Annotated in this window: 50 protein-coding genes, 1 tRNA gene and 1 pseudogene (2 of these 52 only partly in view); 14 read left to right on the top strand and 38 right to left on the bottom strand. The window is 39.5% G+C overall.

Annotated elements, in window-relative coordinates; genetic code table 11:
- The 5 genes from PS1M3_RS07385 to PS1M3_RS07365 all read right to left on the bottom strand — a co-directional run.
- Window positions 1-57 (bottom strand) — tRNA-Ser (locus PS1M3_RS07385) (it extends 34 nt beyond the left edge of the window).
- A 126-nt stretch (window positions 58-183) separates the two neighbouring features.
- Window positions 184-561, bottom strand: a complete 378-nt coding sequence (locus PS1M3_RS07380; protein ID WP_006794457.1) for a hypothetical protein — start codon at window positions 559-561, stop codon at window positions 184-186.
- Window positions 562-767: 206 nt separating this feature from the next.
- Window positions 768-1,316, bottom strand: coding sequence for an NAD(P)H nitroreductase (locus PS1M3_RS07375; protein WP_006794458.1), 549 nt, complete (start codon window positions 1,314-1,316; stop codon window positions 768-770).
- A 118-nt stretch (window positions 1,317-1,434) separates the two neighbouring features.
- Window positions 1,435-2,118, bottom strand: coding sequence for a DoxX family protein (locus PS1M3_RS07370; protein ID WP_203987060.1), 684 nt, complete (start codon window positions 2,116-2,118; stop codon window positions 1,435-1,437).
- 89 nt (window positions 2,119-2,207) lie between these two features.
- Entirely contained in the window at window positions 2,208-4,169 is a 1,962-nt protein-coding gene (locus tag PS1M3_RS07365; RefSeq protein WP_203987058.1) for an FAD-dependent oxidoreductase, read from the bottom strand.
- A gap of 288 nt (window positions 4,170-4,457) precedes the next feature.
- Between PS1M3_RS07365 and sppA the strand changes: the two genes are divergently transcribed.
- Together sppA and ansA are read left to right on the top strand one after the other, a co-directional pair.
- Complete coding sequence (gene sppA / locus PS1M3_RS07360; RefSeq protein ID WP_203987055.1) at window positions 4,458-6,323, top strand: signal peptide peptidase SppA; 1,866 nt, start codon at window positions 4,458-4,460, stop codon at window positions 6,321-6,323.
- An 81-nt stretch (window positions 6,324-6,404) separates the two neighbouring features.
- Complete coding sequence (gene ansA / locus PS1M3_RS07355; protein ID WP_006794462.1) at window positions 6,405-7,415, top strand: asparaginase; 1,011 nt, start codon at window positions 6,405-6,407, stop codon at window positions 7,413-7,415.
- A gap of 65 nt (window positions 7,416-7,480) precedes the next feature.
- On the opposite strand, the gene gndA is transcribed toward ansA, so the two are convergent.
- Window positions 7,481-8,854, bottom strand: coding sequence for an NADP-dependent phosphogluconate dehydrogenase (gene gndA / locus PS1M3_RS07350; RefSeq protein ID WP_039036907.1), 1,374 nt, complete (start codon window positions 8,852-8,854; stop codon window positions 7,481-7,483).
- 378 nt (window positions 8,855-9,232) lie between these two features.
- Between gndA and pyk the strand changes: the two genes are divergently transcribed.
- Window positions 9,233-10,669: a pyruvate kinase gene (gene pyk, locus PS1M3_RS07345; protein WP_006794464.1), complete on the top strand. Its 1,437-nt coding sequence runs from the start codon at window positions 9,233-9,235 to the stop codon at window positions 10,667-10,669.
- 57 nt (window positions 10,670-10,726) lie between these two features.
- On the opposite strand, the gene PS1M3_RS07340 is transcribed toward pyk, so the two are convergent.
- The 10 genes and pseudogenes from PS1M3_RS07340 to thrS form a co-directional block, all read right to left on the bottom strand.
- Window positions 10,727-11,551 (bottom strand): LytTR family DNA-binding domain-containing protein, encoded by an 825-nt coding sequence (locus PS1M3_RS07340; RefSeq protein ID WP_006794465.1) that lies wholly within the window; start codon window positions 11,549-11,551, stop codon window positions 10,727-10,729.
- A pseudogene (locus tag PS1M3_RS07335) lies at window positions 11,548-12,302 on the bottom strand (hypothetical protein). The gene PS1M3_RS07340 and the pseudogene PS1M3_RS07335 overlap by 4 nt, the downstream one beginning before the upstream one ends.
- Before the next feature lie 244 nt (window positions 12,303-12,546).
- On the bottom strand, window positions 12,547-14,103 hold the full coding sequence (locus PS1M3_RS07330) for a SulP family inorganic anion transporter (protein ID WP_006794467.1): 1,557 nt from the start codon (window positions 14,101-14,103) through the stop codon (window positions 12,547-12,549).
- 113 nt (window positions 14,104-14,216) lie between these two features.
- Window positions 14,217-14,675, bottom strand: coding sequence for an Lrp/AsnC family transcriptional regulator (locus PS1M3_RS07325; RefSeq protein ID WP_002960703.1), 459 nt, complete (start codon window positions 14,673-14,675; stop codon window positions 14,217-14,219).
- A gap of 115 nt (window positions 14,676-14,790) precedes the next feature.
- Window positions 14,791-15,432, bottom strand: a complete 642-nt coding sequence (locus PS1M3_RS07320; protein ID WP_203987052.1) for an MBL fold metallo-hydrolase — start codon at window positions 15,430-15,432, stop codon at window positions 14,791-14,793.
- Window positions 15,433-15,434: 2 nt separating this feature from the next.
- Window positions 15,435-17,252, bottom strand: coding sequence for a M14 family metallopeptidase (locus tag PS1M3_RS07315; protein WP_203987049.1), 1,818 nt, complete (start codon window positions 17,250-17,252; stop codon window positions 15,435-15,437).
- Window positions 17,253-17,550: 298 nt separating this feature from the next.
- Window positions 17,551-17,910 carry a 50S ribosomal protein L20 gene (gene rplT, locus PS1M3_RS07310; protein ID WP_002960711.1) on the bottom strand — a complete coding sequence of 120 codons (360 nt, stop codon included), beginning with the start codon at window positions 17,908-17,910 and terminating at the stop codon, window positions 17,551-17,553.
- A 15-nt stretch (window positions 17,911-17,925) separates the two neighbouring features.
- Window positions 17,926-18,126: a 50S ribosomal protein L35 gene (gene rpmI, locus PS1M3_RS07305; protein WP_002960713.1), complete on the bottom strand. Its 201-nt coding sequence runs from the start codon at window positions 18,124-18,126 to the stop codon at window positions 17,926-17,928.
- Between the two features lie 211 nt (window positions 18,127-18,337).
- A complete protein-coding gene (gene infC, locus PS1M3_RS07300) occupies window positions 18,338-18,898 on the bottom strand; it encodes a translation initiation factor IF-3 (protein ID WP_006794470.1) in 561 nt (186 codons plus the stop codon).
- A 59-nt stretch (window positions 18,899-18,957) separates the two neighbouring features.
- The gene (gene thrS, locus PS1M3_RS07295; RefSeq protein WP_203987046.1) at window positions 18,958-20,868 is read right to left on the bottom strand and encodes a threonine--tRNA ligase; all 1,911 of its coding nucleotides are present in this window, start codon (window positions 20,866-20,868) and stop codon (window positions 18,958-18,960) included.
- 357 nt (window positions 20,869-21,225) lie between these two features.
- Between thrS and PS1M3_RS07290 the strand changes: the two genes are divergently transcribed.
- Window positions 21,226-21,672, top strand: a complete 447-nt coding sequence (locus PS1M3_RS07290) for a DUF3010 family protein (protein WP_006794749.1) — start codon at window positions 21,226-21,228, stop codon at window positions 21,670-21,672.
- A 185-nt stretch (window positions 21,673-21,857) separates the two neighbouring features.
- Window positions 21,858-23,591, top strand: a complete 1,734-nt coding sequence (locus PS1M3_RS07285; protein WP_203987042.1) for an AMP-binding protein — start codon at window positions 21,858-21,860, stop codon at window positions 23,589-23,591.
- A 44-nt stretch (window positions 23,592-23,635) separates the two neighbouring features.
- On the opposite strand, the gene PS1M3_RS07280 is transcribed toward PS1M3_RS07285, so the two are convergent.
- The 6 genes from PS1M3_RS07280 to PS1M3_RS07255 form a co-directional block, all read right to left on the bottom strand.
- Complete coding sequence (locus PS1M3_RS07280) at window positions 23,636-24,718, bottom strand: GGDEF domain-containing protein (protein WP_203987039.1); 1,083 nt, start codon at window positions 24,716-24,718, stop codon at window positions 23,636-23,638.
- 230 nt (window positions 24,719-24,948) lie between these two features.
- Window positions 24,949-25,410, bottom strand: a complete 462-nt coding sequence (locus PS1M3_RS07275; protein ID WP_203987036.1) for a DUF1456 family protein — start codon at window positions 25,408-25,410, stop codon at window positions 24,949-24,951.
- 106 nt (window positions 25,411-25,516) lie between these two features.
- Window positions 25,517-26,761 carry a lipoprotein-releasing ABC transporter permease subunit gene (locus PS1M3_RS07270; protein ID WP_203987032.1) on the bottom strand — a complete coding sequence of 415 codons (1,245 nt, stop codon included), beginning with the start codon at window positions 26,759-26,761 and terminating at the stop codon, window positions 25,517-25,519.
- Window positions 26,751-27,449, bottom strand: a complete 699-nt coding sequence (gene lolD, locus PS1M3_RS07265; protein WP_203987029.1) for a lipoprotein-releasing ABC transporter ATP-binding protein LolD — start codon at window positions 27,447-27,449, stop codon at window positions 26,751-26,753. The genes PS1M3_RS07270 and lolD overlap by 11 nt, the downstream gene beginning before the upstream one ends.
- Window positions 27,442-28,659: a lipoprotein-releasing ABC transporter permease subunit gene (locus tag PS1M3_RS07260; protein ID WP_203987027.1), complete on the bottom strand. Its 1,218-nt coding sequence runs from the start codon at window positions 28,657-28,659 to the stop codon at window positions 27,442-27,444. Before PS1M3_RS07260 ends, lolD begins: the two co-directional genes overlap by 8 nt.
- A gap of 137 nt (window positions 28,660-28,796) precedes the next feature.
- The gene (locus tag PS1M3_RS07255) at window positions 28,797-29,669 is read right to left on the bottom strand and encodes a LysR family transcriptional regulator (RefSeq protein WP_008132437.1); all 873 of its coding nucleotides are present in this window, start codon (window positions 29,667-29,669) and stop codon (window positions 28,797-28,799) included.
- 131 nt (window positions 29,670-29,800) lie between these two features.
- Between PS1M3_RS07255 and PS1M3_RS07250 the strand changes: the two genes are divergently transcribed.
- Together PS1M3_RS07250 and fghA are read left to right on the top strand one after the other, a co-directional pair.
- Window positions 29,801-30,922 (top strand): S-(hydroxymethyl)glutathione dehydrogenase/class III alcohol dehydrogenase, encoded by a 1,122-nt coding sequence (locus tag PS1M3_RS07250; RefSeq protein WP_006794756.1) that lies wholly within the window; start codon window positions 29,801-29,803, stop codon window positions 30,920-30,922.
- Window positions 30,923-30,990: 68 nt separating this feature from the next.
- Window positions 30,991-31,833, top strand: coding sequence for an S-formylglutathione hydrolase (gene fghA / locus PS1M3_RS07245; RefSeq protein ID WP_203987025.1), 843 nt, complete (start codon window positions 30,991-30,993; stop codon window positions 31,831-31,833).
- Here fghA and PS1M3_RS07240 read toward each other — a convergent pair.
- The gene (locus PS1M3_RS07240; RefSeq protein WP_203987023.1) at window positions 31,787-32,164 is read right to left on the bottom strand and encodes a hypothetical protein; all 378 of its coding nucleotides are present in this window, start codon (window positions 32,162-32,164) and stop codon (window positions 31,787-31,789) included. The two genes, fghA and PS1M3_RS07240, sit on opposite strands and share 47 nt — an antisense overlap.
- A gap of 244 nt (window positions 32,165-32,408) precedes the next feature.
- Between PS1M3_RS07240 and PS1M3_RS07235 the strand changes: the two genes are divergently transcribed.
- The gene (locus PS1M3_RS07235) at window positions 32,409-32,825 is read left to right on the top strand and encodes an MgtC/SapB family protein (protein WP_006794759.1); all 417 of its coding nucleotides are present in this window, start codon (window positions 32,409-32,411) and stop codon (window positions 32,823-32,825) included.
- Window positions 32,826-32,890: 65 nt separating this feature from the next.
- On the opposite strand, the gene PS1M3_RS07230 is transcribed toward PS1M3_RS07235, so the two are convergent.
- Together PS1M3_RS07230 and PS1M3_RS07225 are read right to left on the bottom strand one after the other, a co-directional pair.
- Window positions 32,891-33,913 (bottom strand): energy transducer TonB, encoded by a 1,023-nt coding sequence (locus tag PS1M3_RS07230; RefSeq protein ID WP_203987021.1) that lies wholly within the window; start codon window positions 33,911-33,913, stop codon window positions 32,891-32,893.
- A gap of 155 nt (window positions 33,914-34,068) precedes the next feature.
- A complete protein-coding gene (locus PS1M3_RS07225; protein WP_203987019.1) occupies window positions 34,069-35,976 on the bottom strand; it encodes a beta-ketoacyl synthase in 1,908 nt (635 codons plus the stop codon).
- 124 nt (window positions 35,977-36,100) lie between these two features.
- Between PS1M3_RS07225 and PS1M3_RS07220 the strand changes: the two genes are divergently transcribed.
- The gene (locus PS1M3_RS07220) at window positions 36,101-37,111 is read left to right on the top strand and encodes a GlxA family transcriptional regulator (protein WP_008131596.1); all 1,011 of its coding nucleotides are present in this window, start codon (window positions 36,101-36,103) and stop codon (window positions 37,109-37,111) included.
- Window positions 37,112-37,147: 36 nt separating this feature from the next.
- Here the strand turns inward: PS1M3_RS07220 and PS1M3_RS07215 are convergent, their stop codons facing one another.
- From PS1M3_RS07215 to PS1M3_RS07205, 3 genes are read right to left on the bottom strand one after another with little or no spacing between them, the layout of a single operon-like run.
- A complete protein-coding gene (locus PS1M3_RS07215; RefSeq protein ID WP_008131595.1) occupies window positions 37,148-37,660 on the bottom strand; it encodes an MgtC/SapB family protein in 513 nt (170 codons plus the stop codon).
- A 17-nt stretch (window positions 37,661-37,677) separates the two neighbouring features.
- Window positions 37,678-38,787 carry a GNAT family N-acetyltransferase/peptidase C39 family protein gene (locus PS1M3_RS07210; RefSeq protein ID WP_008131593.1) on the bottom strand — a complete coding sequence of 370 codons (1,110 nt, stop codon included), beginning with the start codon at window positions 38,785-38,787 and terminating at the stop codon, window positions 37,678-37,680.
- A gap of 4 nt (window positions 38,788-38,791) precedes the next feature.
- Window positions 38,792-40,186 carry a RimK family protein gene (locus tag PS1M3_RS07205; protein ID WP_008131591.1) on the bottom strand — a complete coding sequence of 465 codons (1,395 nt, stop codon included), beginning with the start codon at window positions 40,184-40,186 and terminating at the stop codon, window positions 38,792-38,794.
- A gap of 317 nt (window positions 40,187-40,503) precedes the next feature.
- On the opposite strand from PS1M3_RS07205, the gene PS1M3_RS07200 reads away from it, so the two are divergent.
- On the top strand, window positions 40,504-40,854 hold the full coding sequence (locus PS1M3_RS07200) for a zinc ribbon domain-containing protein YjdM (RefSeq protein ID WP_008131588.1): 351 nt from the start codon (window positions 40,504-40,506) through the stop codon (window positions 40,852-40,854).
- 50 nt (window positions 40,855-40,904) lie between these two features.
- Here the strand turns inward: PS1M3_RS07200 and PS1M3_RS07195 are convergent, their stop codons facing one another.
- The 6 genes from PS1M3_RS07195 to PS1M3_RS07170 form a co-directional block, all read right to left on the bottom strand.
- A complete protein-coding gene (locus PS1M3_RS07195) occupies window positions 40,905-41,306 on the bottom strand; it encodes a hypothetical protein (RefSeq protein ID WP_370587974.1) in 402 nt (133 codons plus the stop codon).
- A 109-nt stretch (window positions 41,307-41,415) separates the two neighbouring features.
- Window positions 41,416-42,369: a hypothetical protein gene (locus PS1M3_RS07190; protein ID WP_203987017.1), complete on the bottom strand. Its 954-nt coding sequence runs from the start codon at window positions 42,367-42,369 to the stop codon at window positions 41,416-41,418.
- 146 nt (window positions 42,370-42,515) lie between these two features.
- Complete coding sequence (locus PS1M3_RS07185; protein ID WP_203987014.1) at window positions 42,516-42,992, bottom strand: GreA/GreB family elongation factor; 477 nt, start codon at window positions 42,990-42,992, stop codon at window positions 42,516-42,518.
- 116 nt (window positions 42,993-43,108) lie between these two features.
- On the bottom strand, window positions 43,109-44,041 hold the full coding sequence (secF, locus tag PS1M3_RS07180; protein ID WP_203987011.1) for a protein translocase subunit SecF: 933 nt from the start codon (window positions 44,039-44,041) through the stop codon (window positions 43,109-43,111).
- A complete protein-coding gene (gene secD / locus PS1M3_RS07175; RefSeq protein ID WP_203987008.1) occupies window positions 44,034-45,872 on the bottom strand; it encodes a protein translocase subunit SecD in 1,839 nt (612 codons plus the stop codon). The genes secF and secD overlap by 8 nt, the downstream gene beginning before the upstream one ends.
- A 111-nt stretch (window positions 45,873-45,983) precedes the next feature.
- Window positions 45,984-46,445 (bottom strand): hypothetical protein, encoded by a 462-nt coding sequence (locus tag PS1M3_RS07170; RefSeq protein WP_008131578.1) that lies wholly within the window; start codon window positions 46,443-46,445, stop codon window positions 45,984-45,986.
- Between the two features lie 94 nt (window positions 46,446-46,539).
- Here PS1M3_RS07170 and PS1M3_RS07165 point away from each other — a divergent pair, with 94 nt between their 5' ends.
- The 4 genes from PS1M3_RS07165 to PS1M3_RS07150 all read left to right on the top strand — a co-directional run bounded on the left by PS1M3_RS07165 (window position 46,540) and on the right by PS1M3_RS07150 (window position 52,834).
- Window positions 46,540-48,318, top strand: a complete 1,779-nt coding sequence (locus PS1M3_RS07165) for an ABC transporter ATP-binding protein/permease (protein WP_203987006.1) — start codon at window positions 46,540-46,542, stop codon at window positions 48,316-48,318.
- A 170-nt stretch (window positions 48,319-48,488) separates the two neighbouring features.
- Window positions 48,489-50,567: a M13 family metallopeptidase gene (locus PS1M3_RS07160; protein WP_008131576.1), complete on the top strand. Its 2,079-nt coding sequence runs from the start codon at window positions 48,489-48,491 to the stop codon at window positions 50,565-50,567.
- A 188-nt stretch (window positions 50,568-50,755) separates the two neighbouring features.
- Window positions 50,756-51,469 carry a YebC/PmpR family DNA-binding transcriptional regulator gene (locus tag PS1M3_RS07155; protein WP_203987004.1) on the top strand — a complete coding sequence of 238 codons (714 nt, stop codon included), beginning with the start codon at window positions 50,756-50,758 and terminating at the stop codon, window positions 51,467-51,469.
- A 33-nt stretch (window positions 51,470-51,502) separates the two neighbouring features.
- Complete coding sequence (locus PS1M3_RS07150) at window positions 51,503-52,834, top strand: protein kinase (RefSeq protein WP_371816608.1); 1,332 nt, start codon at window positions 51,503-51,505, stop codon at window positions 52,832-52,834.
- A gap of 66 nt (window positions 52,835-52,900) precedes the next feature.
- On the opposite strand, the gene gap is transcribed toward PS1M3_RS07150, so the two are convergent.
- The 4 genes from gap to PS1M3_RS07130 all read right to left on the bottom strand — a co-directional run.
- Window positions 52,901-53,905, bottom strand: coding sequence for a type I glyceraldehyde-3-phosphate dehydrogenase (gene gap, locus PS1M3_RS07145; RefSeq protein ID WP_203987000.1), 1,005 nt, complete (start codon window positions 53,903-53,905; stop codon window positions 52,901-52,903).
- Between the two features lie 9 nt (window positions 53,906-53,914).
- Window positions 53,915-54,535 carry a bifunctional 4-hydroxy-2-oxoglutarate aldolase/2-dehydro-3-deoxy-phosphogluconate aldolase gene (gene eda / locus PS1M3_RS07140; protein ID WP_008131571.1) on the bottom strand — a complete coding sequence of 207 codons (621 nt, stop codon included), beginning with the start codon at window positions 54,533-54,535 and terminating at the stop codon, window positions 53,915-53,917.
- Between the two features lie 33 nt (window positions 54,536-54,568).
- Window positions 54,569-56,419 carry a phosphogluconate dehydratase gene (gene edd / locus PS1M3_RS07135; RefSeq protein WP_039036878.1) on the bottom strand — a complete coding sequence of 617 codons (1,851 nt, stop codon included), beginning with the start codon at window positions 56,417-56,419 and terminating at the stop codon, window positions 54,569-54,571.
- Window positions 56,420-56,747: 328 nt separating this feature from the next.
- Window positions 56,748-57,671, bottom strand: the 3' portion of a protein-coding gene (locus PS1M3_RS07130; protein ID WP_203986990.1) for a LacI family DNA-binding transcriptional regulator. It continues 93 nt past the right edge of the window; 924 of the gene's 1,017 nt are visible here — the last part of the coding sequence; its start codon lies beyond the right edge, outside the window — the gene reads right to left on this strand; the stop codon is at window positions 56,748-56,750.

Raw genomic sequence — 57,671 nt, 5'->3', positions numbered from 1 at the left:
CTACAAACCTATGCCGGTTTTCAAGACCGGTGCATTCGACCACTCTGCCATCTCTCCGTACGGCGCGAATAATATGGGTTATCGAGATATTTGTAAAGCTTTAAATGTAAAAAAATAAAATTTAATCTAGTAGCGTAAAAAAACTATCACTTATTCATTTTAAGATTTTAAAAATAGCGGTTACTAATAATACTGTTTAGGCCTACGCGCAATCCAAGAACACACTAAGCAAACCAACAAGCTCAATGAGAAAAAAGTAACCCCTTGAAAAATTAAATCAAAACGGTTTAAGTCGTCACTTGGCACAATGACAAACATAAAAGTAGGCAGAATACTCAACATAAGTACATAACAACACACTTTAAATGCACGTCCAAAATCAAATCGTTTAGATTGTTGCATCCACCAAGTAAGTAGTACCAATACACTGACGGCTGAACCGGCAATAAAAGGGGCAGCATTTGTACTCATTGCTACATATAACGTAACAAACGCACCTAAAAGCCCCCAAATTGACCAAGCGAGCCAGTTTTCTTTTTCACGTAAAAATAAATTTCCCATAATTTAAGTCTTCTTTATCGTTATTATTTTGAGACTCTCCATACATTATCAAAAAACAACCGATTAAAAAACAATCTGCAGAAGAATTATCAAGTTATTTAGCATCCATGCCCTTCTTGCAGTTTCTCACTGACAATAATAATCAGTGGTTAAAATTTACACTCAATTATAAGTGACCCTATATGTATGTAAAAGTTCACACTTATTTATAAATCCGTAAAATAAGTTTCCGGTTTATGTCTTGGAGATTTTTTACAATCGACGGCAGGTGTACCTATATACAAGTAACCCACAATTTCATCTAACTCGTTTAAATTAAGCGCTAGCTTAACCGCATTACTTTGTGCAAAATAACCCGTGCGCCAAATACCCCCTAACCCTTGTGCAAATGCGGCTTGTTGCATTGCAAGTACGCTACACCCTGCGCTTTGCACTTGCTCGATACGAGGAACTTTAGGATGTTGTTGATATTTAGCAATGGCAATGATGATCATTGGAGCACGAAGCGGTAATTCTTTAGCTCGGTTTATAACTTTATCTTCTTGTTGCTCTGCCACAGCACTCTCGTGGTAAATCGACCCTAACTTTTCACGCGCTTGCCCTTCAACAACAATAAATTGCCATGGCGCTATGCAACCATGATCGGGGACACGAAGTGCAGCTTGTTTAATAATATTAAGCTGCTCAATTGATGGGCCAGGCTCTGTTAGTTTTGAGTCGGATTGGCGAGTTAATAAAAGCTCAATAGCGTCCATAATTATTTCTCGATATTTAAAACGCTAGGGTAACATTTTAAGTCTGTGTTGATAAATATTGAAATAAAAACGCCAGCAAAAAATAATTTTTGCTGGCGTATATAAACTTACGTTAAATTTACTCTTTAAAGACACTTCTTCTGAGCCAATAATCAACGCTTACAAAACGCCCACCTCCGGTGAAAAATAAACTCAGGAGCATTGCGAAATAAATGGCAGCAAATTCTATCCCATTATTTAAAATTGAAGGTTTACCTTTTTCGTACAGGTAATCTACAAACCCATGCTCATCGACTATTGATCGTATTTTGCCAATTCGCTCTTGTACTTCAACTGAGTTTTCAAGACTTTCTTTGGCGCCGGGTATAGACAACCAATCAAGTACCTGAGCTGCACTCGTGTCAGGGTTAGTCGGAGCAATTGCAAACCAGCCGTTGTGCCAATGCACTGATGTTGCAGCAACAACCATAGTAAACATTAGAGGAATACTTACGAGGCGAGTCAATAGGCCTAATAATAAAAACCAACCTCCCAAAAATTCGCTCCAACCAGCTAAAAATGCAAGTAAGTCGGGAAACGGTAGACCTAAGCCCCATTCACTATTTCCAAACCATTGCACAATATCAGGCGAGGCTAATAAATTATTGAAAAAGCCAGTAGCATCGCCGCTGATGGCGAGCTTATTATAACCCGCAATAATCATCACAGGGGCTAAAATTAATCTAAAAAGTAAAGGAGGTAACCCATCTAAAAATGATAGTTTACCTATTGCAGCTACATAGAAGCGGGTCAGTGTGTTCATGCGTATCCTGTGTTTAATGTTTATTTAGTTATAGACTATAAACAACCAAGACCGCATGAATTACTAAACTATTTCAACTTGTCGAAAGGTTAAATACTTCTCGCTATTTGAAGGGCTTCAAAAATAGCGCGCTTAGCATCAATTGCAGCAGCGAGTTTAGCGCCACCAATAACGTGTACTTTAGCGTTTTCAGCATGAGGCTTTACAACTTCATCATTTGAAACTTGACCAATACACGCAATAACAGTGTCGACCGGTAAAACCTGAGTTTCACCACCAACTGTAATAGTTAAACCCTTGCTATCAAAGCTTTGATACTGACAATCCGCAATTTGCTTTACACCATGCTGCTTAGCTACTTGACGATGGATCCAACCTGTTGTTTTTCCAAGTTCACTACCAAATCGGCCAGAGCTTCTTTTTAACATGTACAACTGACGCTCGTCTTTGTGTGGCTTCGGTTCACATTCAATTCCCCACTGCGTTTTAAACTCATCAATGGTTTGTGATTTATGTTCACTTAAAAATGCCACCATATCAAAACCAATGCCGCCAGCACCTAAAATGGCAATAGAGTTGCCTAACTCGACTTCGCCACGAATTACTTCATCGTATGCAAATACGCGTTTGTTATCACCACATTTAATTGACGCCTCACGTGGGCGAACACCCGTTGCAAATACAATATCGTCGTACTGTGTCAGCATTGACTCGTTGTATGACGTTTCGAGTTTAACCGCTACATCTAAACGTTCTAGCTCATTAATAAAGTATGCCAGTGTATGATTAAAGTCTTCTTTGCCAGGTATTTGCATGGCTAAATTAAATTGGCCACCCATTTGCGCTTTTTGGTCAATCAAAGTGACCTTATGACCTTTTTGAGCCAAATAACAACTTGCGGATAAGCCAGCAGGGCCTGCGCCCACAACAAGTACATTTTTTGAGTTTGTCGCTTTATCGAGCGGGTAATCAAGCTCAAAAGCCGCTTGAGGATTAACCAAGCAGGTTGCACGTTTATTTTTAAATACATGATCTAAACAGCCTTGGTTACAGCCAATACAAATGTTAATTTGTTTTGTTTGATCATTTTGATATTTATTAAAAAACTCAGGATCAGCTAATAAAGGTCTAGCCATTGATATGAGGTCGGCTTCACCTGCATTTAAAATATCATTTGCAATGTCAGGTGTATTAATACGGTTTACTGCAATGACTGGAACGCTAACAACACTTTTTAAGCGCTTAGACGCTTCTTTAAAGGCTCCTGGTGGAACCATACTAGCAATCGTAGGAACGCGCGCTTCATGCCAGCCAATACCCGTATTAAAAATATCAACCCCGGCTTTTTCAAGCTCAGTGGCTTGAATAACCACTTCATCAGGAGTGGACCCATCAGGGATTAGATCCATAACCGACAGTCTAAATATAATTAAAAATTTATCAGATACTTTAGCCCTAACCGCTTTGACTATTTCAAGCGCTAGGCGCATCCTGTTTTCAAGGCTTCCACCAAATTCGTCTTCGCGTTTGTTGGTGTGTGGCGCCATGAATTCATTAATCAAATAACCTTCAGATCCCATTACCTCAACGCCATCATACCCAGCTTTTTCAGCCATATAAGCAGAGTGCGCAAAGTCTTTAATCGTTTTTTTAATTGAGCTCAGTGACATTTCTTTAGGCTTGTAGGGATTAATTGGAGCCTGAATAGCACTAGGTGCCTGATTGAAAGGATGATAAGCATACCGACCCGCATGCAGTAACTGTAAACAAATTTTCCCACCATGTTTATGAACAGCGTCTGTGTATGCGCGATGCTTAAAAACATCATAATAACTGTTAAAAGAAGACGATATTGGCGTTAACTTGCCTCGCAGGTTCGGGCTATAGCCACCGGTAATGAGCATGGCTGTGCCGCCTTTTGCACGGGCTTCATAAAATGCACGTAAACGTTTTCTGTTATGCCATCCCTCTTCGAGGCCCGTATGCATTGAGCCCATAACTAATCTGTTTCGTAATTGTGTGTGTTTTAATTGTAGTTGTTGTTCTAACATCTCATGCCCCATTAACTGGTCTAACCTGTGTAGATTCACTAATTCTGCTTTAATGATAACGAATAAGCAATATTTGCATGTATTTAATTAATACTTAAGACACGCTTAAAATACGTACTCATCTCAAAATTACTATTTAATGCGAGCGTGTATAGAATAATAAATCCATTGTTTTCGGTAGCTTGAACGTATTTATAAACACTTCGTTACGATTTAGCAGTTAAATTTATATTTATTCTAGGATAAGATGAAACAAATGTATTAGCTGTACCAAATTAAGGAGCTATTTTGATAGCAAAAATTTTCAAAGGTATTTGGGCTGGAATAAACTTTTCTCGTCGATTAATAATCAACTTTTTGTTTGTGCTACTTGTTATTGTATTTATTGCAGGTATATCAAGCGATGATGATAAAATTATTGTAGAGGAAGGCTCTGTTCTTAGGTTGAACCTAAATGGCCCATTGGTTGAAGAAAAGTTATATGTAGATCCTATTGAGGCGGCTTTAAATGACGCAACATCAGGTAACGACGAGCCAAGTGAGATTTTACTCGATGATGTTGTTGAAGTCATAAACGAAGCAGCAAAAGATAGTCGTATCAGTGTACTACTTCTTGATTTACAAGAAATGCCTAAAGCGCATTTAAATAAACTTAAACAAATTACCAACGCTATTGAAGGCTTCAAACAGGCTGGCAAAAAAGTAATCGCTACAGGTTACTACTACACGCAAGCGCAGTATTACATTGCTGCACATGCTGACGAAATAGCGATGCATCCGTATGGAAGCGTAGCTATTGAAGGTTACGGCATGTACCCAATGTATTTTAAAGACGCACTAGAAAAGCTAGAAGTAACACAGCATATTTTTAGAGTAGGTACATTTAAATCAGCTGTTGAACCCTTTATCCGTAACGATATGTCTGATGCGGCTAAAGAAGCAAACCGTGTATGGTTAGGTGCACTTTGGAATGAATATAAGCAAGATGTTTCTGCTGTACGTCCATTCGATGAGTCAAACTTTGATGAAACTATGGATGTTTACCTAGAAAAAATGCAAGCGGCTAACGGTGATGCTGGTAAATATGCACTCGATAATCAATGGGTTGATTCGCTTAAAACAACTCAGCAAATACGCCAACAATTGATAGATTTAGTGGGTGCGCAAGAAGATGGTAAAACATTTAAACACGTATCGTTTCGTCAATACCTGAGCCTGGTTAAGCCTCCTGTCGTTTTTGATAACCCAATTACTGAGAAAGTAGCGGTTGTTGTAGCGAGAGGAACAATTGTAGATGGTGAGCGCAGAGCGGGCGAAATTGGTGGTGACTCTACCGCTGCCCTTCTCCGTAAAGCAAGACTTGATGATAAAGTAAAAGCAGTGGTACTTCGTATTGATTCAGGTGGCGGTAGTATGTTCGCATCTGAAGTTATTCGCGCAGAGGTATTAGCTCTAAAAGCAGCCGGTAAACCTGTTATCGCATCAATGAGCTCTGTTGCGGCATCTGGCGGTTACTGGATTGCATCTGCTGCAAACGAAATATGGGCTGCACCAAGTACGATTACAGGGTCGATTGGCGTATTTGGTACATTTATGACATTTGAAAATACACTATCAAAAATTGGGGTGTATTCTGATGGTGTTGCAACCACCGAAATGGCAGGTTTTTCTGTCACTCGCCCACTTAACGAAAAAATGGCTCAAGTTATTCAAATGAGTGTTGAAGAGGCTTACGGTCGATTTTTAAATGTTGTAGCTCAGGCTCGAGGCATGACGCCTGAGGAAGTTGATGCAATTGCGCAAGGTCGAGTTTGGATTGCTTCTCAAGCACTTGAACTAGGATTAATTGATAAGCTAGGTGATAAGCAAGATGCAATTGATGCTGCAGCCGCCCTTGCTAAGTTAGAAAACTACGATGTTAAAACAATCACACAAGATTTGAGCCCGCAAGAAAAAATGCTACAAGACATTTTTGGAAGTGCATCAGTGAAATCGATGTTGGGTCTTCAAACACAAGCACCATCTGTTTTAGCAACACAAGCTAATTTAAACAGCGTCATTCAACAACTGAGTAGTGAAGTTGAAAGCCTCAAGGATTATAACGATCCACAGGGTGTGTACGCTCGTTGTTTAGAGTGTAAAGTTGCACAATAAAGGTGCGTGATCCACACTCGTTGCTTTATTTACACTAGCGACAGGTTATACTAAGCCCAGTTTTTTTACTGGGCTTTTTTTATGAAACGTAAACGCATTTATATCGCTTATACCGGCGGTACCATAGGAATGAAAAAATCAAGTCGGGGTTACATTCCCGCTGAAGGTTTCTTAACCGAAACGGTTATGAACAATGCCGAATTTAATCGTGATGAAATGCCCTTATTTGATATTCACGAATACTGTCCACTTATTGATTCATCTGACATGTCCCCTGCGCACTGGCAGCTTATTGCAGATGATATAAAAAGCAAATATCAGCAATACGACGGCTTTGTTGTACTGCATGGTACAGACACCATGGCCTATACTGCATCCGCACTTTCATTCATGTTTGATAATTTAACTAAACCCGTTATTGTTACCGGATCGCAAATTCCACTTTCTCAACTACGATCTGATGGACAGGTTAATTTGTTAAATGCGATGTACTTAGCTGCTAATTACCCAATTGCAGAAGTGAGTCTGTTTTTTAATAACCAGTTATTTAGAGGTAATAGAGCTACTAAAGCACATGCAGATGGTTTTGATGCCTTTGCTTCACCAAATTTAGAGCCTCTTGCATTATCAGGCATTAATATTCAACTTATTAAAGGCCAACTAAGTCCTTATGTTGAAAACGAACTTCAAGTAACCACAATAACGCCACAGCCAATTGGCGTACTTTATTTATACCCAGGAATAAGTACCGAGGTTGTGAAGAGCCTTGTAAACGATAACATTAAGGCTTTAGTGTTATTAAGCTTTGGCGTGGGTAATGCACCTCAAGACGATAAGTTTTTATCTGTTTTAAGTGAAGCAAGTAATAAAGGAATGATTATTGTTAATTTAACACAATGCCTAAAAGGCCAAGTCAATATGGGCGGTTACGCAACCGGCAACGCCTTATTAAATATTGGCGTTATTAGTGGGTATGATATGACTTTAGAAGCCTGCCTAACCAAACTTCATTGCCTATTCAGCCAGAATCTAGAAATCGAGACTATTCGCCACTTAATGCAAGATAATATGCGTGGTGAATTAACAAGATAAAGAGTTACACATCTGGAGAATCAAAAAAGGCACGCTTATAGCGTGCCTTTTTGTCTAATAAAGAATTAACGAACTTTAGCGTCAATCTCAACTAGGTCAGTCAAATGGCAGGTTTCACCACTATGGGTTTTAATGCCATGCTCACCAAAATAATCACGCTGGGCTTGAACTAGGTGCCCATTACTTGGTGTTGTTAACGTTGCTAAGTAAGTTTGTGTAGAGCTTAATACAGGAAACGCCAAACCAGACATAACAGCTTGTCCTGTTATCTTACGTAGTGCATTCGCCTCTTTATCGAGTGAATCTATAAATTCGACTCCTTGCGCCACGCTATCTAGATAGTCAGCTCGAATAATACAACCTGCACGCCAAGTTTGTAATGTTTTCGACAAATCAACTTTCCACTGGTGTGTGCGAGATGCGCCTTTAATTAGTGCTAAACCTTGGCGATACGCAAGTAAACTAGCAAGTGTAAATGCATCTTTAAGCTCTTCGAGATCAATATCAACGATATTGGTTGATTTTGAAGCGTACGTCATTTCTTGTGCAGCGGTTGTATCGCAGGCATTGGTTAGGTGTCTGGCTTGAACAGCAGCGACAAGTGATGGTACTGCAATTCCTAACTCTAGCGCGTTTTGTGCAGTCCACAAACCTGTACCTTTAGCGCCAACTTTATTATCAATAAGGTCGACTAGTGGCTCATTTTTATCATTTTCAAGGGTTAATATGTGGCTAGAGATAGAAAGTAAGTAACTATTTAACTGCCCTTGTGACCACTCATCAAATATTGCAGCTACTTCTTTTGGAGAACGGTTAGTTCCTGAGCGTAGTAATTGATACATTTCTGCAATGAGTTGCATAAGTGCATATTCAATGCCGTTGTGAACCATTTTAACAAAGTGTCCACTTGCCGATTGGCCAACACGTGCAAAACAAGAGCTACCATTGTAACTTGCAGCTACTTTTTCAAACCATGGTTCAATACGTTCCCAGCCACCTTCTGACCCACTTGCCATCATTGCTGGGCCATGGCGGGCACCTTCTGCACCACCTGAAATACCCATGGTGGCAAACTCAAATTTATTTTGGTATTTAAGTTTACGCGTAATACCATCTTTATAATTACTGTTACCACAATCAACTATAATATCATCACACTCTACGCCTGCGTTTACCAGTTCATTACAAACGGTATCTACTAACTCACCCGCAGGAACAAGTAATAAAATAGAACGAGGTGCTTCTAAACGCCTTACCATGTCTCCTAAATCAGAAACAATGTGAAGTTTGTCAGCCATGCCTTGAGATTTAGCACAACTTATTAACTCTTCACCCGCATGTGGGTTTTTGTCATAAGCAACAAGCGTTATCCCCTTTTCTATCAAATTTAGGGCAAGATTTTTCCCCATAACGCCTAACCCGACTAATGCAACTTGCATTTAGTGTCCTCCTCGGTAACAACTATTTGGTTAGAAAATTCAATGTATTCATTCAATAATACCGCATGCTTTATACGTATACAGTAATAAAATACTAACAATGAGCCAATACAAAGTAATATTTCACTACAGGTATAAAAGCCTCGCAATTATATCAAATATCATCGAGCAAAGGGTGACTAAAAGCAAAGCAAATTAAAATTATGATCATTGACGCATTTTGACACCGGTGTCATAATGATGACACAATAGTTTTGTATAAAATAGTGGCAATTCTTTTAGCTTTGCCTACAACTAAAGATATAGCTTTATAAAGCTATATCTATCGTAAACAAAATAACCGTCAACCTGCTTTCGCCAAGCACACAGGAGAAATTGATGCTAAGACGCACAAAAATAGTCGCTACCCTTGGGCCCGCTACCGATAGAGATAACAACTTAGAAAAAATTATTCGCGCAGGCGCAAACGTAGTACGTTTAAACTTCTCACACGGTGTGGCTCAAGATCATAAAGACCGTGCACAAGCAGTTCGTGATATTGCAAAACGATTGAACAAACATATTGCTATCCTTGCCGACCTTCAGGGTCCTAAAATCCGTGTATCAACGTTTAAAGAAGGCAAAGTAACCCTAGAAGTGGGCGCTAAGTTTATTCTTGATGCAAAAATGGAAAAAGGGCAAGGCGATGTAAACGCTGTAGGTATCGATTATAAAGAGCTTCCACAAGACGTATCTCCTAACGATTTACTTCTTTTAAATGATGGTTTAATTCAACTTACAGTTGATAAAGTAGTTGATCATCTAGTTCACTGTACCGTTACAGTGGGAGGTGTTTTATCAAATAATAAAGGGATTAACCGTTTGGGCGGTGGATTAACTGCCCCTGCGTTTACTGATAAAGACAAAGAAGATTTAATCACAGCAGCAGAAATCGATGTAGATTATATTGCGGTATCTTTCCCACGTAGTGGTGATGATATGCGCTACGTTCGTTCTTTAGCAGAAGCAGCGGGCTCTAAAGCGCAACTTCTTGCAAAAATTGAACGTGCTGAAGCTGTAGAAACGCAAGAAGCGATTGACGACATTGTACTTGCTTCAGATGCTGTTATGGTTGCGCGTGGTGACTTAGGTGTAGAAATTGGCGATGCTGCGTTAATGGGCAAGCAAAAGCTTATTATTCGTCGTGCTCGTTCATTGAACCGTACTGTTGTTACAGCAACGCAAATGATGGAATCGATGATCGATAACCCAATGCCAACACGTGCTGAAGTAATGGATGTTGCAAACGCAGTGCTTGATGGTACCGACGCTGTAATGCTTTCTGCAGAAACCGCAGCGGGTGATTACCCTGAAGAAACTGTAGCGACTATGGCGCGAGTTTGTTTAGGTGCTGAGTCACAAAAAGAAACACACGTATCTAAGCACCGTTTAGATAGCCGTTTTTCTAATAATGCAGAATCAATTGCATTATCTGCTATGTATGCAGCAAACCATTTAGACTCTGTTAAAGCTATTGTAACGCTTACTGAATCAGGTAGCACAGCAAAACTAATGTCACGTATTAGTTCGGGTTTACCAATCTACTCACTATCTCGTCATGCTAGTACGCTTGGTCAAACCGCACTTTATCGTGGTGTTTACCCTGTGTTTTTTGATTCAACACAAACAGAAAAAGATGCAATGGTTAAAGCAGCTTTAGATACGCTTGTTGCCCAAGGATCATTAGCGTCAGGTGATACTGTGATTTTAACGCATGGTGATTCAATGGAAACGGTTGGCGCAACAAATACAATGAAAATTGTTACTGTTGAGTAATTAACGCTTTAAAAAAAATGCGAGCTTAGCTCGCATTTTTTATTTCTAACTATAATTTTAGCTCGCTAATGCTGCTTTTACTTTATCTCGGTAACTTCGGCTTACTTTTAACTCTTGTCCATTTTCTAAAACAAGTAAATACTCGCCACTAACCTGTGTTACTAATTTACTGATTTGTTTTGTATTTACAATTGCGCTGCGATGAACCCTAACAAATAAATGAGGGTCGAGCTCTTGCTCAAGTTCTTTCATTGTTTTACGTAATATATGTGTTTGTCCATCTTGGCAATGTAAACACATATAATCACCTGCTGCATCAACCCATTGAATGGTTGCTGCTGGAACACGAATAATTTCGCCCTGCTCTTTTACTGCCAACGACTCTGGGTAACGTTTATCAGCTAAAGTATCACCGGTTGCCAGCTTTTTGAGAATTTCTTCACAGTTATTTCCGGTAATGCCAGCTACAAAACTCGCAAGTTTTTTCTTATGGGCGTTGTCTTGTTGCGTTTTTAAATAGGTATGCACTTTTTCTACCGCCTGTTTTAGTCTGTTATCATCAACGGGTTTTAAAATGTAATCCAATGCATGAATTTCAAATGCTTTTACTGCAAATTGATCAAATGCGGTAACAAACACGATTGCAGGTAGTACTTTAGTGCTTTCACTTAACGCGCGAGCAACTTCAAAACCATTCATGCCTGGCATTTGAATATCTAAAAATACTAAATCTATTTTTTCGTTTTTACACGTCTGTATTGCATCTGCACCTGAACTGCATAATTTAATAACTTCAATATCATCAAATTCTGAAAGTCTTACATCTAAACCTTTGCGCGCTAATGGTTCATCATCAACAATAAGCGTTCTGATTTTCATCATTTCTTCACAGCCTTCTCAAACGGCACTCGCAGATTAACTTTTAATCCACTTGGCGTATTATGTGATAATACAAACGAATAATTATTTTCGTAGAGCGTTTTTAATCTATCTTTGGTATTTGCAATGCCAACACCTTGTGCGTTAACAAGCTTGCCATTTTCTAATTCTGTGCCAGGCCCGTTATCTCCCACTTCAAGGAGTAATTCGTTAGCAAACACTTGGGCTTTGATATCAATTACTCCACCTTCAGATAAGTGGGCAATCGCATTTTTAATTGGGCTTCGTGGGCCATTGTAGTGGCTTTTAATGCTTTTTGACGTTCACTTTGCAATAGCTGATAATATTTAACGCCAAAGTATAAACCACTCCAACACAAAATAATGTAAACAGAATCCAATCCTTGTTGTAGGTAATAAAACCACTCTTCTGGCCTATAACCATGGCGGTATATTTCCCATAGATTAAATTTTTGTACAACAGCCCATAATGTACCCGTTACATAAGATGCACCAAACACCACTAACATCAGCACTATAGGTGAGGCATTCCAAACTGTACGGTAAATATAGCGAAGAGGTACTGTCATAAGACAGCCAGCATAAGCATTTAATAATATAACGAATACGTAAATATCACGCATTTCAAATACTTTAGAACCAATGTAATTGACAAGCGCATACCCTATCCAGCCTGCAATCTGCAAAAGCCAAAAAAAGCGCTGACGGTTATCAATTAAAGATTGCCAATTCAAAATTTACACTGTCTCCAAAATAGTAACTACTTTAAAATCTATTCTTAGCTTGTATTTATTAATAACTAATTAATTTTATAAATAAACTAATTCATATCATCGCCTATTATATAGATTTACGAGGCTGTTTAGCACTACCGCCTATCTTAGTTTTTAATACAATCAACGCAAACTCTACTCACACGCAATAAAAAAGCGAAAGGTGTTACCCTTTCGCTTTCGTTCATACGTTGATAGTTAGTATTTAAGCTAGCTTATCTGACGCAACTTTATAAGTAGGATCTTCTATTACATTTACTTCAACTAAATCACGCGCTTTGTGCAGTAACTGAGTACAGTCTTTACTTAAATGACGCAAATGAAGCTGTTTACCTGCTTTAGTATATTTATCAGCTAATGCGTCAATAGCCTCTATTGCACTGTGATCTGATACACGGCTATGTTTAAACTCTACAATAACGTTCTCTGGGTCATTTTTAACATCAAATAATTCAGAAAAGTTTTTAACTGAACCAAAAAATAATGGCCCATGTAACTCATATACTTTTGAGCCTTCTTCATCAATGTAGTTTGTTGTGTAAATATGCTTAGCATGTTGCCATGCAAAAACAAGTGCAGACACGATGACACCTACACACACTGCAATCGCTAAATCGGTAATCACCGTTACACCTGAAACCAACACGATTACAAAGGCATCTGACAATGGAACGCGCTTCATCATTTTAAAACTTGCCCATTCAAATGTACCAAGCACAACCATAAACATAACCCCAACAAGTGCGGCAAGTGGGATCATTTCAATTAAACTTGAGGCAAAAATGATAAATGCGAGCAACATTAATGCTGCACTGATACCTGATAAACGTGAACGACCGCCAGAATTAATATTAATCATTGATTGGCCAATCATTGCACAACCACCCATTGCACCAAAAAAACCACACGTTATATTTGCAGCGCCTTGGCCAATACACTCTTTGTTACTGTGACCACGCGTTTCAGTAATTTCATCAATTAAGCTAAGCGTTAATAATGATTCTATTAGGCCGATAGCAGCAAGTATCAGTGCGTAAGGGAAGATAATTTGCAGTGTATCTAAATTAAATGGCACCATAGGAATATGAAACTCTGGCAACCCACCTGCGATTGTTGCCGCTTCATCACCTGTCATCCCTTTTAAAAAATCTAATACGGTATGTGCTTCAAGGTCTAAACCAATAACTAAGCCAGTCACAGTTACAATCGCAACCAAAGACGAAGGAATAGCCGTTGTTAACTTAGGAAGGAAATGAATAATTCCCATAGTTAGCGCAACCAGCCCTAGCATAATAAACAATGGTTCACCCGTCATCCATTGCTGACCGCCCATACCGTCAGGTACTTTAAACTGACCTAACTGGGCTAAAAATATAACAATAGCTAAGCCGTTTACAAACCCTAGCATTACAGGATGCGGTACCATACGAATAAACTTACCGAGCTTGAATATTCCCGCGAGTATTTGCAAAATACCCATCAAAAGCACGGTTGCAAAGAGATACTCAACACCATGATCAAGTACTAAACTTACCATAACAACCGCTAATGCACCGGTAGCACCTGAAATCATACCAGGGCGGCCGCCAAATATAGCCGTAATTAAACCTACGATAAACGCGGCATATAGACCAACTAAAGGTTCTACATTTGCTACAAAGGCAAACGCAACAGCTTCTGGCACTAAGGCTAACGCCACAGTTAAACCAGATAGAATATCGTTTTTAGCAGAGCTTGGCGCCCTACTGAGTAAGTTAAACATTGAGATCCTCAGGTGTATTTTGGGTATAAAAAAAGCGCTAAATTCTAGCAAATTAGCGCTCATTTAACAATTACATTGTCTTTTAAACTAAATAGCTCTAAAAAGTTATCCGTTTACAAAGGAAGAGAAGTGCTTCGTTTTACACATGTCATTGTTACATTTGAATGCACTTCCTGTACATATTCCAAACTTAATAAATTATCTCTGACAAAATGTTCGTAACCCTCTATACCTTGTGAAATTATGCGTAACATAAAATCCATGGTACCAGCCATTGTATAACACTCAGTTACTTCATCATAACTCATGATCAGTTTTTCAAACTCAGCCAGATTTTTTTTACCATGGTTAGATAAACGCACATGTGCGTATACCAGCATATCAAAGCCTAGTTTCTTTTCATCTAACAATGCCACTTTGCTTTTTATATAGCCGTCTTGCTCAAGTTTAGCAATTCGACGCCAACAAGGTGATTGAGATAAGCCGACTTTATCTGCTATTTCAGCAGTTGATAGACTTGCGTCTTGTTGCAAAAGTGCCAAAATTTGGCGATCTACGTGATTTAGAGACATTTTATTTCTTATTTATCAAATAAACTGGTTAAATTATACAACCATTTTTAAAAACAATCTGCTTATTTTTAGTTTTTCTATGTATAAATTATTCATAATTAATACATTTAATTCACTATCCGTACTGCCCACTCACAAAAGGGTTCGTTTTAATTTCATGCTCTACTGTTGTTTCACTGCCATGCCCCGACAAAATCGCGGTCTGCGCCGGCAAGGTTAATATATTAGCCTTAATAGATTCTATAAGTTGTTGACTATTGCCTTGTGGAAAGTCGGTTCGACCCACAGAGCCTTTAAATATAACGTCACCAACAATTGCGCATTTATTATCTTGTTCATAAAATACAATATGTCCTGGCGTATGACCTGGGCAATGCATTACATCGAATTTTAATTTACCTAGGCTCAAAGTGTCACCATGCGATAGCCACTCATCTGGGTAAAAAGGATCAATGGGTGGAAAACCGAACATTTGAGCTTGCATTGGTAAATTATCAAACCAAAAACGTTCATCCTTGTGCGGGCCAATAATTTTAATATCAAACTGCCTACGAAGCACATCAGCTGCACCAACATGGTCTAAGTGCCCATGAGTTAACCAAACAGCTTTTAGGGTTAAACTATTACTCGTTAAGGCTGCTATTATCTTATCGCTGTCACCACCGGGGTCAACAACGATTGCTTCTTGAGTACTTTCGCAAGCTATTATTCTGCAATTTTGTGCAAAAGGTGTCACTGGTATTGTTATAATTTTCATCGCTATATTTCTTTATCTTTTTGTTCTGGTATTGCTATTTCTTCTTCAAACGACATAAGTATTGGATACTTTAAATAAGCTTGGTCATAAAACGGGCTATGCTCATACAACCAGTTTAAGCGAGCATTAGCATCATTAGCGAATGACTTATCATTTTTTAGCTTTTTATCAAATGCTAATGCAAATTTTGGATTATCTTTTAGCATTTGACGGGCAAACGGGATTAGCGCGTAGTTTTCCATGTATTCTGTTCGTTGAAAAACAGTATTAAACTCACCCCATGCAAAAAATGAATCCGGTGCCTCCGGGTGCAGTAAATGAACAGCTAATTCCCCTGCCTTTTGTTGAGTTGTCACTTCAAACCAACCGTCTAAATTTACATTAATAGCAGGCTTATAATCAAAAGTAGCCGTTACTCTAAATCGTCCTTCAAACGGTGACTTAGCAAAAGAGTAATCATCTATTTTGGCCTGTTTTAATGGTTGTGTATTTTCACCAACTAATTTGTTCACAGACACACCATGAAGCGATAACTTCTCAATTAAATCCGTGTAAACAGGTGGTATAAAAAATGCCTTAGGCACTTCAACACGCTTTTGTACGTCTTTTTGCCAATATACAGGGAGGTTTGTATATGATTCTTTCTCGCCAATATATTGAACTTCTGTTTGACCTGATAACGTACTCATTTTTGAGGTATAACGAATACCTTTGAATTCAATTTCAACAGGAGTTTTACTATACCCTCGTTGAACAATAAGCTCTTTTGGCACAAATGCCTGTTCTTTTTTTACTGCATTAGCTAGTTCATGGCTGTGATTTGATAAGGCATCAATTGCACCATCAATAAATACATAAGTTCCTAATACACGTTGCTTATAGGGTTTCAGGGAATGGTTTTCGACTAAAATTGTAGGTAAAGACTTTAAGTCGCCCCAACCATTTGAAAACCGTGGTGTAGCAACCCAACCTGCAAGCCCTTCTTTAAAGTTTCGCTTGTTCATAACAAATACAAGTGGTCCAGGTATATGGCCTTGCGATGCTAACTTTTCATCTATTACAGGTTTGAAGTATTGGTCTAGCGCAGCTGATATAGCAGGTGATTCGCTCGCAAAAACCGGGTTATACCCATAGGTGACATCGTATTGATAATCTGCACCGTCAGTAACGTGCACATCAACATACAGATTTGGGTTATAGTCATTAATAACCTTCAAAACACTTTTAACTTCGGGTGTATCAAGTTTTGTAAAGTCACGGTTTAAATTTAAATTATTTGCATTAGTTCTAAAACCCATTTTACTTGGGCCGCGTTGATTAATACGGTTGAAGTGGCCGCTTCTTTCATGTCCGTCAACGTTTAAAATTGGGATAAACAAAATATTTACTTTCTTTAAAATATCCCTGCGTTTGCCTGTCGCTATATCGCGTAACAACATAAACATGGCGTCTTTACCGTCAATCTCGCCAGCATGAATTCCCGCTTGAACAAGCACTGTAGGCTTGGTGCTATTAGCAAGCTGATCTGCATCAAAAAAACCTTGCTCACTCGCTACAACCATTTTAATAGCGCGCTTACTATTACTATAACCAATTATTTGCGATTTGAATTGAGTTGGGTTTGCAGCAACTAAACGCTCTACAAAAGCCATTGTGTTTTTGTAGTCAGGAGATATATAACCATCTGAAAGTTCAAAATCCGATGTCAGAGGACCTGCCTGTTGTATCAGCGATAAGCTTTGTCCTTGCCAAGGTAGCAAAGGTGGTAAATGGCTGTCGTAAGTCATACTTGCAGATAAAAAGAGTAAGCTGGCTAACATATTATTCTCAAAAAAACGCTTTAATGGCCAAATTATAACAACTTAACTGATCGTTACGAAAAAACTGCGGTAGTTCAACAAAAAACACAGCCTAAGGTAAGTTAATAATGGATCAAAAATGCTTTATTAGTATTTCAGCACAATTAGCATCCAATTCAATACAGCTGGGTCTTTAAATTAATAACAGCTTATCTTACTCGGGAACTTAGAATAGATTTTATGTGGTGGGGTTTTCATAGCAAATTTTAGGCACAAAAAAAGGAGCCAATGGGCTCCTTTTCAGTTCTTATAAAAAAGCTTAAGCGGCTAGGCCTTCTTTAGCTTTTTCTACAAGCGCTGCGAATGCAACTTGGTCGTAAACAGCGATATCTGCAAGGATCTTACGATCGATTTCTACAGAAGTCTTTTTAAGACCATTGATAAAACGGCTGTAAGACAGACCATTTTGACGTGAAGCAGCATTGATACGTGCAATCCATAATTGACGGAAAGTACGTTTCTTCGCACGACGGTCACGGTAAGCGTATTGACCCGCTTTAGTAACAGCCTGGAAAGCTACGCGGTAAACACGTGAACGTGCTCCGTAGTAACCTTTTGCTTGTTTTAAAACTTTTTTGTGACGTGCACGTGCGACAACGCCGCGTTTAACTCTTGCCATTTCTAAAAACCCCTATTAAGCGAACGGTAACATACGTGAAACTAGACCATGGTCATTTTTATGAACCATCATCTTAGGACGTAGGTGTAACTTACGCTTAGAAGTTTTCTTAGTCAGAATATGACGAAGATGCGCTTGTTTACGCTTGAAACCGCCAGAAGCAGTCTTTTTGAAACGCTTAGCAGCGCCACTGTGACTTTTTAGCTTATAAGCCATTGCAATAACTCCAATTGTATTGCCTTTAAATTAGTAAGCAGGCGTGAGGTATATTTCTATAGCTCCACTTTTAGGCCTAACTTACTGCCATGTTCCGGTGAAAGCCCAGCAAAATTGCTGCAACTTTACTTTAAAACCGGTTAACTCAGGTGAATATTTGCATATTGCTTGCAGACCTGAGCTAAATTCGGTGCGCATTATTACTTAAAAATTACTTTTTAGCAATAGGTGCCATCATCATAACCATTTGACGGCCTTCAACGCGATTTGGGAAAGACTCAACGACTGCTAAATCTTCTAAATCGCCTTTAACGCGGTTTAATAGTTCAATGCCAATTTCTTGGTGAGCCATTTCACGGCCACGGAAGCGGATGGTAATTTTAGCTTTATCGCCAGCTTCTAAGAACTTACGTAAGTTGCGAAGCTTAACCTGATAATCACCTTCATCCGTACCAGGACGGAATTTGATTTCTTTAATCTGGATTTGCTTTTGCTTCTTCTTCTGCTCTTTCAGTTCTTTGCTTTTTTCAAAGATGAACTTACCGTAGTCCATAACCTTACAAACAGGCGGCTCAGCGTTTGGGCTAATCTCTACAAGATCAACACCCGCTGCATCAGCCATAGCTTGTGCGTCTTTTAATGACTGAATGCCAGCTTGTTCGCCGTCGATGTCGATTAAACGAACTTCTTGAGCTGTAATTTCTTCGTTAATACGATTTTTTTGAGCTGTTTGTTGCCCTTTCTTGCCGCCTCTAATGGTACGTTCCTCCAAGAATATCAATAATATAAGCGTGTAGATGACTTTTAGTTACAGCCCTACACGCTCGATTTTTACTGTCGATTTTTAATCTCTTCGCTTATTTTAGCAACAAAGTCATCGACATTAAATTTACCCAGGTCTTCACCTGTTCGCGTACGAACCGCTACTTCTTGTTGTTCAACTTCTTTGTCGCCAACAACCAGTAAGTAAGGTATACGCTTTAATGTATGCTCACGGATTTTAAAGCCAATCTTCTCATTTCTCAAGTCAGCAGCGGCTCTAATTCCAAGTTTATTTAATTTTTGTACAATTTCGTGCACGTAATCTGCTTGTTTATCGGTAATATTCATAATTACCACTTGCTTTGGAGCAAGCCACGTTGGGAATAAACCAGCGTATTCTTCAGTTAAAATACCGATAAAGCGCTCAATTGAGCCTAAAATAGCACGGTGTATCATAACTGGAGTGCGTCGTTCGTTGTTTTCAGCTACATAAGTAGCGCCTAAACGACCCGGAAGTGCAAAATCTAGTTGCACTGTACCACATTGCCACGCTCTGTCTAAACAATCGTACAAAGTAAATTCAATTTTAGGTCCGTAAAAGGCACCTTCACCTGGTAGGTAATCAAATTCAATGTCGTTTGCCTTAAGTGCATCAGCTAATGCAACCTCTGCTTTGTCCCAAATTTCATCGTCACCGATACGTTTTTCAGGACGCGTAGAAAGCTTAACTACAATTTTGTCAAAACCGAATGTCTCATAGGTATCATAAACCATCTTAATACACGCTGAAACCTCGTCCATTACTTGCTCTTCTGTACAGAACACGTGAGCATCATCTTGTGTAAAGCCACGTACACGCATTAAGCCGTGTAAAGCGCCTGATGGTTCGTTACGGTGACAACAACCAAACTCGGCCATACGCAGTGGTAAATCACGGTACGATTTTAAACCTTGGTTAAAAATTTGCACGTGACCCGGGCAGTTCATTGGTTTTATAGCGTATTCACGTTTTTCAGACTCTGTGGTAAACATGGCGTCTGAGTATTTTTCCCAATGACCAGATTTTTCCCACAAAGAACGGTCCATCATCATTGGACCTTTAACTTCTTCGTAGCTGTACTCACGCAGTTTTTCACGGACAAATTCTTCAAGCTCGCGATAAATGCTCCAACCATCGTTATGCCAAAATACCATACCTGGCGCTTCTTCTTGCCAGTGCCATAAGTCTAGAGCCTTACCAATACGGCGATGATCACGCTTTTCAGCTTCTTCTAAGCGTTTAAGGTACGCTTTAAGTTGCTTTTTATCACCCCACGCTGTGCCGTAAATACGCTGTAGCATTTTGTTTTCTGAATCACCACGCCAGTACGCACCTGCTACTTTCATTATTTTGAAGTTTTGGCAGAATTTCATGTTAGGTACATGAGGACCACGACACATGTCTACGTATTCTTCGTGGTGGTATAATCCTGGGCGATCATCTTTTGCAATGTTCTCGTCCAAAATTTCAATTTTGTATGTTTCGCCACGCGCTTCAAACGTATCGCGAGCCTCTTGCCAGCTTACTGTTTTTTTCACTACGTCATAGTTTGTTTTTGCAAGTTGCAGCATACGCTTTTCAATGGCATCTAAGTCATCTTGTGACAAAGAATGATCTAAATCGATATCGTAGTAAAAGCCGTTATCAATAGTAGGGCCAATGGCCATTTTTGCTTCGGGGAAAAGTTGCTTAACCGCATGACCTATTAAGTGAGCACACGAGTGACGAATAATCTCAAGTCCGTCTTCATCTTTTGCTGTGATGATCTCAAGGCGTGCATCATCATTAATTAGCTCACACGCATCAACACGGTCGCCATTAACACGACCAGCAATGGTTGCTTTAGCTAGGCCTGGACCAATATCGTTTGCAACATCAAGGGTACTTACAGGGTTTTCAAAACTACGCTGACTGCCGTCAGGAAGGGTAATAACTGGCATTATAAATCCTTACATACAGTGGTGACACCTACAATGTATCACGTGTATTTTAAATAAAATTAAATGAGAATGACTCGACAACGCTCTTACGAATAAGCATTGACTATTTTTCGCCTAACAGGCTGATGTAGATGCTGAGTCTGCTCAACTACAAAAATATATTGTCGCGTGAGCGAGAAACAATTACAAGTTTAAAGGCGCTGTAATCAATGTTATTTTGCGTAAGTTTGTAAATATAAATAAAAACGATGACAATTTTGAGAAATGCATAGTAAGAATTCACCTTATTGCTTATTCTCGCAATTTATTCGATGTTGCGTATAATACGCAATAATTAAGTTTTATTAGAGAACAGCAATGAGAACATGTGGTGTAGAAATTACCGGTAGTGACGTACTACTTTGTATTTTAAGTAAAGATAACGACGTTTTTGATATTCGCGATGTGCGTCAAACACGTTTTACCTTAGGTAATGGTAACGACACTGAAATAATGCGCAAATTTCAATTTGATTTTGCAAAGCTAATGCAAGATTACCAAATTGACTCTGTTGCCATTCGCGAACGCCAACCAAAAGGTAAATTTGCCGGCAGTGCGAAAGGTTTTAAAATGGAAACCGCTATTCAGCTCATTGAAAACCTTGATGTTCGCGTATTCTCAACTACAGAGATTAAAGAGCAAGTTAAGCGTAACCCTATCCCAATAGCATTTGAGGAAACAGGCCTTAAAAAGTACCAAGAAAATGCATTTGTGAACGCCTACGTATACATAATGAAAAAAACGTATCGTAGTGACGAAATGTAATTTAAAACGTTTAAAGTTTTTTAAATTATGAACGCGCCAATATGGCGCGTTTTTTATTGCTACTATTTTACTGGCTATATCTTTACTTATAATACATTAGTCTAACCACCCTTCTTTTTGTCGACAATGTGTGTTTGTTTAGTTCCTAGTTTATGTAATACACACACATCGACACGGAGAAAAACATGCACACACAACATAAAACAGTTAAAGAAGTAGAAGTAATAAATTCACTACCGTTGTCCAAAAGCTATTTTAAAGGCTCACAAAATACAGCTTTAACCAATAAAACCATTGGTGCCTACTTCGACTTCATTGTCGACAAAAACCCTAACTCGCTTGCGGTAGTGGTCAATCATCAAAACATTCGTTTAACCTACAAAGAATTTCAAAAAGAGGTTAATCAACTCGCTATGGGGCTATTAGCAATCGGTGTTAAGCCAGGCGATCGGGTCGGAATATGGTCACCTAATAATATACAGTGGTGCTTAACTCAATTCGCTACCGCAAAAATTGGTGCCATTATGGTTTGCATTAACCCAGCCTATCGGCCAAATGAACTTCAATATGCATTAAATAGCGTTGAATGTTCAACACTCATTACCGCTTCACAATTTAAAGCCAGCAACTATATAGAAATGCTAAATAGTCTAGCGCCAGAACTTAAACATTGTGACAGTGGCAAGCTTTCAGCTAAAGCTCTGCCCAATCTTAAGAATGTAATTCGTATTGGTAATGAAGTAAGCGCTGGCATGTTTTCGTTTTCCGATATTATGCGTATGGCAACGCCAGCTCATGAGCTTGAACTTAATGCTATTGCTGCAAATTTAAATGCCGAACAGGATATAAATATACAATTTACTTCAGGCACAACAGGTAACCCAAAAGGCGCTACACTCACTCACAAAAACATATTAAATAATGCGCTTTTTGTTGGCGATTCTATGCATTTTACTGAGCACGACAAGCTTTGTATTCCAGTCCCTTTATATCACTGCTTTGGTATGGTTTTAGGTAGTCTTTTATGCGTTACAAAAGGCGCCGCAGCCATTTATCCGAGTGATTCGTTTGACGCCAAAACAACGCTTGATGTAATTGAACAAGAAGGCTGTACAGCATTGCACGGTGTTCCCACTATGTTTATTAGTCAACTTGAGCTCAGTACCTTTAGTGAATATGACTTGAGTACACTCAGAACCGGCGTTATGGCAGGCTCTACTTGCCCAGAACAAGTCATGCGCAAAGTTCAAACACAAATGAATATGCACCAAGTTTTAATTGCCTATGGGCAAACTGAATGCAGCCCAATCAATAATATAACCGAAACTGATTCATCAATAGAGCGCCAAGTAACAACCGTTGGCCGCGCCCTTGCACATACTGAGGTAAAAATTATTGATGAACTGGGTAACATTCAAAAAATAGGTTTACCCGGTGAAGTATGCTCAAAAGGCGTAGGAATAATGCGCTGCTATTGGAATGACGAAGAAAGAACAAAAGCCACAATAGATAGTGACGGCTGGCTTCATTCAGGCGATTTAGGTGTTATGGATAGCGAAGGGTTTGTGAGTATTGTTGGACGAATTAAAGACATGATTATCCGTGGTGGTGAAAACGTTTACCCTCGAGAAATTGAAGAGGTGCTTTATACCTATCCAGGCATACAAGACGCCGCTGTATTTGGTATCAGCGATGAAAAATACGGTGAAGAAGTGTGTGCGTGGATCCAACCAAAGGAAGATACAAGACTCGATGAGCAAGCGATTCGTGCATTTTTACATGACAAACTCGCCTACTTTAAAATGCCTAGGTATATTCGCTTTGTAGAAAGTTACCCTATGACAGTGACAGGCAAACTACAAAAGTTCAAAATGCGAGAACAAATGCAAGAAGTATTATCTAGTAAATTATTTTCATAATGTAAACTTGCCCAGCATGACACAATATAAATGTTGGGCCATTTTTATATGTAATCTTTAATTACTTTATTTTTACCTGTATTTTTTGCTTTGTACATCGCTTTATCGGCTACAGATAGCAATGCTTTAATGTCTGGACAAAGGGCGGAAAAATCAGCTACGACAACGCCAGCAGAAACAGTTACACGTTTAAATGTTGAGTATTCGTGACTTATCGTATTTGTAGCAAAAAGATTGGGTAAATCATCAAGCCAGTCTAAATTATTTTGATCTAAAATTTTAACTAAGATAAATTCTTCACCACCAAATCTAACAACGATATCTGCCTGGAGTTCTTTTAATCGGCTCGCAACATCAATGAGTATGTTATCGCCATCTAAATGCCCGTAATTATCGTTGTATTTTTTAAAGTCATCGATATCAACCATAGCAAGCGCTAGCGACTGAGATGGCTTTATTTGATTCATTAAGCGTTTACATTCTGAGTCAAAACTGTGTCTATTATATAACCCCGTTAGTTGATCAATGTTTGCTTTTTGTGTTTCAACAAGTTCAGCTTCATATTGTTTACGTAAAAGTATATCCAGTTGATATTGAATACACGCCATCACAATCACAATGCTAATGTAAAAGTAAAGGCTCCATATTATTGGCGTGGATGAAAACAAATGAACACTTAGAAGGCTTAACCCCGTAATTGTCCATAAAATAAGTTTATGGCCTAAATGAAGCATGGGTATTGCAGAAAAGGAAGCCACTACAAGCATTGGCCCTCCCTCGTTTAAATAACCATATAATCCGACAAAGGACCAAAATAAATACCCAAATAAAATACAAAATAAAACGCCATAAGCAAAACAACGATAATGTAAGTATTTTGCCTTTAATTTATTGTTTACATAAACCAATACAAACGACAAACAAACCATCGATAGTCTTAAAACATTAATGACAGAGTATAAAGATTGCTCATCATTCAACCACGAAAGAACAACTAAAAGTGATAAAAAAAAAGCAGCCAAATACAACGCAATGTTGGCAAAATGAACGGTGCTTTTGTTGAGTTGATACTGAAAATCTTTTTCTTTGTCGGGTGAAAAATAAAATGTTGAGGGTATTAATTGCATTTTAAATTCCTTTTATACTTTCGTTGGCTTGAAATAATGTGCTTAAAAGCCGCTATTTTTTTGTATTTATGTGATGGTTGCTTTTTAAGCCATTTAAATTGGTCTAGTAAAGTTAGCCTTTAAATATTATCGCTATGTTTGATTAATTACAATATTAGTAAACACTTAAAGATGACTGTCTAAAAAACGTTGGTTATTACAACGTTTTTGGACAAAATATTTATTAGTAATTACTCAGGGCGGTATTGCTGCTGAACGGCTGTTAAGAATAAACGCAGTATTTGATCGTTACACACTCGGTAATGCTTGTTGTCTACTTTACGAGAAAACGCACTTAATTCGTGTTTGCTTAAATCAAAATCAACCAATGCAAGCGTGGCTATTACATCTTCTGCCTTCATGTTTAAAGCAATGCGTAACTTCATAAAGATAATATTATTATTAAGCTTACTCTCTGGTATTGGCTGCGCACCCTCGCGTTTACCTCGTTTGGTATTAATAAACCCGTTTAGGAAGGTTGCAAACTCAGTGTCTGAAATTTTAACAAACTCTTGCTCGCCCTCTTTTGTTAACCACGCAATGACTTGCTCTGTTGTTACTGTAGCCTCTGCCGCAGCAAAAATGTCAACCACGGCAGTATCGGTTAAATTAAAGGTATAGCGAAGACGGCGTAAAATATCGTTATTTGTCAAAGTAATTTCCTGAGTAAGGTGTTGTATAGCTGAGCAATAGCGCCCACTATTAAGTGAGCGCGTAGTTTAGCAGCTTTACAAACCTGCCCCTATTGTTTTAGTAAGGTTAATTACCCAACACCTTTGCCGGATCGACTCGCGTGGCCTGCCATGCGGGATAAATAGTCGCAAAAATAGCGAGTACGAATGTTGCAATGACTGTAATGCCGATGTCTTCGAGTACAAGCTTACTAGGTAAAAACTCTATAAAATAAACCCCTTCAAGCGGATTAGCACCCATTAGCTGGCTCAGCCAAGCAAATAATTCACTTATGTTTAATGCTAATACAACACCAATGAACGAGCCAAGTAAGACCCCCACAAACGCTTGCGTTAATCCCTGCATTACAAAGGTTGCTAAAATAGTGCTGTCTTTAGCGCCCATTGTTTTTAAAATTGCGATATTGCCTTCTTTTTCACGCACTTCCATGACAAGAGAAGACACAATATTAAAACTCGCAACAGCAATAATTAAAAACACAACAATATAAACAATGGTACGAACCATTTGTATATCTTGATATAAGCTACCTTGTGTTCTAAACCAACTAGAAATATAGACATAATCGCTAATTGTTTGCCCTACATTAAGCGCTATTTGATGCGCTGAAAACACATCATCAACACTTAACCTTAAACCTGTAACTTGGGTTTCGTCGTAGCCAAGTGTTTGCTGCGCTTTGCTTAAATGTATAAAAGCAGCCGTGCTGTCAATTGGGCCGCCCATTTCAATAACACCTGCAAGGCTCAGGGTAACGCGTTTAGGTGCTAATAACTGACCACCTGCTTGCCCAACCTGAGGAATTAGCAAAGTAATAGTGTCGCCCACTTTTGCGTCAAGTTGCTTTACTATTTGTTGGCCTAAAATAACCTCTTCAGAGGATAATTGGCTCACTAATTTACCTGTTCCAAACTGGTTAACTGCAGAAACATTGCCCTCATAAGAAGGGCTAACACCGCGTATTTCGACCGCTTTTAATTGGCTTTTATACTGCGCCATACCATTAACCGCGATAAATGGGGCTGCTCCCGTTACATGCGGCTGACTTTCTATATTAGCTACTTTTAGCTGCCAATTAGCAATAGGTCTGCTTGGTGCAACATATTCAACCTGAGGTACTACGCTTAGTAAACGATGGACTAATTGTTGTTCAAAGCCGTTAATTACTGAAAGGGCAACAATTAAAACAGCGACCCCCAATAAAATACCTATAGTAGACGCTTTAGCTATAAAACTAACAAACCCGTTTTTTTCGTCTTTATGACCTGAGTATGCTCTAAAACGTTTACTTAAAAATGCACTAAGCAACATATTGTGACTCTTTTACCGATAGTTTACCGTCATCTAAGTAAGCTATTTTACCTAGTTTATCTGCAAGCTCTAAATCATGAGTTACCACTACAAAGCTCGTGTTTAAACTCTGGTTTAGCTCATTTATTAAATCATAAATTTTAATCGCATTTTGCTTGTCTAAATTACCTGTTGGCTCATCAGCAAGAACCAACGCAGGTTTAGTAACCAAAGCACGGGCAATAGCAACTCGTTGACGTTCTCCTCCTGAAAGTGCAGAAGGTTTATGATCACTTCGATGTGCAAGGCCCACTTTTTCAAGCATGTCGAGCGCCTGTACTTTTGCTTCTTTTGCCGTTAAGCCTTTTATTAGCAAAGGCATTGCTACATTTTCTACAGCACTAAACTCCATCAATAAATGGTGAAACTGATAAATGAAACCTAAATTTTGGTTTCTAAAAGCTGCTTGTTCAGTACGAGATAACTTAGCAACTTCTTGGTTTTTAATTTTAGCAACACCTGCAGTGGCAGTATCAAGCGTACCGAGTATATGCAAAAGCGTACTTTTACCAGAACCAGAACTACCTACAATAGCAAGCATTTGACCTTGCTGTAGCGCTAAATCTACGCCCTTTAGCACTTCAACTTGGTTGTTGCCATCTTGGTATACTTTGCTTAAATTTTCACAACTAATTACTAAATTATTCATAACGCAACACCTCTGCTGGTTTTACTTTTGCGGCTTTGCGCGCAGGATATAAGGTAGCTAAAAAGCTCATAGCAATACTGGCAAACGCAATTATTACTAAACTAAGCACATCAAATTTCACAGGTAGTTCAATGCCAGCAAGTAGACTCAGGCCAACTAATTCAAGAAGCTCATTTATGTATAAACTCAGTAGCACCCCAAAAAAAGCGCCAATTAATGTTCCAATAACGCCATTGTAAAGACCTTGAACCATAAATACTTTTTGCACCTGCGATGGTGTAAGCCCAAGTGTTTGAAGTATCGCAACTTCCCCTTGTTTTTCACTCACCATCATTGTTAAGGCAGATACAATATTAAACACAGCCACCAGCACAATAAGTGCAAGTAACATGGACATGATCCGCTTTTCCATTGCTACTGCGGCAAATAAAGTGCCCTGGCTGCTTCGCCAATCTGAATAGTTGTAACCTTTTAATATAAGTTGGCTTGCGTCCGTAAATTCGTCCAATTCAAAGGGTTCAAAAAGTGACACACTTAAATTTGGGGCAACATTTTTATTTAACTTTAAAACACGCTGAAGCGATGGCCCACTTGTGAAAGCGAGTGCCATGTCTATTTCAGAGCCCGTTTCGTATATTGCTGCAACTTTAAATAAACGCTGGCTAGGCACACGCCCCAAAGGAGTATAAGTAGATGCATTTGGCATGATCACACGAAGTTTATCACCTAAACCAACACCTAACTTCCGACTCAAATAGCGGCTTATAGCAATGTTATAATTACTATTAAGTACTGTTTGCCAATTGCCTTGTACTATTTTCTCAGTAACTTTGTATAACGCACCGTTATTGTCATATAAACCTTGCAGTAATACACCGTGAAGATCTTTATTGGTTTGCAAAATAGCTTCGCCTTGGCGATACAAATTAACATGTTTCACATATGAAGATTTAGTGAGATCTGCCTTTAAACTCGTTATTTGCTCTGGGGTGTGCTGATCAGATTTAACCTCAATGTGCGGAATAAGGCCAAGCATATTAGTTTTTAAGCTATGCTCAAAACCATTCATTACACTGCTTACGGTAAATAAAGCCATTAAACCGATAGCAATGCCGGCAATAGAAAAAAAAGAAATAAACGATATAAACGCATTCCCTTTTGAGGAGCGGCTGTATCTAAGTCCTATAAATAAGCTAACCGGTTGAAACATATAATTTAAAATATTTATGCTAAAAGTGTGGGGCTATAGTAGCACGAACTAAGATGAATTGAATATGACCATAAATGTAAGAAATAATTTATAAATCTGATACTTGGCTGATTTTTCAGCAATTCACTTATAGCAATTTATTCTTTAAGGCCAGCAACTAAATAGTCGAGTAATACACGTACATTGGTAGCTACAAACTGACGTGGTGGATAAACCCCCCACACACCTTCTTGCTTGGGTTGGTAAGACGTTAAAATAGGCACTAACTCACCACTATTAAGCTCATTATCTATGTAGTAATCAGGAAGTTGCACAATACCTAAGCCTTTTTTAGCACCATCAACAAGTGCCCAACCACTGTTGCAATGTAATCTGCCAGCAATTTTAATGTGTTTTTCACGCTCATTTTCGTTTACACGCCAATAACTACTATTCCCTACTAAACACTGGTGGTTATGTAGCTCACCTAAGGTATGTGGCTCACCAAAGCGCCTTAAATAAGAAGGCGATGCACACATAATAAAGCGCCGTTCACTTAATCTTCGCGCTTTTAAGCTCGAATCTTTTAAATGGCCTAACCTTATTGCTAAATCAAACCCGCCTTCAAGTAAATCTTCTTGTTCGTTACTTAGGTTTGCAATAACTTCAACATCGGGGTGATCGTGCATAAAATTGTGCACAATAGGCATAATAAAAGTTTCGCCGAACATTACCGGGGCTGTTAGTTTAATTTTTCCTTTAGGCGTAGTTTGATGTGATGCAAGGCCCTGCGTAGCATCGTCCATTGCATGCTGTAAGTGCTTTATTTGATGTAAAAAAACCTCACCTTCTTTGGTGAGAACAACTTTTCGTGTGGTGCGCGTTAAAAGCTGGGTATTTAAACGTTGCTCAAGGGCGGTTACATGACGGCTAATATGCGCAACCGAAAGGCCCAATATCCTAGCTGCAGCAGTAAAGCTTCCTTCCTCACCGACTGCTATAAATTCGTCAATCCCATCCCAACGCGCCATTATTACCATACTGTAAAAGTGTTTTAATAAATAAGAGATTATCATTATATGAGAAACAAATACAATAGCCCCATCACCCAAACAAAATGGGTCTACAATTGATATTAAATAACACTACTAAGGATAAACACATGTCTGATTTTATTAAATCAAAAGCGGCGATTGCTTGGGGCCCTAACCAACCTTTAAGCGTTGAAGAAGTTGATGTAATGATGCCTAAAAAAGGCGAAGTAATGGTCAAAATTACTGCTACAGGTGTTTGTCATACCGATGCATTTACGTTATCAGGTGAAGATCCAGAAGGTATATTCCCAGCTATTTTAGGCCACGAAGGCGCAGGCGTTGTTTATGCCGTTGGCGAAGGTGTAACAAGTGTTGAAGTGGGGGATCATGTAATTCCACTTTACACCGCTGAATGTGGCGAGTGTAAAATGTGTACATCAGGCAAAACTAACTTGTGTTCAGCAGTACGCGAAACACAGGGTAAAGGTTTAATGCCAGACGGCACAACGCGCTTTTTTAAAGACGGCCAACCAATTTACCACTATATGGGTACGTCTACATTTTCTGAGTACACAGTACTTCCAGAAATTTCACTCGCCAAAGTAAACAAAGAAGCCTCTTTAGAAGAAATTTGTTTATTAGGGTGTGGTGTTACAACCGGTATGGGTGCTGTAACTAACACTGCTAAAGTAAAAGAAGGCGATACAGTCGCTATATTTGGCCTTGGTGGCATTGGTTTATCGGCCATTATTGGTGCAAAAATGGCCGGCGCGAGTCGTATTATCGGTGTAGACATTAACACCAGTAAATTTGACCTTGCCACTAAACTTGGCGCAACCGATTTAATAAACCCTAAAGATTTCGACAAGCCAATTCAAGAAGTAATTGTTGAAATGACTGACGGCGGCGTTGATTACTCATTTGAATGTATTGGTAACGTTGATGTAATGCGCTCTGCCCTTGAATGTTGCCATAAAGGCTGGGGGGAATCGGTAATTATTGGTGTAGCCGGTGCTGGCCAAGAAATTTCAACTCGTCCTTTCCAGCTTGTTACCGGTCGTGTATGGCGTGGTAGCGCATTTGGTGGCGTTAAAGGTCGCTCGCAACTTCCTGAAATAGTCGAGCGCTATATGGCAGGCGAATTTGCACTAAACGACTTTATTACTCATACAATGAGCCTTGAAGAAATTAACGACGCATTTGATTTAATGCACGAAGGCAAGAGTATTCGTACTGTAATTCATTACTAATAAGCACTTAGTAAACGACTTGATAAAAAGCCGTAATACTTGAACGTTTACGGCTTTTAAGGAATATTATGTTAGAGAATATCTCAAGTACAAAAGTAGCCGGTGGTTGGCACAAACAATATACCCACACTGCAACAAGTACCCATTGCACAATGCGTTTTGCGGTATTTTTACCACCTGGTGCAAGTGAAACGAACAAAGTACCTGTGCTTTATTGGCTATCGGGATTAACCTGTACTGACGAAAACTTTATGCAAAAAGCGGGCGCATTTAAAAAAGCTGCCGAGCTGGGTATTGCAATAGTGGCACCCGATACAAGCCCGCGTGGCGATAACGTACCCAATGAAGATAGTTATGACTTCGCTCAAGGTGCTGGTTTTTATGTTAATGCTACGCAAGCGCCCTTCAACACACATTTTAATATGTACGACTATGTAGTTGATGAGCTACCAGCACTTATTGAACAGCATTTTCCGGTAACAAGTACTAAAGCCATTAGTGGTCATTCTATGGGTGGGCACGGTGCTTTAATGGTTGCACTTAAAAACCCACAAGCCTATGTAAGCGCATCTGCGTTTAGCCCAATCGTTAACCCAATAAATTGCCCATGGGGCACAAAAGCGTTTACTGGTTATTTAGGTAACAATAAATCACTTTGGGCACAATACGATACCTGCGAGCTTATGAAACTAGCAAAGCAGGACGACTACCTACCTATGCTAGTATCGCAAGGTGATGCCGATGGCTTTTTAGAGGAGCAACTTAAACCACACAACCTAGTGGCTATCGCTCACGATAAGAGTTACCCGTTAACGCTTGAAATGCAAGAAGGTTACGATCATAGTTACTTCTTTATAAGTAGTTTTATTGACCAACACTTATTATTTCATAGTCAGTTTTTAACTGCGTAGCCTCGTTAGTGTGTAGTTCTAGCTTATTTAGTTCTACACACTCTTTTAAACTTTTACTCACCTTCCTACACACTTGGCGTTGTTGCTTATTTTCCACACTGACAAAGTCGACTAATGCAGAATCAATTTTTAAACCTAATTTTGTAAAAGAAAACCCTTCTCTATCTTTTGGAATGGCTTTAAATGGATCTTTGTAAGGGTCTGAACGAGCTTTACTATTCATATTTTGATTTAATTTTTCGTTATTTTGAGCATGCCCATCTATTAAAACTCCGGCAACCGTGCAACCACTTAAGTACACAGTTATTAATAATGTTAGTAATAGCTTCATAATCCCCTCCTCTAAAAACATGTATATATACTATACGTTTATAAAATTAAGACTGTAAAAAGTTGTAAAACCAATTTAAATACACCTGTAAACACATTAAGTAAAAGTGATAAACCAATGTGTACATTTTACTAAATATGCTCTAAATCAACCTAAAATAAAAAACAATACATTGATTTTAAATGCTTTTATATTTGGCGCAGCAATTGCTTTTGTAAGTTAAGTTTTTTAATAGAGAATCGCTATGGAATTTGATTTACAGTGGAATGAAATCTTAGATAACTTAATTCATTTAGGTATTGCCTACGCCCTAGCCCTGCCAATGGCCTACGATAGAGAGCGAAGTAAAGACGGCGCTGGACTAAGAACATTTCCGTTAGTAGCAGTTGCATCGTGTGGGTATGCACTTATAGCCATGTCGGTACTAGACTCATCTGAAGCACAATCTAAAATGTTACAAGGAATAATAACAGGTATTGGTTTTATTGGTGGTGGCGCAATTTTGAAAAATAACCAGTCAACATCAGGTACTGCGACAGCAGCGAGCATATGGAATATGGGATTAATTGGTATTGCTGTAGCAAATAACCGATATGAAGTAGCCATTTTGCTAGCTATTATTAACTTTATAACGCTCAGGTATGTAAAAAAATTGAAGTAATATAGCTTAAAAGTAAAAACCCCATCGTTATATATGGGGTTTTAAATAAAAATATTTTTTGGTCTTTACAAAAAAGCATTACCACTTTGTTTTAGCGTTACTGTTTGTGCTTGCGCACTTTTAATTAATAACCCGCAACGTAAATCATCTTTAGAAATGACAATTTTATCAATAGCGCTTGTGTTGTAATTTACCACTTTATTTTCACAGCGCAGTTGAACCTTGCTAAGTGGCATTGTTGACTCAAGCACAACCTCACTTTTAGACAGTAAAGGCATAACAGCTTGATCTGTCTCAATAGCTATTTGTTGGTTTATATCGCCTGAATTTTTATAAATATCATTAACTTGAGCTAGCAACTGCTGCTTGTTTTCATCTGTAAAAACAAAGGCTTTAATATTTCCTAGGGCATCAATTGCATCATAAGCGCGCACGTAGTCCTGTTTAGATATAAACCATTGCAAAGCATTTTTTACCACTCGCACTTTAATCTGATCTGGTAAATTATTTCTAAATAAAAATGTATTATTAATGTGTTTATCAAAGCCAGTCCAATCTTGGGTAAAGTAGCTATGCTGACTTTTTAGCCATGAAAGTAATACTATTTCAACGGTATTTTTAGCATGGTCGCGTTCTAGCTCTATTATTTTACTTTGCGCTTCATCTAATTTTTTTTCATTAATTAAATTACTTGCCGTTTCATAATCATTAAAAAAGCCATGCGTTGCTTTGTCGTTAGTGTACCCCAAGTGCAAGTTTTGAGAAGTCACTGTAATAAGCTTGGCACTAGGCACAGCTTTACCATCGACCTGAGCACTCTTGTAATTTAGTTTTGACACATACTCAACAACTTCTCTTTTGTATTTGTCTTGCCCAATAGATGCAACAATTTCAATATCACTAACCTGACCACTTTCATTCACAACATAACTACTTAAATTTAAGCCTTCAAAGCGTGACACACGAGAAGATGTATTTGTTTGTTTATTGTAGTTGTCCTTAACAACTTCAGCTGGCACAAAATCTGCCATTACTGGCACACAAGTTAACGCAGGTATTATAGAAAGAGCTATAGAGAGTTTTTTCATTTGATTATCCATCCTAGAACGCAAAGTATCTATTATAGAAACAAACATTATAAAAAGATGCAAGCTTATATTTATAACTAACCAAAATTTAACTATAGGCTAATAAACATAAAAAAGGCGCTTTATTAAGCGCCTTGGGTTTCAAGTATGTGTGCTTAAAACATATCTTGATAGGAGTGGGTTGTATTAAACGAAATTGCTTTATCAAAACCAGGAAGCTCTATTCCGTCTTCGCCAATTACAATATTGTTATCGTCAATGGCGCCATCACCAAAACGATATACTAATTCGTACTTACCAAGGTCAGCTTGCGCTTTATAGGTGTTTTGCGCAGCAACAACGGATGTGTTTTTATCAGCGTAATCACTCATCGCTTTTTCACCATGACGCTTAGCAAGCATTTGAAGTGTTACTTTAGCGCTTAGTACAGCAGCAGTGGCGTTATTACCGCCAAAACCTTTTGAGTTTATAAAGGCTATGTCCATGTCGCCACAATCGTAGTGGCTGTTACGTATATCTAAGTGTTCAGCATAAACATCGTCGGCAACTTTATCTATGGTAGTAATACCCGGCATAATATTATGGCTAAATACACCCAGCGCAATAGCAAGCTGATCGCCACTGGCGGGAGCAATTGTATGCCCTACATAAGCTTTTGGCGCCGTCACTTTCCAGCTATCAATGGCAAACGTTTGTGCCACTTTATGATAAATAAGTGACTCTGTTACTCTATTTTGCGGCGTGCTAGAACCGTGCGCTAAAATAAAGCTGCGCTTTTGTAACGCCTCTTTACCTAATAAACTTGTTGCAAGCGCTGCAGATTTGGCCATTGTAATGTAGTTACCAGGGCCCGGTGAGGTGATTGATTTTTTTATACCATCGGCATTTACAAATACATCCGGTACTGAGCCCATAATATCTGCACCAAGCTCTAGTGCTAATGCATCATCCATTAAAATAGTTACTTGTGCGCCTTCACCTAATGTAAAACCACAGTTTTCACCGAATGGGCGGCTGCTTTTACGATAATTTGGCTCTTGTTCACTGCTTAAATTATCTAAACGGCGCAGGCCTTCAACATTAGCAAGGGCGCTCATATTACCAAAGCCTTCTACTACTTCAGGCGTAATAGCGCATTCAACACTTGCTACCACCGCAACACGGGTGCGCCCTGCTTGAATATCGTTTACTGCAGCGCGTAAGTTATATAAAAATGTGGCACATGCACCCGAGGTAGAAAACGTAGTACCTACATTACCTGTAACGTAGGCGTTTATAAAATCAGTCGACATCGTGTTTAAGCCAAGTGCTAATTGCTTTGTACTAACACGATCGCCCTGCTGACGTGCTTTAACTAAACCACCTAACCCTTTGTCGTCCATTTGGCCAATAACCGAGGCTGAATAAGTACCAATTTTATCTGGCTCTACGCTATTCATTATGCGTTGCCAATCAAGACCAGTTGACTTAATAGCATCGTTTGCTGCAAATATAGTGGCTTGCAAACCACGTGGCTGGTAACGGCTGTTATACATTATTGATGGATCAAACCCGGTAGGAAACTGACCTGCCGATTTAATTGGGTTATCACGGGTAGAATCTAATTTTACATCTAGCTCTGCCGCTATAGTCACTTTTACTTTTTTGCCTTCAAGCTCTTGAACTTTCCAACTGGCAGGCACTGGGGTTGGTAAATCGCGTGAGCGCGTTTCAAACACAATTGCGTTTTCATCAGAGGACTTTAACGTCATCTTTTGCTGCCAAGGCGTGGCATCTGCGTCAAAGTGCTCTTTTTCAATTTTACGAATAAGTGTGCCAGCAATAATTTGCTCACCAAAGCGTGCTTCTATGTCGCTTTGCTCAACATTATTACCGTTTGTGTCTTGTAATTGACCATCAACAACGCGTACTAAGTTCATTAATGTGGCGAGGCCTAAAAATGTTTCACTACGAGCTTGTGCGGTTAATGCGTCTAACACGATACGGCGGTAACCTTGATGAAAAGAAGTACGGCCCGCGGCGTTAATACCACCCATGCCTACTATTACGGGTAATGCTGTCATAATTAACCTTTAAAACGTGTTACAGGAGAAGCCAACAGTTTAATTGGATTAACCACAGCACTTTGTGCTTTAATAGCCAAATATTCAGCATTAAAGGCCAAAAAATACTGGTCGGAGCATTCACATGCATAAAAAATCAGTAAACCCAGCGTTAAATATTGCCATAGCAGTGTACCCGCATTTACTTATTACCAGTTTAACACTGCCTATTGAAATGCTAAGAGCCGGTGAGGCTTATGCAAAAGGCCATTTAAGCCACACGGACTTTAGACCGCTTAGTATAAATTTGATTGCTAAAAATAATGAGCCAATACAAAACCGTACTGGGCTTGCCATAGTTCCCGACTGCACCACACATAACGCGCCCTACAACGACTTAATTATTGTGCCTGGGATTTGGCGAAACCCTCGTCCGGTCGTACGTACTAATAAAGAAGTGGTTGAATGGCTACAAGAAAGCTTTGAAACCGGCAGTCATATAATTGGTGTAGGCACGGGTAATTGCCTAGTTGCAGAAGCGGGCTTACTGGATGGGCACCCCGCAACAACCCACTGGCATTACGCCAAACAATTTAGCAACGACTACCCGTTAGTGCGCTTAAAGCCCGACTTTTTTATCACCCAGTCAGAGCGCATGTATACGGTGGCAAGTTTAAATGCCCTTGCCGATGTGATCGTTCATATTATTAGCCAATACTATGGCAAAGCAGCTGCGCAACATGTAGAGCGTAACTTTTCGCACGAAGTACGTAAACCATACGAAGATCAGCGCTATCTTGAAGGCGCGGTTGACCGCCATCCAGATGAACTTATAGCGCAAATTCAGTTTTGGCTTAAAACTAATTTAGCCAGCGAGTTAAACTTACAAGAAGTAGCCGCCCAATTTAGTTTGAGTTATCGCACATTTACCCGCCGCTTTAAGCTTGCGACTAATCAAAGCCCTATAGAATATTGGCAACAATTACGGGTAGAAGGCGCTAAAGAGCTATTAGCTTCATCTAATTTAACGATTCAAGAAGTAGCACTTGAGGTCGGCTATAACGACCAAGGTCATTTAACCCGCGTGTTTAAAAAAGTGCTTAGCCAAACGCCAAGCGAGTACAGAAAAGTAGTACGAAGAAAACTATTTGGCTAATACAAATAATAACGCCACTAAATTAGTGGCGTTAAATCAGTGGCTTTCTGTGTCGTTAAAGTCTTTTCGGTAGTAACGTTTTTGATAATTTTTTACTTTAGTGTGTACGCCTTTGCTTAGGCTTTTAAATTTTGCCTCCAGTACATCTACACCGTATAAAATACCAACCACCAGCACCGAAATTTTAATGGCAGCACCTAAATTGTCGGTGGCTATCATTACCCCAATTGAGGCAAGCACCCAAATGGTTGCAGCAGAGGTCACCCCTACTACAGCGCCGTCTTTTGCAAGCATAACGCCAGCGCCTAAAAAGCCAATACCTGTAATTATTTGCCCCACTACACGAGAATGATCAATCACATCACCTTGTAAGTTAAACGCAGTTGATAAAAACAAATACGTGCCCAGCGTGATTAAAGCTGAGGTACGAATACCCACAGGTTTACCGCGCAATTGCCGTTCTAACCCAATTATGGCACCGCAAAAAGCGGCGGTACCAATGGCCGCCCACGAATAAGGGGCTACATCAATTAAATCTAAAAAAGTCACTCTTTTTTATAAACCTATTAATTATTTGCAATGGCCACTGCGGTTCTTAAACGTTGGCTACCAAATGCTGACATTTTACTAAAATCACTGCGCGCTATAGGTACGTACTGGCAATCTATAGCGAGTTGTTTGTCGCTTCCTGGCTCGCAAAACGGGTCATGAACATACACGCAGTGCTCATCAAGGTGGGTAACGCACACCCAATGAGGTGATTTTTTACCATCAAACCGGTATGTGCTAATTAGTAACAGCACACTAAAGCCTTGACTTAACCACTGTTCAATATGCTCAAGCTCTACATCTTTATAGCTAAGTGGTATATTTGCCTGCGCTATACCCTCTACAAATTGTTGGTGTACTGTTGAAAGCACCACTTTTTTGTTTTCACTGCGTACACCATCTAAAAACAACGGCTCTGTGGTATTTACCATTACCTCGCTTTTAAAGCCGCGTTTATTAGCCGCCAGCGCTAAACCAAATGGATGGCAACCACCGTGGCCCGATGTCATAAAAATGGTGGTGCTTTCGCGCCAAAGAGCCAGCTCATGTGATTGGCTAAGCTTAGTTGTTGGCTTAAGTGCCCCCATTGCCATTAATAACGCCGCAGGCCCACAGGTAAACTCGGTAGTTTGTTGGTACCACGGCGTTAACCGCGCTACTTTTAGCTCACTCGTTTGGCGAATATTTTTTTGCATTCGCAGTGCATCACTGTGATCGTCATAATAATCACTATATTGACCAAACACTCTGTAACCCAAGCTTTTGTAGAGCCCTATCGCACTTTCGTTATTTACCGCCACTTCTAATCGTAAGTAAAGTCGCCCACGCTCGCTGGTTTGTTTTTCAAGCGCAGCTAATAGCATTTTGGCAATGCCTTTACCTTGCATTGTGGGTAGTACAGCAAGCGAATATAAACGTGCTAAACGTGTGCCTTTATGGCACCACACCAGCCCATAGCCGCATACTTGCTCGCCATTATTGGCAACGAGCAAAATACCGTGCTTAGCATTTAACCAGCGCTTTAAGCTACGCGGGCTCAATTTATCGTTATTAAAGCAAGTATTTTCAACGTCAATCAATGCGTTTAAATCACTGCTAAGTGCCTGTCGAATAACAAGGTTACGCATGTTATTACCCACGGCCTCGCGCTTCTAAACGTTGTTTAAATTCGTCCATAATGATCATGTATAGCTCGTCGCCCAAATAGCCATCTTCTACTTTGTGATCAATACTTGGATTGTCATTTACTTCAAGCACATATGCTTTGCCTTGATGTTCTTTAACATCTACGCCATATAAGCCTTTGCCCACAGTTTTACATGCTTTTAAAGCAGCATCTAACACGGCTTTTGGTAACTCAAAGGTAGGTAACGTTTCAAAGCCACCAGAGAAAAACCGTTTAGCATCATGATTATAAATTTGCCAATGATTACGCGCCATTAAGTAGCGACACGCATAAATAGCGCGGCCATTTAATACACCCACTCGCCAATCGTATTCTGTGTACATGTATTCTTGTGCAAGTACCAATGCGCTATATTCAAACAGCTCGGTTAATTTAGCTTCAAGCTCACTGCGATTTGCAACTTTAAACACCCCTTTAGAAAACGACCCTTCAGGCATTTTTAAAACCAGCGGATAGGTAAAAGCCTCTTCTAATTGCTCAAGCGTTTGCGCTGCTTGATCAGCCACTACCACCGTTTTTAAGCTCGGCACTTTTTGATAATTAAACGCATCGTGTAAATACACTTTATTACAACAACGTAAAATAGATTCAGCATCGTCAATAACTACTAAACCTAGGCTTTGTGCTTTGCTTGCAAGGCGATACGTTGGGTGGTCAATTGCTGTAGTTTGGCGAATAAATAACGCATCAAACTGGGCAATGTTGTCTATTTCTTCAAAGCTTAATGCTTGAGCATTAATACCATGTTTAGCCGCTGCTTTTATAAAGCGGGCTATGGCATCTTTATCGCTCGGTGGTACTTTTTCGTTATGATCAACAAGGATTGCCATATCCCATCTAAAACGGCGCTGCACAGTACCAATGCGCCATTGGGTTTGAGTAAACGTATTTAGTTTCGCTACAAAATTGCTGTATTGCTCGTCGTTTAAAGTGCTAAGCGAACCTTGCTGTAACAAGCCTTGTTCATCTACATATAAAATAGGCGCTGGGTATTGCTTAAATACCGATTTAGCCGCTTTGCTTTGTAGCTCGTTTAAAGCATTACCAAAGTAAATTTCGCCATCAATTTGCCCAACGTTTAACATAGGAGCTTGTCCGCCTCGAAGCGCGTTTATTGTTTTAACACTGGGTAACACCTGGTGTTTGCGGGCCTCAGCAAGCAATGAGCAATAGTAACCCTTACTCAAGTATTGGCTTGAGTCGCATAAATTAATAATGCGGGTTTTAGGTTCATTATGTTTTGGGTAATCACGTAAGTAACTATTAAACGTAATCACATTTTCGAAAGATTGAGCAAGTGTTTGCTCGTTGTTATCAACCACTATTAAGGTTTTAAACACGACTTTTCCTAGTTATACCAATCGGTAGTAAGCCAATTATAAATGCGTGCGATCTTTAAATTATCGCACTATAAATAGAAACACCCATCGTACTAAGTGTGCATTGCGCGTATCACTTAATCCGATGGGTGCTTTAACAAATACCTACTGTAAGTGTTAGCGCCTAAATTGCTTAGGCGACATCAGCTTTATATGCCCTTTTTGAAAACCACACAAACGAGATATTTTTAGCGTAAAGATAAAAAATATTGATTAACTATATTTTCCTATTAATGCAGATTAAAATACGCAAAATTACTATTTTATGAGCGTTATAAATGTCACACCCAGCCTGCCCACAGTGCCAATCTGAATATGTTTACGAAGACCAGCAACTGCTTATTTGCCCTGAATGCGCCTATGAATGGAACCCAAATAACACAGGCGATGAAGACGCAATTTTAGTTAAAGATGCCAACGGCACCCTGCTTAATGATGGCGATAAAGTGACCATAGCCAAAGATCTAAAAATAAAAGGCAGCTCACAAGTTATTAAAATTGGCACAAAAGCGATTGTTAGGCGTGTGCTTGATAAAAAAGATCACGAGCTAGATTGTAAAGTAGATGGTATTGGCGAAATGATGGTAACAGCGAAGTTTGTGAAAAAAGCTAACTCGTCGGTCGGATAAATGGCGAAGCCATCCTGCATGTCTCACCAAAACGATCGAAATAATTGATTTTATTCAGTTATTGGTGAGCATTCGTAAACAACCGCTAAACCCAGGTCTATATGAGCAACAATATAGCCATATTCCTTCTTTGACAATTTGCCAGTTTTATACAGCTCTTTTGCCGACTTATGGTTCCATGATTCACCACATTTTGACTCTGGAATTTGAAGCTCTAGGGTCAGTAGGTATTCCTTTTCTTTATCTATGGAATACCCTTTTTTAACAGAGCTTTTCGCGCAGAGGCTAAGTGCATATTCAACCGCAAACTTGTCAACGCTTGGTATACCAACAAACTCCACATCACACCCTAAAACACGTTCGCCAGAAGCCTTCGTGTAATAAAGCTTTCCTGTAGTGCAAGCTGACAGTAAAAAGAGCATCGCGGATATTGATAAAACTCTATGAATCAAAATACTTCCTTGTTTACCTAATACCCGCTAAAGCGGAATAAAATTGTCAGTAATAATATGAAGCGAAGTGGAACTGAGCCAACCGCTTTAGTTTCATCTGAACGGCTTGTTAGCCTTCTAAAGTACTTGATCGCCATGCCCATTGTGAACTTTCATTTAGACCAAAACCTTGTTCAATGTGAAGGTTATTTGCGTAGCGTAAAGTACAGGTTTCCAAAAATATATCGCCGACGTCAAGGTCTTCTGAGAGGTAAATATAATCATCGGAGTTAAATTCATCACAAACAAAGCCAATGATAATTTGAATGTTCATCGCTGCTAGTCGAGAAGCTCTTGACAATAAAGTCAAAACCAGTCTTTTAGTTCTTGGGTCATCAAACTCCCAGGTAAATTCGGGATTATCAATAATGGGAAAAACAGCATGCGCTATATGATTTCTTATGTTCCTTACCAAAGAAAAACCAATGGATTTATGATTGTCTTTTTCAAGATCTATATCAAAATTAACTTTGAATATATCTTTGTATATTTTCGATACTTCAGTTAACCCATCTACTTTGTGGGAATAATACTCTGGCAATTCTCTTGAAACAAAAACCTCGTCTAACAGCCATGCTGATTGCGTTGAGTAACTTCGTTTTCTTTCTATATTTTTACTAGTTTTTTTTAGTTTAAAAAACTGTTGTTCATAAACTTGACTTGATAACCGGTAAGCCTCTTCAAGTGCATTCGAAATAAATAGAAATCTAGTAATCTGGGTTGCTAGAGAAGAATCATGGTTTGCATTTGAATTAAGTTCGTCAGCTACAGGTTCGCAGTAAAAATGTGCTTCCTCATATCTAAAGGTATTCATGTCAACTGATTCAAGTTGACTAGCTAAACGAAGCCATTTGGCAATGCTTTGAGTTTTGGCAACACCACACTCAACGATTTCTTTTTTAACTGACTTAAATACTGCTTTTTCATTGCTAAGTAGCTCACAAAATTTACCAAGCTCATGCAGGTGAAGAGTCAACTCTCTGAAGGAGCCACAAATCTGACAAACTGGTTTCTGTGTTTTCACAACTCTATTCCTTGAAGGCTAACACCTTATTGCTCCCATTTTGATAATTAATAACACACCAAAACGACTTTTAATAATGTTATGAGACAGAATTACCTTTGTCGGATGGCGCTTCGCTTCTCCAACCTATATATAAAACTAATGCTTTATAAAATTTCTACCACATCATATTCATGGTTTTTTCCTGCAATACTTAGGCTTACTTCATCATCAAGTTGTTTGCCTAAAAGTTGTTTACCTAGCGGTGCTTCTGGTGTAACAACTTGAATGGTCAGCCCTTTTACTTCAACCGTTAAACCGCCTGCGGCTGGGCCTAAATAAAACCATTTTTGTAAGGCGTTTTCATCTTCTAAACAAACGAGAGAACTTATAATCACTTTATTGTGAGTGGGCTCTTTAAAAATGGCTTCAAACTGTTTAATACTTTTGTAGCAATCGTTTACACGCTCGGCTTGGCCTTGTGCTAAATAAGCGGCTTCGAGTCCTAGGGTATCGTACTGCGTTTCTGCAACGCTTTCTTCGTGAGTTGCGGCGTCGTGCGCGGCTTTTGCTGCTTGTTTTGCACTGTTTAATTGTGCTTCGAGTGCAAATTTAAGGTGTTCTATTACGTGGGATTTATTCATGAAAGGCGCTAAAAACCAATGCTGTAAACTATGTGGTTGATTTTAACGTTATAATGCGCTTAAAACCATTATTTTAAGCGCCTGTATTTTAATGCTGATTTTAAAAGTATTTATTGCTAGGGCATATCGAGCAACGCTTGCGTTTCTGCATCTTGTTTTTCTTCGTAATTTTTAGCACTTAACCCTAAAAGCTCAGGTAAAGTAGCCGCAATACAAATAGATGAGAACGTACCTACTACAATGCCGGTAAATAGCGCGATGGCAAAGCCTTGTAATAGCGCACCAGCGAGGAGCCAAACACTTGCAACTGTAGCAAGCGTGGTGCCCGATGTAATAAGCGTACGCGTTAAGGTACTTTTTATGGCGTTGTTAATAATACTTGCCGGGCTAAGCGCATTATTAGATTTAACACGTAAAAGCTCGCGTACTCTATCGCCTACTATTATCGAGTCGTTAAGTGAGTAACCTATAATGGCGAGTAAACTGGCAAGTACCGTCAAATTAAACTCAATACTTAATAGCGAAAATAGCCCCAGTACCAGTAATAAATCATGCACTAGCGCAACCACAGAGCCTACGGCTAAACGCCATTCAAACCGCACCGCTAAATACAGCATTACTGCAACCATAGCTGAAAATAGCGCTAAACAACCTTGCTCAAACAGTTCATCACCCACTTGTGAGCCAATATACGCTGATGATAAAACCTCGGCGTTAATATCTGCGTTTTGTGTAATAGCAGATTGCCAATCGTTACTATTTGCTGTTGAATCGCTAGGCGCTTCGCGTAATTGATAATGGCTATTGCCTTGCGCGGTTAGTTCAAACTCGCCATTGTGATTTTTAGTAATAAACGATTGAAGCTCTTTTAGCTCAACACCTTGGCTGGTGGTAAATTCCGTTAGGTAGCCACCGGTAAAGTCTAGGCCAAAATTAAGCCCTTTTTGACTGAGCGTAAATACCGATAGCAGTACAAGTATGGCGCTTAAAAGCATGCCTGAAAAACGCAGACGAGTGCCCGCCTCGCCCTTTAAAAAAGTGTTAAGCATGTGCATTTACTCCTGCTTTTTTAGCCAATTTTAAATATAACGTTTGGCTTAGTATTTTTGATACGTACACGCCAGTAAATACCGAGGTTATTAAGCCAAGTGCCAATGTTATGGCAAAGCCTTTAACTGGGCCGTAACCTATTCCATATAAAATAAGCGCGGTGATCATGGTGGTTATATTGGCATCAAATATGGTGTTAGCGGCCTGCTTGTAACCTTCTTGAATAGCTTGATAAGCAGAGCGGCCTTTTCTACGCTCTTCCTTTATTCGCTCAAATATAATAACGTTGGTGTCTACCGCCATACCAATGGTGAGTACCAGCCCGGCAATACCCGGAAGTGTTAACACAACCCCTGGTAATAACGACATTAGCCCCACAAGCGACGTTAAGTTTAATAACAGCGCTACGTTTGCAATAAGTCCTAAGCGGCGATACCACGTTGCCATAAAGGCAAGTGTAATACCCATTCCCAGCATCAATGCGGCCAAGCCGTTAGTTATATTTTCTTGACCTAGGCTTGGGCCAATTGTTTGCTCGTGCACAATAGTAACCGGTGCAGTTAGCGAGCCTGCGCGTAATAATAGTGCTAGGTCGGCCGCTGCTTGTTGGCTTTTCATATTAGTAATACTAAAACGTGAACTTAAATGCTGCGCAATATTCGCCACATTTATAACTTCGCTTTTTTTAACGGTTTCACCTTTAGCGTTTTGAGAGTACTCAGAGTAAACCGTGGCCATAGGCTTACCAATATTCGCTTTTGAAAACGACGACATCGCATCGCCGCCTTGTCCATCAAGGCTAAGTTGCACAAGTGGCTTACCCCAATCATCTCGCCCTATATTGGCGTTATTAATATGCTCACCGGTAAAAATCGGCACAGGATCAAGGTTTATGGTGCCACCAGACTGCATATCAAATGTTTGCCCACCAATTTCTTTTAACTGATAAAACCCAAGTGATGCAGTTGCACCTATGATGCGCTTTGCCTCTGTTGGATCTTGCACACCTGGCAGTTCTATGCGTATACGCTGTGTTCCTTGGCGCTGTGTTACGGCTTCAGTAATACCTAATTCTTCAATGCGCGAGCGAAGCGTAGTAAGCGTTTGGCTCATTACTTCTTTATTAAAGTTGCTGCGCCCTTGCACTGAGTAGCTAAACTTGGCGTTTCTAACATTGCCGTTATTGGTTGTTGTAACCGCTAAATTAGCAAAGCGACTTTGTAGCTCATCAATCACTGGGTTAAGTTTTTGCACCGCATTAGGCAGCGCGTTAATTTCAAAGCCGTGCCCTGTTTGCAGCACTTTAAGGCCGTGCGCTTTTTGCTTAATAATAATTGATTTTGCTTGTTGATACGCACTCACTAATTGCTCATCAACGGCTTTATCTAAATCTACGTCGAGTACAAATAACACACCGCCGTTTAAATCTAGTCCCAATTTTATTGGCGATAAACCAAATTCTTGCAGCCAAATTGGGCTTGTTGCATGCTCTACAATTTTAACTTGCGTGTTTGGGTACTGCGCCTTTATGGCTGCCTGCGCTTGTGCGCTTTTAGTTGGCTCGTTTAATAAAATATTTATAGTGTATTGCTTATCAAGGCCTTGCTCGACTTTTAAGCCTTGGTTATTTAAAAAAGTAACTAAGGCTTGAGTGCTTGGCACGGCTTGCGTTTCGCTATGTGGCGCGCTATATACATGCAACCACGATTTATTAGGGTATAAGTTGGGTAATGCGCTAATGGCTAATAAAACCAGCACAATAAGCATGGCTATATAGCTTAATTTAAATTTAGCCATAAATGGCTTTTGATCTTTTTTTACACTTAACATGGTTTTTCCTTATTACCAGTAAATTACTGGCAACGTGCTTTTTAAAAGCACAATTAATCTCAAGGCTTAAACGAAAAACGTTGAAACCTAATAAAAATTAAATAAGGAAAATTAAGCGTGGTAGGTAGTTACTGCTTTGTAGAGTAAATTAGCATCTTTCCAGCCGCTTAAACGGGACTTTTTACTATTGTGCACAAACGTATACCAAGGCTGAATAACGTTTACTGCTTGAGGGCGTAAAAATATTTGCCTAACAAGGTGCTGCGCAAAAAACTCAAAAACAACATCGTATTCTGGCTCACTTTGAACTGTGTGCAAAAAAAGTGACGTATTACTTGCTGTAAGCCTTGGCTGATGTGAGTCAAAATCGGTATGTTGTGTTTTTTTATGCGCAGGTGCGTCTGAAGACTTTTTAGTAGGCTTTGTTTTAGTTATATCAATAGCATCTGTAAATAAAATGTGTGAACTGACAGCTGGATTTAAATTTTGTGATACCTGCACAGCATTACTCTGCAAACTAAACAGTGCAGCTAGTAGCAAAAAAGCAGTTATAAAAACACGAAATTTAAACATACTTAAATCAAACTAAAATAAGAGATGCCTAGTATATTAGGGCAACTATTTAAAATACAATGCTTAACAATTAAGTATTTAATCGAGAAAAATAATGCGCTCCAGACAAAACGTTGAAAAACGTGCAGACGCCATGAATTTAAAACAAAGCGTTAAAACGTTGTGGCCTTACATTACAAAGTTTAAAGGGCGCGTATTTATTGCGCTTTTAGCGCTTATTGGTGCTAAAGGCGCCACGCTTTTAATGCCTTGGGCGTTAAAAGAAATTATCGACTCGGTTGATAAATCAATAAACCCAGTGTTGGTCATTCCCGCTCTATTATTAATAATGTACGGCGGTTTGCGTTTCGCTAGTGTGTTTTTAGGTGAAGTAAGAGACGCTGTTTTTTCGCGGGTAACCGAACATGCTATGCGCAATATTGGCCTAAAAGTGTTTAAGCATTTGCACTCGCTTGAACTTGCATTTCACTTAGACAGGCAAACTGGTGGTATAAGCCGTGACATAGAACGTGGTACCAGTGGACTCAGCTTTTTAATGCGCTTTTTAATGTTTAACATTGTGCCTACCCTTTTTGAAATTCTCACCGTTGCTATTATTTTTGGGTCGCTATTTTCTATTTGGTTTGCGTTAATTACACTTCTTGCTGTTGGTGTATATATATTATTTACAGTCACGGTGACACAGTGGCGTAATCGTTTTATTCGTGAATCAAACGCAGCTGATAACCTCAGTAACACACGCGCAATAGACAGCTTACTTAATTATGAAACTGTAAAATATTTTAATAATGAGCAGTTTGAAGCCAAAACATATGACTCATTTTTAGCTAATTGGGAAACCGCGCGTTTAAAAAATAGGATGTCTTTGCTTGCGCTTAATTCAGGGCAAGCATTAATTATTGCCAGTGCCATCACCGCGTTAATGTGGTTAGGTTCAAGCGAGGTAGTAACAGGGTCACTAAGCATTGGTGAATTAGTGATGATAAACGCGTATATGATCCAATTATTTTTACCGCTTAACTTTTTAGGATTTGTTTACCGTGAAATCCGCCGTGCTCTTACCGATTTAGAAAACATGCTGGGCTTACTCAATAAAAAACCACAAGTCACTAACGCTCCAAATGCAAATACCCTTAATGTCCCAAATGGGGAAATTGCCTTTAATAATGTGAGTTTTAGCTACAACGCTAGCCGCCCTATTTTAAATAATATTAGCTTTAAAGTGAAAGCGGGTAGCAAGGTAGCTATTGTGGGCGCAAGTGGTGCTGGCAAAAGTTCACTAGCGCGCCTGCTCTATCGTTTTTATGATGTAACATCGGGCAGCATTACTATTGATAACCAAGCTATTAGCTCGGTCACGCTTGATAGCCTTCGTAAAGCTATTGCTATTGTTCCTCAAGATACCGTTTTATTTAACACAACAATTCGTGAAAACATTGCCTATGGCCGCCCTTCTGCAAGCGATAGTGATATTGATAAAGCCATTGAAATGGCGCATTTAAAAGATTTCATTAATACGTTAGCTGATGGCGATAAAACGCGAGTGGGTGAACGAGGTCTAAAAGTATCTGGCGGCGAAAAACAGCGTATTGCAATAGCACGCGCTATTTTAAAACAATCCCCAATTTTAATATTTGACGAGGCAACGTCGGCTCTCGACTCTCAGGCTGAGCAAGCAATATTAAAGGCAATGCATGAAGTAGCCAGCGAGCACACCAGTATTGTAATTGCGCATAGGTTATCAACCATTACTGATGCCCATACTATTATTGTGCTTAAGTCGGGCCAAATTGTTGAACAAGGGCAACATAACGAATTGCTGACCTTGGGTGGTGAATACGCACATATGTGGGCATTACAACAACAAGATTAACCTGTTTATTAATTTATGTTGGTAGCTTGTTGCTTACGTTGCTTATTGGTTTTATCGGATCAGGCTGTGATTCACCTCAAAAGAATTGTGTGCCTGTCTTTTACACATAACAATAAAAATGATATTTTTATAACAAAAATTAACAAATTCATTATCCAGGGGGATAAACGATGAAAAAGAGTTTAATTGCAGCGGCTTTAGCTGCCACTTTTATAACAGGCTGTTCAGAGCCACAAACTACAAGCAGTGAAGTTCAAACTGCAAGCACAGAAAATACAGTTGTTAGCAATAAAGCTGAATTAGGTAGCTTTGGTGTTGATTTATCAGCGCGTAACGAAGCCGTTAAACCTGGTGATGACTTTTTCATGTACGCCAGTGGCACGTGGTACGACAACTACAATATGCCAGCAGACAAAACGCGTTATGGTGCGTTTTCGGCTTTAGCAGAACGTAGTGAAGACCGTGTTAAAAAAATTATTGAAGACATTGCAGCACGTAAAGAACTAAACGCTGAAGAGCAATTGGTTGCTGATTTTTATAATTCGTACATGGATACCGACACACTTAATGAACTTGGTGTTAAACCTATTCAACCGCTGTTAAATCAAATTAGTAATATGGAATCAACCGACGACTTAGCTTATGTATTTGGGCAATCGTGGTTATCGGGCCTTCGTACTCCTATTGGTGGTGGTATGTGGTTTAACCGTTTAGACCCAAATAAATACGAAATGTCGTTAGGCGCTGGTGGTTTAGGTTTACCAGACCGTTCTTACTATCTAGAAGATGCTGAGCGTTTTGTTAAAACCCGTGAAGCGTATGTAGCCCACATTGCCGACATGCTAAAGTTTGCCAATGTTGATAACACAACAGAACGCGCAAAAGCCATACTAGAGCTTGAAACTAAAATAGCACAAGGCCATTGGCCGCGTGAAAAACGACGTAATCGCGACCTGTCGTTAAATCAAATTAAGCGTGAAGATTTAGCCTCTACATACCCTGGTTTTAACTGGGATGTATATTTTGAGCAAACAGGATACAAAGTACCTCAACTTAATGTATCTCAGCCTGAACCGGTTAAAGCCATGATTGAGCTTATCAATAATGAGGATTTAGCGGTTTGGAAAGACTACTTAACCTACCATGCAATTAGCGGTAATGCAGGTTTACTTTCTGAAGATATTTTTAATACACGTTTTGCATTTTATGGCAAAGAACTAAACGGCCAGCAAGAACCACGCCCTCGCTGGAAACGTGCAATTAACGAAATGTCGGGCACAAGCTCGCTAGGCTTTGCTATTGGTAAAATTTACGTTGACCAATACTTTCCTGAATCATCTAAACAACAAATGTCTGAACTGGTTGAAAACCTGCGTTCAGCATTAGGTGAGCGAATTGATAATCTTGATTGGATGGGCGCTGAAACTAAGGTAAACGCACGTGCTAAGTTAGCAGCATTTGTTCCAAAAATTGGTTACCCAGATGTATGGCAGTCTTACGATGGTTTAACTATTAGCCAAAACGATTTAGTAGGTAACGTTAAAAACATGCGTGAATTTTTCCGCGCTGAAAGCGTAGAAAAAGAACTACAAAAAACTGACCGTAACCGTTGGGGCATGACACCACAACGTGTAAATGCATACTACAATAGCTCGTTTAACGAAATTGTGTTTCCAGCCGCTATATTGCAACCTCCGTTTTTTGATCCAAATGCCGATCCAGCGGTTAACTACGGCGGCATTGGTGCTGTAATTGGCCACGAAATGGGTCATGGATTTGATGATCAGGGTTCAAAATCTGATGCTAACGGTATTCAACGTAACTGGTGGACAGACGAAGACCGTGCTGCATTTGATGCAAAAGCAGACCAACTTGCCGCACAGTACAGTAAATACGAACCTATTGAAGGTAACTTTGTAAATGGGCGTAATAGCCTAGGCGAAAATATTGGTGATGTGGGTGGTTTAGCCATGGCTTACCACGCATACAAACTAAGCCTAAATGGTAAAGAGGCGCCTGTTATTGACGGTGTAACCGGCGATCAACGTTTCTTTTTAGCTTGGGCACAAGTATGGAAAGAAAAACGTACTGAGCAAAGTATGTTAAATCAACTACGCGGTGGTACGCATGCACCAGGTCGCTTTAGAGCACAAGCACCACGTAACCACGATGCTTGGTACAAAGCATTTGACGTTAAACCTGGTGATGCCTTGTATTTGCCAGAAGAAGAACGCGTTCGTATTTGGTAATTACACTAATACGTATGTAAACAAATACTAAACAGCCCGCAACAGCGGGCTGTTTTATTTTATGCAAATGGCTATTTTAACTTTTTTACTATTAATGTTCCCCATTCCGTACTAGCCCTTAATGCCATTTACCTTTAGAATACGGTCTATTATTTTTCAGTTATTTATAAAATTAAGGCGAAACGCAGATGGGAAGAGCTTACCAAAACAAAAAAGATTCAATGGCTAAAACTGCGGGTGCTAAAACTAAAGTTTACTCTAAGTACGGTAAAGAAATTTATATTTGTGCTAAAAATGGCGGTGTAGATACAGATGGTAATCTATCATTACGCCGTTTAATTGAACGTGCAAAAAAAGACCAAGTACCAGCACACGTAATTGAACGCGCAATTGAAAAAGCAAAAGGCGGCGGCGGCGAAGACTACGCAGCAACACGTTACGAAGGTTACGGCCCTGGTAACTGTATGATTATTGTTGATTGTTTAACCGATAACAACAAACGTACATTTGCAGACGTACGCGTTTGTTTTACAAAAGCAAACGCTAAAATTGGCGCACAAAACTCGGTGTCACATTTATTTGATCACTTAGCTATTTTTGTTTTTGATGGCGACGATGATGAAGCTGTTCTTGAAGCGCTTATGATGGCTGACGTTGATGTAACCGATGTAGAAGTTGATAACGGTAAAGTAACCGTATTCGCACCTCATACTGAATACAACAACACACGTACTGCATTAGAAGAAATGGGCATTTCTGAATTTGACGAAGACTTAATTGCGTTTGTACCACAAGTAGAAGCGCCAATTGAAGGTGAAGATGTTGAAGTAATGGAGCGCTTTTTAGCTATGCTAGAAGATTGTGACGACGTACAAAACGTTTATCATAACGCGCAATTCTAAACCTCATCTACATGTTAATTAAAGCCAACAGCCATGTTGGCTTTTTTATTTACAGGGCTTTATAAGTTAATGAATACCCTTTCAGAGCTAAAGACTGGTAAGTTAGCCGGTGCAAAGCACTTACAGCTGGTTGAGCAATTATCTGAGTTTCCAACAGACATTTTTAAGCTTGCCGATACACTTGAAGTACTTGATCTTTCAAATAATAATTTAAGTGATTTACCAGACGAGTTTTCGTGTTTGCATCGCCTTAAGCGTGTGTTTTTGTCGTTTAATCAATTTAAACATATACCCACAGTATTGGTTAAATGCCCTGCTTTAATTATGGTTGCGTTTAAAGGCAACAAAATATCGGAGTTTGCACCAAACAGCCTGCCAAAAAATATTGAGTGGCTTATTCTCACCGATAATAACTTACACGAATTACCTGATGACTTTGGTAATTACACCCAACTTAAAAAGCTTGCACTTGCGGGTAATAACCTGAAAAATTTACCAGCAAGCATGGCTAACTGTACTAATTTAGAGCTTGTTAGGCTCTCTGCAAACAACCTAATAAAACTCTATGACTGGCTACTAGAATTACCAAAACTTGCTTGGCTTGCTTTTGCAGGTAACAACTTTAATAAAGCCCAGTGCTTAACTAAAAGTACGTTGAAAAATACCCCACTTGAAAATTTTCAGCTTAAAAAAGTAATAGGCCAAGGCGCATCGGGTGTTATTCATCTTGCAAAAACAGAACATAATAATGTTGCAGTGAAACTTTTTAAAGGCGCGATCACCAGCGATGGTTACCCACTTGATGAGGTGAATTGCTGCCTACAAGCTGCTAATCATGCAAACTTAATAAAGGTATTAAGCTACATAGAGCAAAGTGAACAACTTGGCTTGGTAATGGAGTTAATAGATAGCAATTATACTAATTTAGGCTTACCACCAAGTTTAGAAACATGTACACGCGATACGTTTAATGACGGTTGCAACTACTCTATTGAAGCTGTTTATAAAATAGCAAAACAAATGGCAAATACGCTTACTCACCTCCATACGAATAAGGTAAGCCACGGCGATATTTACGCCCATAACACCATGATAAATGAACACTATGACGTTTTATTTGGCGATTTCGGAGCAGCTACAAATTTAGTTATGCTTAGCGAATATCAGCAACAGCAAATACAATTAATAGAAGTCCGCGCTTTTGGTTGTTTAATAGAGGATTTACTAAGTACTGTTAGCGCAGCAGATAAACAAAACGACCTCTTTGATAAAATGTCCGATATAGCAGCACGTGCTACCAACAGCGTTATTGCATCGCGCCCTAGTTTTAAAGCGCTAAACGTTTTATTAAACGAATTGGTATAAATTAAGCAAAAAAAAGCCTGCATAATGCAGGCTTGATTGGATAAAGCTAAACTTTTACAGGGTCAATTATAAGTACTGACCTAATGCTTTAACTTGATCTAACATGCGGTTTGAGAAGCCCCACTCGTTATCGTACCAAGCCATTACTTTAACTAGTTTGCCTTCAGCTTTTGTTTGCGTTGCATCAAAAATTGATGACGCAGGGTTGTGATTAAAATCAATAGAAACAAGCGGAAGCTCGTTGTATTCTAAGATATCTTTCATTGAACCTGTTGCTGCGGCTTTCATTACTTCGTTAATTTCTTCAGCAGTTGTTTCGCGCTTAGTAATAAACGTAAAATCAACTAAAGAAACATTAATAGTAGGTACACGTACCGACATACCGTCTAATTTACCCGCAAGCTCTGGAAGTACTAAACCAACAGCTGCAGCAGCACCTGTTTTAGTTGGGATCATAGATTGTGTTGCACTACGCGCACGGTATAGATCTGGGTGGTAAACGTCGGATAAGTTTTGATCGTTTGTGTAAGCATGAATTGTAGTCATGCTACCTTGCTCAATACCTACTGTGTCGTTAATTGCTTTTGCAATAGGTGCTAAACAGTTAGTCGTACAAGATGCATTAGAGATAATGTTGCTATCAGCGTTAATTACATCGCTGTTAACGCCGTGAACTACTGTTGCATCTAAATCTTTACCAGGAGCAGATACAATAACTTTTTTAGCGCCAGCTGTAATGTGCTTAGCAGCGTCTTCACGCTTAGTGAAAAAACCAGTACATTCTAAAACGATATCTACGTTTAGCTCTTTCCACGGTAGGTTTGCAGGGTCACGCTCTTGAGTAAGTGTAATTACGTCATCACCAATTAACATGGTGTTATCGGCAAGTGTTACTTTTTTAGAAAATTGACCATGAACTGAGTCAAACTGTGTTAAATGTGCATTTACATTAGCCGGTGCTAAATCGTTAATTGCTACAATTTTAATTTCACTGTTTTGTGCTAACTCATAAAGCGCACGTAATACATTGCGACCGATACGACCATAACCGTTAATTGCTACATTAATCATTTGAGACTCCTATTTAAGTTCACTTGCTTGGCGAGCAAGCGCTTCAATGGCTTGCCAGTCTTTATTTTCAATTAGTTGTTTGTCTAGCATCCATGTACCACCAACACAAATAACATTGTTAAGTGCTAAATAGTTAGGTGCAGTTGCTAGGCTAATTCCACCTGTTGGGCAAAAAGTAATATGTGGTAATGGTCCGCCTATAGACTTAAGCATTGCCGTTCCGCCTGCAGCTTCAGCAGGGAAGAATTTTAAATACTTAAAACCATGACTTGCTAACTGCATTACTTCGCTCGCAGTTGCAGCACCAGGTAAAAATGGAATGTCTGACTCTTTTGCAAGTGCTAATAACTCAGTACTCACACCTGGGCTAACCATAAAATCAGCACCTGCAGCCACTGATGCTTCAAAGCTTGCTTTATCAACTACAGTTCCCGTACCAACAAAAGCTTCTGGCACTTCAGCTTTCATCAACTTTACAGCTTCTGCTGCAATTGGCGTACGCAGTGTAATTTCAAGTGCTTTTAAGCCACCGTTGTATAACGCTCTAGCAAGTGGTGCAGCATCTTCTAATTTTTCGATTACAACCACTGGCACAACGGGTGCCGATGCTAAGATTTTTTCAATACTCATTACTTGTTCCTCATTACCCAGTTCGGCTAATTATTATTCAAGTCCAAAAGCACTCGCGCCTAAATCGGCACTGCTTACGATATTTCTAAATCCAGTAAATAACTCACGTCCCGTACCAAATGTTAAGCTTGGCTGGCTAATTTCAAGCTCACGTTTTGCAAGCTCGTCGTCGCTAACATGTACTTTTAAAATTCCGTTAGGGGCATCTAAAGTAACTAAGTCGCCCTCTTGAATTTTTGCAATTATGCCACCTTCAACGGCTTCTGGTGCTAGGTGAATTGCAGCTGGTACTTTACCTGATGCACCCGACATACGACCGTCAGTTACAATAGCAACTTTAAAACCTTGGTCTTGAAGGGTTGCCATTACTGGCGTTAATTTATGAAGCTCTGGCATACCTTTCGCTTTAGGGCCCTGCTCTTTAAGCACAGCTATAAAGTCTTGATTTAACTCGCCGCGGGTATACGCGTCTTGTAATGCTCCTTGCGAGTTGAAAACTTTAGCAGGTGCAGTAACAACTTGATGCTCCTCAGCTACAGCAGACACTTTAATAACCGCTTTACCTAAATTACCAGTAAGCAGTTGTAAGCCACCTTGTTTGCTAAATGGATTACTTACAGGACGAAGCACTTCTTCATCAAGTGAATTAGCAGGACAATCAACCCATTTCACTTTGCTTGGACCATTTGAATCGCTCATGATCAGGCTTTCGTCTTTATCTAAACGCGGCTCTGTCATGTATGGCGCAAGACCATCGCCAAGCATTGTTTTAACGTCTGTGTGTAAGTAGCCTGCGCTTGCTAGTTCGCGCATTAAGAAGCCCATGCCGCCGGCTGCTTGAAAATGATTTACATCCGCAGAGCCGTTAGGGTAAATACGCGTAAGTAGTGGTACAACTTCTGATAAATCAGACATGTCTTTCCACGTCACTTGAATACCAGCAGCCTTTGCAATTGCAACAATATGAATAGCGTGGTTGGTAGAGCCACCTGTTGATAGCAAGCCAACTAAACCATTAATAATGGTTTTTTCGCTAATTACCTCTGCTAAACACGGGCTTTCTTTATCATCTGTAAGCTGCTTAAGCATGGTTTCTACAGCATTACCCGTTAATCCATCACGAAGCTCTGTATACGGGTTAATAAACGAGCTACCCGGAAGGTGTAAGCCCATTATTTCCATTAACATTTGGTTAGAGTTTGCAGTACCGTAAAACGTACAAGTACCCGCGCTGTGGTAAGATGCACTTTCAGCTTCTAATAAATCTTCGCGGCTAACTAGGCCTTGTGCAAACTTTTGGCGAATACGTGCTTTTTCTTTATTTGGGATACCCGACTGCATTGGACCCGCAGGTAAAAAGAACACAGGTAAATGGCCAAATGATAATGCGCCAATTAATAAACCTGGGACAATTTTGTCACATACGCCTAAACAAAAAACGCCATCAAACACATCATGTGAAAGTGAAACAGCGGTAGACATTGCAATCACATCACGAGAAAAAAGCGATAATTCCATGCCGTCACGCCCTTGCGTAACACCATCACACATTGCAGGAACGCCACCCGCTACCTGAGCGGTTGCGTCAAACTTAGTTGCAATGCTTTTGATTACGTCTGGGTAATCTTTGTAAGGTACATGCGCAGATAGCATGTCGTTGTATGAATTGATAATAGCTAAGTTTGGCACTTCATCTGCTTTTAAGCGCGCTTTATCGTCGCTGCTACAAGCTGCCATTACATGGGCAATGTTGCCACAGCCTAATCCCGCACGAACTCTTGTTTGTTTTTTTGCATGCGAAATACGATCTAAATAATCTTGACGGGTTTGTTTACTGCGTTCAATAACGCGTTGGGTAACTTCTTGAATTCGAGGATGTAACATAATTAACTCATCTCTATTAGTTAGAGGATAAAGGCTCAGTAGCAATTACAGACTCCACGTAAATAACTGTACTGAGCATCTTTGATTGACCCGTTCAAAGGTACGATATCAGGGAGCCTCTCACAACAAACCTGACACCGGTGTCACTGTATTAACTCATAGCTATGACACCGGTGTCAACCCTGACCGCTAAAATTAATTTAACTTTTTATCATGACCAATTAATGAACACTTAAATTCTTGTGTACATACAGACTTTTATCAAGCTACGGGCAAAAAAAAGCCTGAATAAGCGTCACTCTTATTCAGGCTACTGTGAAAAAGTATTTTATTGGTTTACGCGAGCTGTTGATTCACGCGTTATTAAACGCGATTCAAGCGTAATTTGAAAAGGCTGTTCTTGAGGCTCTGTAATGTGATTAATTAATTGAGTAACAGCAAGCTTTGTCATCTCTTCAACTGGTTGGGCTATGGTTGTTAACCCTGGCCATATGTGGCGTGCAATAGGTGCATTATCAAAACCAGCTATAGATATGTCGTCAGGTACACGCAATTGCCTTTGTGTTGCAAGTTTTAGCACCGCTGCTGCCATGTAATCGTTCGATGCAAATACAGCCGTAGGCCGTGGCGACAAGTCTAAAATACTGCGGGCGCTGTCTACACCCGAGTGGTAACTAAAGTTACCCTCTTCAACTAATCGCTCGTCAAACTCAATTTTGTGATCGGCTAATGCACGCCTGTAGCCTTTAAAGCGCTGCTGTGTTGCACTGTGATCGGGGTGACCTTTAATAAATGCAATTGACTTGTGACCAAGGCTGATTAAATGTTCTGTAATTTCAAATGCGCCCTGCTCGTCGTTACTACGAACAGAAATAGACTCATCTTGTAAAATTGCGGACGCTACTCTCGCAAACGGGATTTTTTTAGCTGTTAAAAACTCAACCAGCTCAGGAAAATCACCAAAAGGTGGCGTAAGTACAATACCATCTAAACGGGATGTTTGAAGTAACTGCTCAACGTTGCTAATTAAAGCCTCACCTCTGCATTCACATGGGTGAATTAGCAAGTTGTAATTGTTTTCTTGGCAAGCGGCTAGAGCCCCTGTTTGAACACGGGTTATGTAGCTTTTACTTGGGTTGTCGTATAAACAACCAATAATAAAACTTCGATTTTGTGCTAACCCACGCGCTATAGGGTTTGGCGTGTAATCCAACTCTTTAAACACAGCGAGTACTTTTTCGCGAGTGGCTGC

Origin of the sequence: Pseudoalteromonas sp. PS1M3, assembly GCF_016865405.1 — a bacterium.
Classification (GTDB): domain Bacteria; phylum Pseudomonadota; class Gammaproteobacteria; order Enterobacterales; family Alteromonadaceae; genus Pseudoalteromonas; species Pseudoalteromonas marina.
This window is presented reverse-complemented; position numbering and strand designations above follow the sequence as displayed.

Excerpts from the sequence above, each read along its gene's own strand:
- PS1M3_RS07380 (WP_006794457.1), bottom strand. The coding sequence starts at position 561 with ATGGGAAATTTATTTTTACGTGAAAAAGAAAACTGGCTCGCTTGGTCA.
- PS1M3_RS07375 (WP_006794458.1), bottom strand. The coding sequence starts at position 1,316 with ATGGACGCTATTGAGCTTTTATTAACTCGCCAATCCGACTCAAAACTA.
- PS1M3_RS07370 (WP_203987060.1), bottom strand. The coding sequence starts at position 2,118 with ATGAACACACTGACCCGCTTCTATGTAGCTGCAATAGGTAAACTATCA.
- PS1M3_RS07365 (WP_203987058.1), bottom strand. The coding sequence starts at position 4,169 with ATGTTAGAACAACAACTACAATTAAAACACACACAATTACGAAACAGA.
- ansA (WP_006794462.1), top strand. The coding sequence starts at position 6,405 with ATGAAACGTAAACGCATTTATATCGCTTATACCGGCGGTACCATAGGA.
- gndA (WP_039036907.1), bottom strand. The coding sequence starts at position 8,854 with ATGCAAGTTGCATTAGTCGGGTTAGGCGTTATGGGGAAAAATCTTGCC.
- pyk (WP_006794464.1), top strand. The coding sequence starts at position 9,233 with ATGCTAAGACGCACAAAAATAGTCGCTACCCTTGGGCCCGCTACCGAT.
- PS1M3_RS07340 (WP_006794465.1), bottom strand. The coding sequence starts at position 11,551 with ATGATGAAAATCAGAACGCTTATTGTTGATGATGAACCATTAGCGCGC.
- PS1M3_RS07330 (WP_006794467.1), bottom strand. The coding sequence starts at position 14,103 with ATGTTTAACTTACTCAGTAGGGCGCCAAGCTCTGCTAAAAACGATATT.
- PS1M3_RS07325 (WP_002960703.1), bottom strand. The coding sequence starts at position 14,675 with ATGTCTCTAAATCACGTAGATCGCCAAATTTTGGCACTTTTGCAACAA.
- PS1M3_RS07320 (WP_203987052.1), bottom strand. The coding sequence starts at position 15,432 with ATGAAAATTATAACAATACCAGTGACACCTTTTGCACAAAATTGCAGA.
- PS1M3_RS07315 (WP_203987049.1), bottom strand. The coding sequence starts at position 17,252 with ATGTTAGCCAGCTTACTCTTTTTATCTGCAAGTATGACTTACGACAGC.
- rplT (WP_002960711.1), bottom strand. The coding sequence starts at position 17,910 with ATGGCAAGAGTTAAACGCGGCGTTGTCGCACGTGCACGTCACAAAAAA.
- rpmI (WP_002960713.1), bottom strand. The coding sequence starts at position 18,126 with ATGGCTTATAAGCTAAAAAGTCACAGTGGCGCTGCTAAGCGTTTCAAA.
- thrS (WP_203987046.1), bottom strand. The coding sequence starts at position 20,868 with ATGCCAGTTATTACCCTTCCTGACGGCAGTCAGCGTAGTTTTGAAAAC.
- PS1M3_RS07290 (WP_006794749.1), top strand. The coding sequence starts at position 21,226 with ATGAGAACATGTGGTGTAGAAATTACCGGTAGTGACGTACTACTTTGT.
- PS1M3_RS07285 (WP_203987042.1), top strand. The coding sequence starts at position 21,858 with ATGCACACACAACATAAAACAGTTAAAGAAGTAGAAGTAATAAATTCA.
- PS1M3_RS07280 (WP_203987039.1), bottom strand. The coding sequence starts at position 24,718 with ATGCAATTAATACCCTCAACATTTTATTTTTCACCCGACAAAGAAAAA.
- PS1M3_RS07270 (WP_203987032.1), bottom strand. The coding sequence starts at position 26,761 with ATGTTGCTTAGTGCATTTTTAAGTAAACGTTTTAGAGCATACTCAGGT.
- lolD (WP_203987029.1), bottom strand. The coding sequence starts at position 27,449 with ATGAATAATTTAGTAATTAGTTGTGAAAATTTAAGCAAAGTATACCAA.
- PS1M3_RS07260 (WP_203987027.1), bottom strand. The coding sequence starts at position 28,659 with ATGTTTCAACCGGTTAGCTTATTTATAGGACTTAGATACAGCCGCTCC.
- PS1M3_RS07255 (WP_008132437.1), bottom strand. The coding sequence starts at position 29,669 with ATGGCGCGTTGGGATGGGATTGACGAATTTATAGCAGTCGGTGAGGAA.
- PS1M3_RS07250 (WP_006794756.1), top strand. The coding sequence starts at position 29,801 with ATGTCTGATTTTATTAAATCAAAAGCGGCGATTGCTTGGGGCCCTAAC.
- fghA (WP_203987025.1), top strand. The coding sequence starts at position 30,991 with ATGTTAGAGAATATCTCAAGTACAAAAGTAGCCGGTGGTTGGCACAAA.
- PS1M3_RS07240 (WP_203987023.1), bottom strand. The coding sequence starts at position 32,164 with ATGAAGCTATTACTAACATTATTAATAACTGTGTACTTAAGTGGTTGC.
- PS1M3_RS07235 (WP_006794759.1), top strand. The coding sequence starts at position 32,409 with ATGGAATTTGATTTACAGTGGAATGAAATCTTAGATAACTTAATTCAT.
- PS1M3_RS07230 (WP_203987021.1), bottom strand. The coding sequence starts at position 33,913 with ATGAAAAAACTCTCTATAGCTCTTTCTATAATACCTGCGTTAACTTGT.
- PS1M3_RS07225 (WP_203987019.1), bottom strand. The coding sequence starts at position 35,976 with ATGACAGCATTACCCGTAATAGTAGGCATGGGTGGTATTAACGCCGCG.
- PS1M3_RS07220 (WP_008131596.1), top strand. The coding sequence starts at position 36,101 with ATGCATAAAAAATCAGTAAACCCAGCGTTAAATATTGCCATAGCAGTG.
- PS1M3_RS07210 (WP_008131593.1), bottom strand. The coding sequence starts at position 38,787 with ATGCGTAACCTTGTTATTCGACAGGCACTTAGCAGTGATTTAAACGCA.
- PS1M3_RS07200 (WP_008131588.1), top strand. The coding sequence starts at position 40,504 with ATGTCACACCCAGCCTGCCCACAGTGCCAATCTGAATATGTTTACGAA.
- PS1M3_RS07185 (WP_203987014.1), bottom strand. The coding sequence starts at position 42,992 with ATGAATAAATCCCACGTAATAGAACACCTTAAATTTGCACTCGAAGCA.
- secF (WP_203987011.1), bottom strand. The coding sequence starts at position 44,041 with ATGCTTAACACTTTTTTAAAGGGCGAGGCGGGCACTCGTCTGCGTTTT.
- secD (WP_203987008.1), bottom strand. The coding sequence starts at position 45,872 with ATGTTAAGTGTAAAAAAAGATCAAAAGCCATTTATGGCTAAATTTAAA.
- PS1M3_RS07170 (WP_008131578.1), bottom strand. The coding sequence starts at position 46,445 with ATGTTTAAATTTCGTGTTTTTATAACTGCTTTTTTGCTACTAGCTGCA.
- PS1M3_RS07165 (WP_203987006.1), top strand. The coding sequence starts at position 46,540 with ATGCGCTCCAGACAAAACGTTGAAAAACGTGCAGACGCCATGAATTTA.
- PS1M3_RS07160 (WP_008131576.1), top strand. The coding sequence starts at position 48,489 with ATGAAAAAGAGTTTAATTGCAGCGGCTTTAGCTGCCACTTTTATAACA.
- PS1M3_RS07155 (WP_203987004.1), top strand. The coding sequence starts at position 50,756 with ATGGGAAGAGCTTACCAAAACAAAAAAGATTCAATGGCTAAAACTGCG.
- PS1M3_RS07150 (WP_371816608.1), top strand. The coding sequence starts at position 51,503 with ATGTTGGCTTTTTTATTTACAGGGCTTTATAAGTTAATGAATACCCTT.
- gap (WP_203987000.1), bottom strand. The coding sequence starts at position 53,905 with ATGATTAATGTAGCAATTAACGGTTATGGTCGTATCGGTCGCAATGTA.
- eda (WP_008131571.1), bottom strand. The coding sequence starts at position 54,535 with ATGAGTATTGAAAAAATCTTAGCATCGGCACCCGTTGTGCCAGTGGTT.
- edd (WP_039036878.1), bottom strand. The coding sequence starts at position 56,419 with ATGTTACATCCTCGAATTCAAGAAGTTACCCAACGCGTTATTGAACGC.